Source organism: Streptomyces sp. NPDC045846 (assembly GCF_056431605.1).
In genome coordinates, this window is sequence record NZ_JBWKKJ010000001.1 from 549,130 (window position 1) to 606,800 (window position 57,671).

At 72.1% G+C, this 57,671-nt stretch carries 47 protein-coding genes and 2 pseudogenes (2 of these 49 only partly in view); 27 read left to right on the forward strand and 22 right to left on the reverse strand.

The features are described 5' to 3' along the window. Together AC07F3_RS02410 and AC07F3_RS02415 are read right to left on the reverse strand one after the other, a co-directional pair. On the reverse strand, positions 1-750 hold the 5' portion of the coding sequence (locus AC07F3_RS02410; RefSeq protein ID WP_479109644.1) for a hypothetical protein. 498 nt of this gene lie to the left of the window's left edge; only the first 750 of its 1,248 coding nucleotides appear in the window; its start codon is at positions 748-750; its stop codon lies off the left edge, out of view. A gap of 22 nt (positions 751-772) precedes the next feature. Further along, positions 773-1,351: a hypothetical protein gene (locus AC07F3_RS02415; protein WP_479109646.1), complete on the reverse strand. Its 579-nt coding sequence runs from the start codon at positions 1,349-1,351 to the stop codon at positions 773-775. Between the two features lie 406 nt (positions 1,352-1,757). Between AC07F3_RS02415 and AC07F3_RS02420 the strand changes: the two are divergent. From AC07F3_RS02420 to AC07F3_RS02440, 5 genes and pseudogenes are all read left to right on the forward strand, one after another. Continuing rightward, positions 1,758-2,288, forward strand: a pseudogene (locus AC07F3_RS02420) (AfsR/SARP family transcriptional regulator); the annotation flags it as partial. Between the two features lie 741 nt (positions 2,289-3,029). Then, positions 3,030-5,549, forward strand: a complete 2,520-nt coding sequence (locus AC07F3_RS02425; RefSeq protein WP_479110584.1) for an ATP-binding protein — start codon at positions 3,030-3,032, stop codon at positions 5,547-5,549. Between the two features lie 683 nt (positions 5,550-6,232). Beyond that, entirely contained in the window at positions 6,233-7,261 is a 1,029-nt protein-coding gene (tdh, locus tag AC07F3_RS02430) for an L-threonine 3-dehydrogenase (RefSeq protein ID WP_479109648.1), read from the forward strand. Between the two features lie 50 nt (positions 7,262-7,311). Next, the gene (locus AC07F3_RS02435; RefSeq protein ID WP_479109650.1) at positions 7,312-8,493 is read left to right on the forward strand and encodes a glycine C-acetyltransferase; all 1,182 of its coding nucleotides are present in this window, start codon (positions 7,312-7,314) and stop codon (positions 8,491-8,493) included. A 110-nt stretch (positions 8,494-8,603) separates the two neighbouring features. Next, positions 8,604-9,518 (forward strand): LysR family transcriptional regulator, encoded by a 915-nt coding sequence (locus AC07F3_RS02440; RefSeq protein ID WP_479109652.1) that lies wholly within the window; start codon positions 8,604-8,606, stop codon positions 9,516-9,518. 70 nt (positions 9,519-9,588) lie between these two features. Here AC07F3_RS02440 and AC07F3_RS02445 read toward each other — a convergent pair whose 3' ends face one another. From AC07F3_RS02445 to AC07F3_RS02455, 3 genes are all read right to left on the reverse strand, one after another. After that, entirely contained in the window at positions 9,589-10,368 is a 780-nt protein-coding gene (locus AC07F3_RS02445; RefSeq protein WP_479109654.1) for an SDR family NAD(P)-dependent oxidoreductase, read from the reverse strand. Positions 10,369-10,617: 249 nt separating this feature from the next. Continuing rightward, entirely contained in the window at positions 10,618-11,010 is a 393-nt protein-coding gene (locus tag AC07F3_RS02450) for a hypothetical protein (RefSeq protein WP_479109656.1), read from the reverse strand. A gap of 86 nt (positions 11,011-11,096) precedes the next feature. Further along, positions 11,097-11,567 (reverse strand): ATP-binding protein, encoded by a 471-nt coding sequence (locus tag AC07F3_RS02455; RefSeq protein ID WP_479109657.1) that lies wholly within the window; start codon positions 11,565-11,567, stop codon positions 11,097-11,099. Positions 11,568-11,773: 206 nt separating this feature from the next. On the opposite strand from AC07F3_RS02455, the gene AC07F3_RS02460 reads away from it, so the two are divergent. From AC07F3_RS02460 to AC07F3_RS02470, 3 genes are all read left to right on the forward strand, one after another. Continuing rightward, a complete protein-coding gene (locus tag AC07F3_RS02460; protein WP_479109659.1) occupies positions 11,774-12,634 on the forward strand; it encodes a helix-turn-helix domain-containing protein in 861 nt (286 codons plus the stop codon). Continuing rightward, complete coding sequence (locus AC07F3_RS02465) at positions 12,635-12,901, forward strand: DUF397 domain-containing protein (RefSeq protein WP_114036430.1); 267 nt, start codon at positions 12,635-12,637, stop codon at positions 12,899-12,901. 99 nt (positions 12,902-13,000) lie between these two features. Then, entirely contained in the window at positions 13,001-13,807 is an 807-nt protein-coding gene (locus AC07F3_RS02470; protein ID WP_479109661.1) for an SAM-dependent methyltransferase, read from the forward strand. Between the two features lie 40 nt (positions 13,808-13,847). On the opposite strand, the gene AC07F3_RS02475 is transcribed toward AC07F3_RS02470, so the two are convergent. The 3 genes from AC07F3_RS02475 to AC07F3_RS02485 form a co-directional block, all read right to left on the reverse strand. Continuing rightward, positions 13,848-15,635, reverse strand: a complete 1,788-nt coding sequence (locus tag AC07F3_RS02475) for a hydroxysqualene dehydroxylase (RefSeq protein WP_479109663.1) — start codon at positions 15,633-15,635, stop codon at positions 13,848-13,850. 100 nt (positions 15,636-15,735) lie between these two features. Beyond that, on the reverse strand, positions 15,736-16,395 hold the full coding sequence (locus tag AC07F3_RS02480) for a hypothetical protein (RefSeq protein WP_479109665.1): 660 nt from the start codon (positions 16,393-16,395) through the stop codon (positions 15,736-15,738). Between the two features lie 239 nt (positions 16,396-16,634). Beyond that, positions 16,635-17,240, reverse strand: coding sequence for a GOLPH3/VPS74 family protein (locus AC07F3_RS02485; RefSeq protein ID WP_479109667.1), 606 nt, complete (start codon positions 17,238-17,240; stop codon positions 16,635-16,637). A 157-nt stretch (positions 17,241-17,397) separates the two neighbouring features. Here AC07F3_RS02485 and AC07F3_RS02490 point away from each other — a divergent pair, with 157 nt between their 5' ends. Continuing rightward, on the forward strand, positions 17,398-17,817 hold the full coding sequence (locus AC07F3_RS02490) for a YchJ family protein (protein WP_479109669.1): 420 nt from the start codon (positions 17,398-17,400) through the stop codon (positions 17,815-17,817). Here AC07F3_RS02490 and AC07F3_RS02495 read toward each other — a convergent pair. Further along, positions 17,807-20,676, reverse strand: a pseudogene (locus tag AC07F3_RS02495) (glycoside hydrolase family 2 TIM barrel-domain containing protein). The gene AC07F3_RS02490 and the pseudogene AC07F3_RS02495 sit on opposite strands and share 11 nt — an antisense overlap. A gap of 203 nt (positions 20,677-20,879) precedes the next feature. Here AC07F3_RS02495 and AC07F3_RS02500 point away from each other — a divergent pair. After that, positions 20,880-22,103 (forward strand): FAD-dependent oxidoreductase, encoded by a 1,224-nt coding sequence (locus tag AC07F3_RS02500; RefSeq protein WP_479110585.1) that lies wholly within the window; start codon positions 20,880-20,882, stop codon positions 22,101-22,103. A 33-nt stretch (positions 22,104-22,136) separates the two neighbouring features. On the opposite strand, the gene AC07F3_RS02505 is transcribed toward AC07F3_RS02500, so the two are convergent. The 9 genes from AC07F3_RS02505 to AC07F3_RS02545 all read right to left on the reverse strand — a co-directional run bounded on the left by AC07F3_RS02505 (position 22,137) and on the right by AC07F3_RS02545 (position 36,723). After that, positions 22,137-22,754 (reverse strand): TetR/AcrR family transcriptional regulator, encoded by a 618-nt coding sequence (locus AC07F3_RS02505; protein ID WP_479109671.1) that lies wholly within the window; start codon positions 22,752-22,754, stop codon positions 22,137-22,139. A gap of 82 nt (positions 22,755-22,836) precedes the next feature. After that, positions 22,837-24,936, reverse strand: a complete 2,100-nt coding sequence (locus tag AC07F3_RS02510; RefSeq protein ID WP_479109673.1) for an MDR family MFS transporter — start codon at positions 24,934-24,936, stop codon at positions 22,837-22,839. A gap of 87 nt (positions 24,937-25,023) precedes the next feature. After that, positions 25,024-26,025, reverse strand: a complete 1,002-nt coding sequence (locus tag AC07F3_RS02515) for an urea transporter (RefSeq protein WP_479109674.1) — start codon at positions 26,023-26,025, stop codon at positions 25,024-25,026. Between the two features lie 383 nt (positions 26,026-26,408). Further along, positions 26,409-27,827, reverse strand: coding sequence for a M1 family metallopeptidase (locus AC07F3_RS02520; protein WP_479109676.1), 1,419 nt, complete (start codon positions 27,825-27,827; stop codon positions 26,409-26,411). Next, a complete protein-coding gene (locus tag AC07F3_RS02525; RefSeq protein ID WP_479109677.1) occupies positions 27,824-31,765 on the reverse strand; it encodes a Pls/PosA family non-ribosomal peptide synthetase in 3,942 nt (1,313 codons plus the stop codon). The genes AC07F3_RS02520 and AC07F3_RS02525 overlap by 4 nt, the downstream gene beginning before the upstream one ends. Before the next feature lie 165 nt (positions 31,766-31,930). Next, positions 31,931-33,139: a PucR-like N-terminal domain-containing protein gene (locus AC07F3_RS02530; RefSeq protein ID WP_479109679.1), complete on the reverse strand. Its 1,209-nt coding sequence runs from the start codon at positions 33,137-33,139 to the stop codon at positions 31,931-31,933. Between the two features lie 226 nt (positions 33,140-33,365). After that, positions 33,366-34,313, reverse strand: a complete 948-nt coding sequence (locus AC07F3_RS02535) for a hypothetical protein (protein ID WP_479109681.1) — start codon at positions 34,311-34,313, stop codon at positions 33,366-33,368. A 127-nt stretch (positions 34,314-34,440) separates the two neighbouring features. Beyond that, entirely contained in the window at positions 34,441-35,910 is a 1,470-nt protein-coding gene (locus tag AC07F3_RS02540) for a DUF6801 domain-containing protein (protein ID WP_479109683.1), read from the reverse strand. Positions 35,911-36,090: 180 nt separating this feature from the next. Continuing rightward, positions 36,091-36,723 (reverse strand): hypothetical protein, encoded by a 633-nt coding sequence (locus tag AC07F3_RS02545; protein WP_479109685.1) that lies wholly within the window; start codon positions 36,721-36,723, stop codon positions 36,091-36,093. Between the two features lie 777 nt (positions 36,724-37,500). Here AC07F3_RS02545 and AC07F3_RS02550 point away from each other — a divergent pair. From AC07F3_RS02550 to AC07F3_RS02615, 14 genes are all read left to right on the forward strand, one after another. Then, positions 37,501-38,484: an ABC transporter ATP-binding protein gene (locus tag AC07F3_RS02550; protein ID WP_479109687.1), complete on the forward strand. Its 984-nt coding sequence runs from the start codon at positions 37,501-37,503 to the stop codon at positions 38,482-38,484. A gap of 2 nt (positions 38,485-38,486) precedes the next feature. After that, complete coding sequence (locus AC07F3_RS02555; RefSeq protein ID WP_479109689.1) at positions 38,487-39,317, forward strand: MlaE family ABC transporter permease; 831 nt, start codon at positions 38,487-38,489, stop codon at positions 39,315-39,317. 3 nt (positions 39,318-39,320) lie between these two features. Then, on the forward strand, positions 39,321-40,124 hold the full coding sequence (locus AC07F3_RS02560) for an MlaE family ABC transporter permease (protein WP_114036446.1): 804 nt from the start codon (positions 39,321-39,323) through the stop codon (positions 40,122-40,124). Then, a complete protein-coding gene (locus AC07F3_RS02565; RefSeq protein WP_479109691.1) occupies positions 40,121-41,374 on the forward strand; it encodes an MCE family protein in 1,254 nt (417 codons plus the stop codon). The genes AC07F3_RS02560 and AC07F3_RS02565 overlap by 4 nt, the downstream gene beginning before the upstream one ends. Further along, positions 41,371-42,402, forward strand: coding sequence for an MCE family protein (locus AC07F3_RS02570; protein ID WP_479109693.1), 1,032 nt, complete (start codon positions 41,371-41,373; stop codon positions 42,400-42,402). The genes AC07F3_RS02565 and AC07F3_RS02570 overlap by 4 nt, the downstream gene beginning before the upstream one ends. Positions 42,403-42,476: 74 nt before the next feature. Continuing rightward, entirely contained in the window at positions 42,477-43,481 is a 1,005-nt protein-coding gene (locus tag AC07F3_RS02575) for an MCE family protein (RefSeq protein WP_479109694.1), read from the forward strand. Further along, complete coding sequence (locus AC07F3_RS02580; protein WP_479109696.1) at positions 43,478-44,635, forward strand: MCE family protein; 1,158 nt, start codon at positions 43,478-43,480, stop codon at positions 44,633-44,635. The genes AC07F3_RS02575 and AC07F3_RS02580 overlap by 4 nt, the downstream gene beginning before the upstream one ends. Beyond that, complete coding sequence (locus AC07F3_RS02585) at positions 44,632-45,762, forward strand: MCE family protein (RefSeq protein ID WP_479109698.1); 1,131 nt, start codon at positions 44,632-44,634, stop codon at positions 45,760-45,762. The genes AC07F3_RS02580 and AC07F3_RS02585 overlap by 4 nt, the downstream gene beginning before the upstream one ends. Further along, positions 45,762-47,042, forward strand: coding sequence for an MCE family protein (locus AC07F3_RS02590; protein ID WP_479109700.1), 1,281 nt, complete (start codon positions 45,762-45,764; stop codon positions 47,040-47,042). The genes AC07F3_RS02585 and AC07F3_RS02590 overlap by 1 nt, the downstream gene beginning before the upstream one ends. Further along, positions 47,039-47,545, forward strand: coding sequence for a hypothetical protein (locus AC07F3_RS02595; protein ID WP_479109701.1), 507 nt, complete (start codon positions 47,039-47,041; stop codon positions 47,543-47,545). Before AC07F3_RS02590 ends, AC07F3_RS02595 begins: the two co-directional genes overlap by 4 nt. 24 nt (positions 47,546-47,569) lie before the next feature. Next, a complete protein-coding gene (locus tag AC07F3_RS02600; RefSeq protein ID WP_479109703.1) occupies positions 47,570-48,229 on the forward strand; it encodes a hypothetical protein in 660 nt (219 codons plus the stop codon). A 46-nt stretch (positions 48,230-48,275) separates the two neighbouring features. Then, complete coding sequence (locus AC07F3_RS02605) at positions 48,276-48,803, forward strand: nuclear transport factor 2 family protein (protein ID WP_479109705.1); 528 nt, start codon at positions 48,276-48,278, stop codon at positions 48,801-48,803. A gap of 30 nt (positions 48,804-48,833) precedes the next feature. Further along, positions 48,834-49,580, forward strand: a complete 747-nt coding sequence (locus AC07F3_RS02610; RefSeq protein ID WP_479109707.1) for a hypothetical protein — start codon at positions 48,834-48,836, stop codon at positions 49,578-49,580. Then, positions 49,577-50,794 (forward strand): lytic transglycosylase domain-containing protein, encoded by a 1,218-nt coding sequence (locus AC07F3_RS02615; protein ID WP_479109709.1) that lies wholly within the window; start codon positions 49,577-49,579, stop codon positions 50,792-50,794. The genes AC07F3_RS02610 and AC07F3_RS02615 overlap by 4 nt, the downstream gene beginning before the upstream one ends. Here AC07F3_RS02615 and AC07F3_RS02620 read toward each other — a convergent pair. After that, a complete protein-coding gene (locus tag AC07F3_RS02620) occupies positions 50,780-51,856 on the reverse strand; it encodes an ATP-dependent DNA ligase (protein WP_479109711.1) in 1,077 nt (358 codons plus the stop codon). The two genes, AC07F3_RS02615 and AC07F3_RS02620, sit on opposite strands and share 15 nt — an antisense overlap. 55 nt (positions 51,857-51,911) lie before the next feature. On the opposite strand from AC07F3_RS02620, the gene ligD reads away from it, so the two are divergent. Further along, the gene (gene ligD / locus AC07F3_RS02625; RefSeq protein WP_479109713.1) at positions 51,912-52,928 is read left to right on the forward strand and encodes a non-homologous end-joining DNA ligase; all 1,017 of its coding nucleotides are present in this window, start codon (positions 51,912-51,914) and stop codon (positions 52,926-52,928) included. 12 nt (positions 52,929-52,940) lie between these two features. Here the strand turns inward: ligD and AC07F3_RS02630 are convergent, their stop codons facing one another. Continuing rightward, positions 52,941-53,993 (reverse strand): SIS domain-containing protein, encoded by a 1,053-nt coding sequence (locus AC07F3_RS02630; RefSeq protein ID WP_479109715.1) that lies wholly within the window; start codon positions 53,991-53,993, stop codon positions 52,941-52,943. A 265-nt stretch (positions 53,994-54,258) separates the two neighbouring features. Between AC07F3_RS02630 and AC07F3_RS02635 the strand changes: the two genes are divergently transcribed. Both AC07F3_RS02635 and AC07F3_RS02640 read left to right on the forward strand, forming a co-directional pair. Beyond that, positions 54,259-55,050, forward strand: coding sequence for a VOC family protein (locus AC07F3_RS02635; protein WP_479109716.1), 792 nt, complete (start codon positions 54,259-54,261; stop codon positions 55,048-55,050). A 103-nt stretch (positions 55,051-55,153) separates the two neighbouring features. Further along, entirely contained in the window at positions 55,154-55,405 is a 252-nt protein-coding gene (locus AC07F3_RS02640; RefSeq protein ID WP_114036460.1) for a WhiB family transcriptional regulator, read from the forward strand. A 135-nt stretch (positions 55,406-55,540) separates the two neighbouring features. On the opposite strand, the gene AC07F3_RS02645 is transcribed toward AC07F3_RS02640, so the two are convergent. Then, positions 55,541-56,509 carry an acyl-ACP desaturase gene (locus tag AC07F3_RS02645; RefSeq protein ID WP_479109718.1) on the reverse strand — a complete coding sequence of 323 codons (969 nt, stop codon included), beginning with the start codon at positions 56,507-56,509 and terminating at the stop codon, positions 55,541-55,543. A gap of 243 nt (positions 56,510-56,752) precedes the next feature. Then, positions 56,753-57,671, reverse strand: the 3' portion of a protein-coding gene (locus AC07F3_RS02650; protein WP_479109720.1) for an ABC-F family ATP-binding cassette domain-containing protein. 722 nt of this gene lie beyond the right edge of the window; 919 of the gene's 1,641 nt are visible here — the last part of the coding sequence; the start codon falls outside the window, past its right edge; the stop codon is at positions 56,753-56,755.

Below are 57,671 nucleotides of genomic sequence, written 5' to 3' on the forward strand. Positions count from 1 at the left end.
CAGCGGGAGTCGTTCGAGCAGCGCGGGCCACGCCGGTTCCGGGATATTGATCAAACGGTAGAAGAGGCTGCGCAGGAGGGCCGCCGATTTGCCGGGTGAGGAGGTGGTCAGACGGGCTGGCCCCGGCAGAGGCTGGTGCTTCGTCATCAGGTCGTGCAACTGAGCGGCCAGAGGCGTGTGCGGCTCGAACCGCGGAGCGCTGCGTACGAATTCGGCCACCGGGGAACGGGGGTCGAGCCCGTTCAACGGCGCGGCGCCGAGCAGAACGGGGGTGCCGAGGGCCGCCGCGTAGTAGCTGACGGAACCGTGATCGCCGATGACGGCGTCCGCCGCCAGCAGCGCCTGGCGCCAGTCGCGCAAGGGGTCGATCAATGTGAGGCCGCCGCGCAACGCCCGGTCCAGCCAGGCCCGGATCTGCCCGGGACCGTGCCCGTGCCAGATGTTGGGATGCAGCACGGCGGCGACCCGGTACTCGTCGGCGGGCAGCTCGGCGGTGAGGCGGGGCAGCAGTGAGGGGAGTACGTCGTCCCCGCCGCCGTCACCGAACAGCGACTCGGGGTTCCAGGTCGAGTTCAGCAGCACCAGGCGCTGGCCCCGGCGCACCCCGAGCGCCTTCTGGAAGCGCTCTCGGTACGGCCGGGCCGCCAGCATCCGGTCGAAGCAAGGGTCCCCCGCGAGGGTCGCTGTGGGGACAGCCTCGGGGCACGCCGTACGCAACCGTTCCAACTGCTCGGGGTGCGAGAGGACCATGGCGTCCGCGACGGGTATGCCCTCATGGAGCAGCCACTCGCGGGAGAGGCCAAAGACGGGTGGCGGTGCAGACGAGAGAGCGCTCTCGGGTTCGGTCTGGGCTCGATCGCGGGCGGATGCGCCCGCTGAGGCCGAGGCTGGGGCCGCGGGCGAAGGGTGTCCGGTGTCCGGTGTCCGGTGTCCGGTGTCCGGTGTCCGGTGTCCGGTGTCCGGTGTCCGGTGTGGAGAGCGTCTTATTGTAGCCGACGCCGTGCGAAAGGAGGGCCAACTTGCCTGAGATGCAGTGGAGTTGACCGCCAAGGCTGGCCGTGATCGCCAGGTCGACCTTGGTTTCGAGCGCCTGCTCCCAGGGGAGCACGGGCACCCCGATCTCGGCCAGCAGCGACTCCACTCCGGCCTCGAAGGCCGAGGATCCGGTACAGGTGGCCAGGAGCTGTATGCGGAGGTCGTCGTGGAACAGGGGCAGGACGTCGAGGAGCCTGGTCGCCGATGTCACGTTGTGCACCACGAACAGCACACGCCGGCACTGGCCGCGGGTCGCCCAGCGCGCGGCGTCGTCCCCGACCGGCACCCGTATGCGCCGACCGACGGACTCCGTCACCGCGCCACCTCCAGCTTCAAGCCCGTCATCCCCTCGTTGTGGTGCGGCCACGATAGCCAAGTGGGCGATCGGCTCCCGCGTGGGTGGCGGCCTTGCGCAGCTCTCTGGACTGGGCCCGCTTGCGCCCGCGGCCTACGCGGGCGGCGGTTTCGCGTGGAGCCGAGCGTCGACGGCCCGAGCGCGGTCGCGTGCGGGCGCCCGGCGAACTCGGCGGCGGGTGGGCCGGGGGCTTGAACGTTGCGGGTCGGCCACCGGAGAGAATGGCCGGGTGATGCTCCGCTACCGCGTACTCGGACCGACGCAGGCACTGCGCTCTGACGGCAGTGAAGCGCGGCTGGGCGGAGCCCGTTTGAGAGCGCTCCTCGCCGCGCTGGCGGCGGGCGCTGGGCGTGCGGTCCCGCAGTCGATGCTGATCGCGCAGGTGTGGGGCGAGGGGGACGAGCCGCCCGCCGACGAGGCCGGGGCGGTGCAGGCGCTGGTCGGGCGGCTGCGTCGGGCGCTCGGGCGAGGCGCTGTTGAGTCGGTTCCGGGCGGTTATCGACTCACCGCCCATGCCGACGAGATCGATCTCTTCCGCTTCGAGCGCCTCGCGGCGGAAGGCGCGGCCTCGCTGGCTGCTGGAAATCCGGACAGGGCCGGTGGGCTCTTGGACGAAGCCCTAGCCCTATGGAGCGGCCCAGCGCTGGCGGACCTCCCGTCGCGCGACGGTGACCCGCTGGTGGTGCGAGCCGAGCGGCGCCATGCCGATGCACGTCGAAACCGGCTGGCGGTGGAGGTGGAGCTGGGCCATGCCGAGAGCGCTCTCGGCGAGCTGGGCGCACTCGCTTCCGCGGCTCCGCTCGACGAACCGCTCCAGGCCCTCCATATCCGCGCGCTGCGAGCAGCAGGCCGCTCGGCGGAGGCGCTCGTCACGTACGAATCCGTACGGGGAGCGCTCTCCCAGCGCCTCGGTACGACCCCCGGGCCAGAGCTGCTGTCCTTGCACGCTGAACTGCTCAATCCCGAGCGGCATGTCGAGAGCGCTCTCAAGAGCTCGGGCCCCAAGAGCTCGGGCCCCGGGGGCTCCAGCCGCGGGGATTCGCCCGGTGTGGGTTGGGACGAGGTCGGCACGGGCCACCCGCACTCAGGTCCGCCGAGGCCTGACCACCCGGGTTCGTTCGGTGCGGCGCCGCCCTACAAGGCTTTGCACGGAACGACCCCGCCCTACATGGACACGAGCCATGAGCCCACAAGCCAGACGGGCGTCGGCCGCGCAGCCTTGGATGACACCGGCTCCGGCCACACAGCCTCAGACCACATGGGCTCCGGTCACACAGCCTCAGACCACATGGGCTCCGGCCACACAGCCTCGGACCACACGGGCTCCGGCCGTACGCTCTCGGATCACACGGGCTCGGGCCACGTGGCCCACAGCCACACGCCCCAGGCCTGTACGAGCCCGGACTATGTGGCCCCGTCCCACACGCCCCTGCCCCACCCGGCCACATCCCGTACAGCCTCCGCCCACGCCCTTCCGCCTCGCTCCACCCACCCGGCCCCGCACCGGGCAGCTGCGGCTGTGCCTGGGGCCGATGGGCAGGAGGGGCAAGTTGGTCAGGGGGCGTCGGCTGTCCGGGCGGCGGGCAATTTGCGGGCTCGGCTCACCTCGTTCGTCGGGCGGGAGGCCGAAGTCCGGGCGGTGCATGAGGACCTGAGCCGGGCCCGGCTGGTCACGCTCACCGGGCCCGGCGGGGCGGGCAAGACGCGCCTGGCGGTCGAGGCGGCCGACGCCGTCGCGGCGCAATGGGACGACGGGGTGTGGCTGGTCGAGCTCGCGCCCGTACGGGATGCGGCGAGTCTGCCGGAGGCCGTGCTCACTGCCCTGGGTGCCCGCGAGACGCGGCTTGCGGGTCCGGCCGAGACGACGACGAGGGACCCACTCGCGCAGCTGATGGCCCACTGTGGGCGTCTCCGCATGCTGATCGTGCTCGACAATTGCGAGCAAGTCGTGGGCGCGGCAGCGGAGTTGGTCGAGGATTTGCTCACGTCGTGCCCGGGGGTCACCGTCCTGGCGACCAGCCGGGAGCCGCTCGGCGTGCCGGGCGAGCGGGTGAGGGCCCTTGGGCCACTGCCGCATGAGAGCGCTCTCGACCTGTTCGGCCAGCGTGGCGCCGCCGCCCGGTCCGGCTTCAGCGCCGACGACGATCCCGACGCGGTGGCGGAGATCTGCCAACGTCTGGACGGGTTGCCCCTGGCTCTCGAACTCGCAGCGGCGCGGCTCCGGTTGTTCACGCCGCGGCAGATCGCGGACCGGCTCGACGACAGGTTCCGGTTGCTCAATACCGGCCCCCGCACCGGCAGGACCCTCCAGCCAAGACAGCAGACACTGCGCGCGGTGGTCGACTGGTCCTGGGATCTCCTCGACGCCGAAGAGCAGGCCGTGCTGCGGCGTCTCGCCGTCTTCGCCGGAGGCTTCGCCCTGCCGGAAGCGGAAGCCGTCTGCGAGGACCGTGAGACGGCGGCCCCCGACGAACCGGCCCCTGGCCCTGCTGTCCCCGGCCGGTCGGGCCCCCGCGGGAACAGTCCCCGCCCGTCGGCCCCCGTGTGGGAGGCCACCCCGGTCGTCGATCTCCTCGGCTCTCTCGTCGACAAGTCGCTCGTCACGGCCGCGCCCGCTGCGGCGGGCGGGATGCGGTACCGGTTGTTGGAGACCGTCGCGGAGTACGCGGCGCAGCGGCTCGACGAGGCGGGGGAGCGGGCGGCGGTCGAGGTGCGGCATCTCGTCGCCTACCGGGAACTCGTCCGTACGGGAGAGCCTCTGCTGCGTGGTCCGCGTCAGCACGAGGTCATCCAGCGCTTCGAAGCCGAGCACGACAACGTAAGAGCCGCATTGCGTACGGCAGTTGAGCGGAAGCGGGAGCAGGACGCGCTGTGCCTCGTCCTCGCCATGGCCTGGTTCTGGCAGTTGCGGGGGCATCAGGCCGACGCGCGCGGCTGGGCCGGGGAGGCCGCCGAACTCGGCCCGGATCCCTTCGCCGAACCTGTGCGATCCGCCGCTGCCCTCGCCGACCGGTGCACGGACAGTCCGCCGCCCTGGACGGGGGAGCGGCTCCGGGAGGCCCGGCGCGGGGTGCGTCTGATGGTGTTCGCGGCCGGCGGTGGCAGCGACGCGGAGCTCACCAGCCCCCGGACCGTGGCGTATCTGCGCCGGATCGTCGCAACGTACGGGAACGGCCTGCCGCAGAACAGTCGCCAGCCCGGCTCGGTCTGGTACTTCGCCCGGCTCCTCACCGGCGAGTTCACCGGATTCGACCGGGTGGTCGACGAGATGGTCGCGGACGCCAGGCGGCATGGTGATCCCTGGGACCTCGCCTTCACCCTCCTGCTCCGCGCGAAACTGGCCGGGGGTTCCGATGCCGCCGACGCGCTCGTGCTCTTCGAGCGCATCGGCGACCCGTGGGGCGTCGCCGAGTCCCTCTCGGCGCGGGGTGAGTCGTACGCGCGGGAGGAGCGGTACGAGGAGGCCGCAGCGGATTTCGAGCGGGCGCTCGAAGGGGTCGCCCGGATCGGTGCGCATGCCCAAGTCCCGGAGTTCAAGGGCAGGTTGGCGGCCGTGCGTCTGGAGACGGCGCGCACCCCGGGCGAGCGTGAAGCGGCGGAAGGTCTGCTCGTGGAGGCCGTCGAGGAGTCGCGGCACTTCCCCGGGGAGGACATCGGTACCGCCCGGATGCTTCTCGCCCAGCACTATGGGCGCACCGGGCGGATCGACGGTGCTCGGGAACAACTCCGTTCGATGGAGGCGGAGTTCAGCCCCCGGACACCCGAGCTCTTCCGGGGATTCGTCGCCGGGTTGGACGGCTGGCTCGACTGTCTGGCCGGAAGGTACGAGGATGCCCAGCGCAGGATCCGGGAAGCGGTGCGCCACTTGGAGAGTCAGGCCTATCTGGTCGCTCCCCATGTGATCCTCAGTCAATTCCTCTCCTTTGCCTGGGCGAAGGCTCATGCCGGGGACGCGCTGGACGGCGCCCGGCTGCTCGGGGCGTACGACCGGAACTCGACCGGATACGGGAGTTTCGGGTTCCGCCCGCCCGGCGTCGAACCCGAGACCCGGCGCCGGGCAGAAGCTGCGCTGCGCGCCGCCCTCGGCCCGGAGGCGTACGAACACGCCTACGCCGAAGGCGCACGCCTCGATGTGCAGGAAGCCGCGGCCCTGGTGTGAAGGTCCTGGGGCCGGACCCGCGGCCCAGGTGTGAAGCCTCCGAGGCGGGGCGCGGACCCTTTCCCGAGTCAGGCGCCCGCGCCAACCTCCGCACCCCGAGATCGCAGGAGCCCGCTCACCACCCACCCACCCACTCACCTCCGCCGCCCTGAAGAATGCGGCCAGGAAGCCAAGCCCCCGCCCCTCCATCGCTACGGGTCACGAACCACCCATAACCATCCCGAACCAACGAAATCCGCCCGGCCTACCCGGGCCGACTGCTCCAGCCGACTGCTCCATCCGGCTGGTCGTCCGTGCCCCGGCGTGAAGACCGCGCCCGCCCTCCCAGGCGCCACCACCCGGCACCGGCGGAGAGCCGGGACGGCCCGGCGCAGGGCCCTCCGAAGGGGTGCGCGGGTGGGGGCGTGAGGGGCGCGCGTGAAGCTCGGCTGTTGGGCCGCTTAAGAAATCCTCGATGGACTCGGCGGCCCGGGCTCGGCAGATTGGTGATCAGCAAGATCGGCCGGACCGGCCGCATCGGGCGGATCGAACAGATCAGGCGGATCTCAGGCGGATCAGTGGGATCGGCGAGGTCTCCCGTGCCGCCGGATCCGCCCGATCCGAGCCCGTATGCATGTCCGCCCGTACGTCCGGCCGCCGATCCGTGGCCGTACGCCCCTCTCCGTACGCCGGGAGCTCCGCCCATGAAGGCACTTGTCAAGCAGCACGCCGAACCCGGACTGTGGCTCATGGACGTTCCCGAGCCGGAGACCGGGCCGGGCGATGTGCTGATCAAGGTGCTGCGCACCGGCATCTGCGGCACGGACCTGCACATCCGCTCCTGGGACGGCTGGGCGCAGGGCGCCGTCGAGACGCCGCTGATCCTGGGCCACGAGTTCGTCGGCGAGGTCGCCGCGGTCGGGGCGGACGTCCAGGACATCGCGGTCGGCGACCTGGTCAGCGGCGAGGGTCACCTGGTGTGCGGGAAGTGCCGCAACTGTCTGGCCGGGCGCCGTCACCTGTGCCGCTCGACCATCGGACTCGGGGTCGGCCGCAACGGCGCGTTCGCCGAGTACGTGGCGCTGCCCGCCTCCAACGTGTGGGTGCACCGCACGCAGGTCGACCTGGACGTCGCCGCGATCTTCGACCCGTTCGGCAACGCCGTGCACACCGCGCTGTCGTTCCCGCTGGTCGGCGAGGACGTGCTGATCACCGGCGCGGGCCCCATCGGCATCATGGCCGCGGCCGTCGCCAAGCACGCGGGTGCCCGCAACGTCGTCATCACGGACGTCAGCGAGTCGCGGCTCGACATCGCCCGCAAGGCCGGGGCCACCCTCGCGCTGAACGTCGCCGAGCACGACATCGCGCACGCCCAGCGTCAGCTCGGCCTCAAGGAGGGCTTCGACATCGGCCTGGAGATGTCCGGGCGCCCCGAGGCCATGCGCGACATGGTCGCGAACATGACGCACGGCGGCCGCATCGCGATGCTCGGCCTGCCCGCGCAGGAGTTCGCCGTGGACTGGGCGAAGATCGTCACCTCGATGATCACCATCAAGGGCATCTACGGCCGCGAGATGTTCGAGACCTGGTACGCCATGACGGTGCTGCTCGAAGGCGGTCTCGACCTCAGCCCGGTGATCACCGGCAAGTACGGCTTCCAGGACTTCGACGCCGCCTTCGACGAGGCCGCCACCGCCCGCAGCGGCAAGATCATCCTCGACTGGACGGTCTGAGCCCCTCCCCGCAGGCCCCCTCGACCCCGCCCGCCTTAGGAGCACCCCGCATGTACGCGAACGTCCGCGACGACCTTCAGAAGACCCTCGACGAGATCAAGGAAGCCGGGCTGTTCAAGCCCGAGCGCGTGATCTCCACCCCGCAGAGCGCCTCCGTCTCCGTGCCCTCCGGTGACGTCCTCAACTTCTGCGCCAACAACTACCTCGGCCTCGCCGACCACCCCGAGGTGATTGCCGCCGCCAAGGACGCCCTGGACCGCTGGGGCTACGGCATGGCCTCGGTCCGCTTCATCTGCGGCACCCAGGACGTCCACAAGGAGCTTGAGGGCCGCCTGTCGGCGTTCCTGGGCCAGGAGGACACGATCCTCTACTCCTCCTGCTTCGACGCCAACGGCGGCGTCTTCGAGACGCTGCTTGACGCCGAGGACGCGGTCATCTCCGACGCCCTCAACCACGCCTCGATCATCGACGGCATCCGTCTGTCCAAGGCGGCCCGCTTCCGCTACGCCAACCGCGACATGGCCGACCTGGAGGCCAAGCTCAAGGAGGCGTCCGGCGCGCGCCGCCGTCTGATCGTCACCGACGGCGTGTTCTCCATGGACGGCTACATCGCGCCGCTCCAGGAGATCTGCGACCTCGCCGACCGCTACGACGCCATGGTCATGGTCGACGACTCGCACGCCGTCGGCTTCACCGGCCCCGGCGGCGCGGGCACCCCCGCCCTGCACGGCGTCAGCGACCGCGTCGACATCATCACCGGAACCCTCGGCAAGGCCCTCGGCGGCGCGTCCGGCGGCTATGTCGCGGCCCGCGCCGAGATCGTCGCCCTGCTGCGCCAGCGCTCGCGCCCCTACCTGTTCTCGAACTCGCTCGCCCCGGTCATCGCCGCCGCCTCCCTCAAGGTCCTCGACCTCCTGGAATCGGCCGGTGACCTGCGCGAGAAGCTCGCGGCCAACACCACGCTCTTCCGTACGAGGATGACGGAGGCGGGCTTCGAGATCCTGCCCGGCGAGCACCCCATCGCGCCCGTCATGATCGGCGACGCGGCCGAGGCGGCCCGCATGGCCGAGCTGCTCCTGGAGCGCGGCGTCTACGTGATCGGCTTCTCCTACCCGGTCGTCCCCATGGGCGCGGCCCGCATCCGCGTACAGCTCTCGGCCGCGCACTCCACGCAGGACATCGAGAAGACGGTGGCCGCGTTCGTCGACGCCCGGGCGTCGATGAAGGGCTGACGCGCCACGGCCACGCGAGCCTGACGGCCGCCGGACAGCCGTCGAAGGCCCCGGGGGGCGACCGACGGCGCCCGTGCCGGTGGCGGGCCGGAGCGCGGGACAATGGCTGGGTGATCGACCCCCGCCGGCTCCGCATCCTGCGCGCCGCGGCGGACCACCGTACGGTGACCGCCGCGGCAGCAGCGCTGTATCTGACGCCCTCCGCCGTCTCCCAGCAGCTCGCCGCCCTGGAACAGGAGACCGGGCACACCCTGCTCACCCGCAGCGGCAAGGGCGTGCGGCTCACCGCCGCGGGGGAGATCCTCCTGGCGCACGCCAACGCGGTCCTGTCCCAGCTGGAGCGGGCCGAGGCGGAGCTGGCCGCCTACGCGGGCGGCGCGGCCGGAGAGGTCACCGTGGCCGCCTTCGCGACGGGCATCGCGGAGGTCCTGGCGCCCGCGATCGTGCGGCTGCGCGCGACCCACCCCGCGATCCGGGTCCGGGTGCGGGACGCCGAGGGCGACGAGGCGCTGCCGCTGGTCCTGGACGGCGAGGCGGATCTCGCGCTCGCCGTCGAGTACCGGGGCGCGCCCCGCGAGGACGACAGCAGGCTGTCGCGCGTCCCGTTGTACGCCGAGCCCTTCGACGCCGTCCTGCATGCCGCGCACCCCCTCGCCGGGGAGCCGCACGTACCGCTCTCGGCGCTCGCCGACGACGACTGGATCGGCCCCTACCCGGGCAACCCGTGCCACGACGTGATGCTGCTCGCCTGTGAACTCGCCGGATTCCAGCCCAAGTTGGTGCACTCCTCCGACGACTTCCGGGCGGTGGTGGCGCTGGCCGGGGCCGGGAGCGGGGTGGCGCTCGTGCCGCGCTCCGCGCTGCGCGGCATGGAACGCGAGGACACGGTGGTGCGCCCCGTCGAGGGCCCGGCGGCGACCCGGCGGGTGTTCGCCGCGGTGCGCCGGGGGGCCGAGGGGCATCCGCTGTTCCGGCCGGTCCTGGAGGCGCTCGCCGAGGCGGCGCGGGGCTTGCCGCCCGACTAGGCGAGGACTGGGCGAGGAGCAGGGCCGAAGTCCCGCTCCGGCCCGTCCGGCCCCCGGCGCGGGCGGCGGATCAGCCGGGGGTGATCGGGCCGAGGTAGGTGCCGCCGGACACGTCGATGGCCTGGCCGGTCACCCAGCGGCCCTGCGGACCGGCGAGGAAGCCCACCACGTCCGCCACGTCCTCCGGCTCGCCGATCCGCCCGAGCGCGGTGATCGACGCCAGCCCGGCCATCGCCTCGGGAACGCCGGTCCACCCGGCGGTCATGTCGGTCCGCACCACCCCGGGTTCGACCGTGTTCACGGTGATCCCGCGTCGGCCCAGCTCGTTGGCGAGCGACGGGCCGAGCGCAGCCAGTGCCGCCTTCGTGACGGTGTAGCCGATCTGGAGGGGGTTCGCGATCCGGGTGGCGGCGGAGCCCACGTTGATGACCCGTCCGCCGTCCCGGAGCAGCGGCAGCAGGCGTTGGATCACGAAGACCGGTGTGCTCACGTTGACGGCCAGCAGGCGGGCGAACTCCTCCTCCGTGAGCTGCCCGATCGGAGTGACCGAGTGGATGCCCGCGTTGTTGACCAGGATGTCCAGGCCCTGACCGCCGCGCTCCGCGAGCCCGGCGGTCAGCCCCTCGACCAACCGGTCGACCGCCCCGCTCTCGCCGAACGCGGCCCGCACCGCGAACGCCCGCCCGTCGGCCTTCTCGATCAGCCTCACGGTCTCCGCGGCGGCTTCGTCGTTGCCGCCGTAGTGGACCGCGACCAGCGCCCCCTCGGCGGCGAGCCGCAGGGCGATCGCCCGGCCGATGCCGCGCGAGCCGCCCGTCACCAGGGCCGTCCTGCCGTTCAGTTCCCCCACGCTTCTACGCTCCCCTCGTGTCGCCCATGACGCCCATGACGCCCGTGTCGCTCCGTCGCGTGCGGGACCGCTCATGAGTGGCCCGAAGTCCTGAAGTCCCGCCCTGCTGAGCCGTGTTGAAGGAGCGAGGGCGTCCGGGACCGGTCGGTACCGGTCGGTCTGCACACCCTTTCGCTCGGACTGTACGTCAGGAGCGACGGCGGGATCGGGCGAACGTGAGGATCAGGACCGGGCGCCCGGCGGGCGTGCTCAGGCCCAGGCCGGGGCGGTGCCGGTCAGCTGGCAGACCACCAGGTACAGCGGGATCGGCGGGGTGTAGGGCGTCGCACCCTCGGGGAAGTTGATCAGGCGCGGCCGGTCGGCGTCCGGAACGACGGCGCCGTGCGCGTAGCGCACCGGCCGGGGCCAGGGCAGATCGTGGTCCGAGCCCGCCGGCACGATCCACCACCACCAGTCGGCGGAGGCGAAGACGCAGCCGGACCGCGGCAGCCGGGACAGCAGCCTGAAACCGTGTGCGGCGGGCACACCCACCGCGTCCCGCCCCAGCGTGGCGGGCCGTACGGCGGGGAGCGGCACCCCGCCGCCGGGTCGAGCGGCGGAGCCGCCGGGCCCGGGCACTCCGTGCGCACCCCCACTGCGCACGGGGCCACGGGGCCCGGCGGTTCCGGACCCATCGGGTCGCGGGCCCTGTCGCCCGGCCCGGGGTCCCCAGGGAAGCATCTGTCTCGTCACGGTCGGCCCGCCTGGCCCGGCCCGCCGTGCGCGAGCTCGGCCCAGACGATCCGGCCGGGCCCGTACGGGGCGTCGTGCGTGCCCCACGCGCTGCTCACCGCGTCCACGAGCAGCAGCCCGCGTCCGCGCTCCTCGTCGTCCTCCGAGTGGCACAGGCGCGGCCCCGCGGAGCCGCAGCCCAGATCCCGGACCGCTATCCGCAACGCCCGCTGGAGATCGGTGAGTTCGCACAGTATGTGGTCGCCGGCGGTGTGCACGACGGCGTTGGTGACGAGCTCCGAGATCACCAGGGCGGCGGTCTCGTGCAGGTCGTCGTGGTGCCCCCACCCGGTCAGCATGTCCCTGCTGCGCCGACGGGCCAGGGAGACCGATTCGGTACGGGCGGGCACGTCGAAGGCGTACCGCCGTACAGCGGTCCCGGAGCATGCGCCTGTCAGCTGGGGGATGAGCGCGTTACCAGGAGCCACGACCGGAATCCTCACAGTGGGGAAGCGGCACCGGACACCGCCTCCCCCAAGGCTGCGTACGGCCACCGCGTGTGAACTGGTTCACCGACCTACCTTGTACCCGCGGCGGACACTTGGCAAGGGGCACTCTGAAAATTGCAGAGTGCCGTTCTCCTATCTGCAACGACATGGCACACTGCTCGCAACAGCGCGTGGGGAGGTCTGAAGTGAGTGAACCCCGGTCCGCCCCGACCGTGGGCCAGGTCGTGCTGGGCCGACGCCTGCAGGACCTGCGCGAGCGGGCCGGTCTCAGGCGCGAGGAGGCGGCCAAGGTGCTGCGGGTGGCCCCGGCCACCATCCGGCGCATGGAGATGGCCGAGGTCTCCCTCAAGATCCCCTACGTCGTGCTGCTGTTGCAGGCGTACGGGATCGGCGACGCCGAGGCGGAAGGTTTCGTCGCCCTGGCCGAGGAGGCCAACAAGCCGGGCTGGTGGCAGCGCTTCCACGACATCCTGCCCGACTGGTTCAGCATGTACGTCAGCCTGGAGGGCGCGGCCTCGCTGATCAGGTCGTACGAGCCGCACTTCGTGCCCGGGCTGCTGCAGACCGAGGAGTACGCGCGCCATGTGATGCGCAGCGGCGCGCTCGGCGCGACCAGTCACGCCGACATAGACCGGCACGTGGCGCTGCGCATGGAACGCCAGTCGCTGCTCACCCGCGAGGACGCCCCGCGGCTGTGGGTCGTCATGGACGAGACGGTGCTGCGCCGCCCCGTCGGCTCGCTGCAGGTGATGCGGGACCAGATCGACCGCCTCCTGGAGGCGTCGAAGCTGCCCAACGTCACCGTGCAGCTCGCCGAGTTCGCCTCCGGGCACCATCCGGGGACGTACGGGCCCTTCGTCCTCTTCCGCTTCGCCGTGCCCGAACTGCCGGACATGGTCTACAGCGAGTACCTGACCGGTGCCGTCTACCTCGACGCGCGTCCCGAGGTGGCCACTCACCTGGAGGTCATGGACCGCATGGCGGCTCAGGCCGCGACTGCACAACGCACGAAGGAGATCCTCAAGGATCTCCGCAAGGAGCTGTGAATGGATCACATATACGACGGCGGGCCGGCGGACGGGCACATCTACAACGGCATGCCCGCCACCGAACTCGGCGCCGAGGGCTGGCACAAGCCGTGGAGCGGCGGCAACGGCGGCAACTGCTTCGAGGCGATGAAGCTGGCCGACGGCAGGGTCGCGGTGCGCCAGTCCGCCGATCCGGAGGGCCCCGCGCTGATCTACACCCCCGGTGAGATCGCCGCCTTCATCCAGGGCGCGAAGTCGGGCAAGGCCGACTTCCTGCTGACCTGATCCTGCTGACCCGATCCACCGGCCGCCCTCGCGCACCACACCGTCGACCGCCGTGATCCATCCCCCTGTTCACTGACCTTCATCCCCCATGGAGCGCACATGACCGGGCAAGACCGCACCGCCGTGACCATCGACACCAGCAAGCCCCACCCGGCCCGGGTGTACGACTGGTTCCTCGGTGGCAAGGACAACTACCCGGTCGACGAGGCGCTCGCCGAGCAACTGCTCGCCCTCGACTCGCGCGGCCGGGACATCGCGCGGGTCAACCGGGCCTTCATGCACCGCGCCACCCGCTGGCTCGCCCAGCAGGGCGTGCGCCAGTTCCTGGACATCGGCACCGGCATCCCCACCGAGCCCAACCTCCACCAGGTCGCCCAGCGCACCGCGCCGGACGCCCGGATCGTGTACGCGGACAACGACCCGATCGTGCTGCGGCACGCGGAGGCCCTGCTGCGTTCCACCCCCGAAGGCGTCACCGAGTACATCCAGGCCGACGTCCGCGAACCCGACCGCATCCTGGAACTCGCCCGCGACACCCTGGACTTCGACCGTCCGGTCGCGCTCTCACTGATCGCGCTGACCCACTTCATCGGGGACGACGACGATGTGTACGGGATCGTCGACCGCCTGCTCGGCGTCCTCGCGCCGGGCAGCTACCTGGTCCTCTCCCAGATCACCGGTGACTTCGACCCGGAGAGCGCGGCCCGCGCGGTGGAGCTCTACAAGGAGGGCGGCGTCACCCTGCGCCCGCGCACCAAGGCCGAGGTCACCCGGTTCTTCCACGGTCGCGAACTCGTCGAACCGGGCGTGGGGCTCGCCGCCGCCTGGCACCCGGAGCTCGGCGAGGCGGCGGCCGCGGGCGACGAGACCATTCCCGTCTACTCGGGCGTGGCCCGCAAGGCGTGAGGCGACGGGCGCGGCCGGAGCCGGCCGCGCCCGCCCGGGCTCACCCCAGGTCGAACGCGTTCGGCAGGCCGAGCCGGTGGCGCAGCCGGTCGGTGGCCTTCAGGAAGTCGAGCTCCGGCGCGCTGTACAGCGGCGTCACGGTGCAGCGCGGCGCCGTCGAACCCACCCGGTCCAGCAGGGCGTTGGCGGCGAGCCGCCCCGAGGTGTTGGCGCCCTCCATGGTGGCCAGGTCGATGGGAACGGCCACGTAGTCGCCCGCGAGGTAGAAGTTGGGGATCCTCGTGGCGGCCGTGGGCCGGTTGTGGAAGGTCCCCGTGGGATGGATCAGCAGCTCGTCCTCGTTGTGCGGGTCCGGGGTGCCGATGCCGGAGACGCCCGGGTCCAGGAACCAGGAGTGCAGCCTGGAGTCGCTGAGGACGGTCTTGCCGGTGTCGTTGAGCGCGGCCTTGAGCTGGGCCCACACCTCGCGCGCCACCTCGTCGCGGGTGCACTGCTTGGCGGTCTTGCCGTACAGCATCCCGGGCTTGTCCCATTCGGAGATGTCGACCGAGAGGCAGTCGGCGACGGTCCCGTCGCCGTAGGTGGCGGCGAAGGGGTGCCGGGGCCAGTGCTCGGCCTGGGCGATGGCGGTCAGTGACCACGGCGAGTCGATGCAGTCGAGGTGTCCGTGCACGATGTCGGGCCGCTCGGTCAGATAGAACTGGATGCCCGTCATCCAGTCGGTGCGCAGCAGGTCGCAGCGCGCCAGCTGCGGGTCGGCCGCGCGCATCGCCGCACTCCAGGTGGGCCGGGCGTGCTCCACCGGAAGCGCGCAGACGTAGTGGTCGGCCGTGACGGTCCGCACGGTGGCGCCGTCGTCCTCGACCTGAACGCCCGTCACCCGCCCGCCGTCGTAGGTGACTTCGCGTACCGTCCAGCCCACTTTGAACTCCACGCCGAGCGTGCGGAGGTGAGCGACCCACGGGTCGATCCACGCCTCGTTGGTCGGCGCGTTGAGGATGCGGTCGAGAGGGCCGTCCGCGCCCCGGCCGAGCGCGTTGAACACGAAGGCTTCGAGCAGGCTGCCCACCGTGCGGGTGCTGGCCTCCTCCGCCTTGGTCGCCACGATGTTCCGGGTGACGCCGACGGCGAGGATGCGCTGGTAGTCGTAACTCATCTGCGCGGCCCGGGTGAACGTCCACCAGGGCGTGGACTCCCACTGGCTGTCCCGGCGCTCCTGGCAGCTGGTGAGGAAGACCGCGAGCCGGTCCACGAAGTACGCGGCTTCGCGCGCGGGCAGCCGCTGGAAGGTGCCGAGCAACCCGGTCAGGGCGCGGCGGATGTCGTCGAGGGTGAGGGGCTGGGGCGTGCCGGCCCCCGGCATGGGCAGGCGCAGGTCTTCCTGGCCGGTCCGCGCGAACATCATCTCCTTGGGCGCCACCAGGTTGTCCCAGACGCCGTGCGCGTTGCCGGGGAACGGGATCCGTCGCAGCGTGTCCGGCAGGTTGTGGTAGATGCCGGGGATGAAGCGGAAGCCGTGCTCGGCGGGCAGTGGCCGGCGGCCGCCCTTCGCGCTGTCCGGCACGTCCATGGAGCGGGCCTTGCCGCCGAGCGCCCGGCGCTCGAAGAGCGTCACCCGCAAGCCGCGCTCGGCCAGCTCGTGGGCGGCCGTCAGTCCGGCCACCCCGCCGCCGAGCACGGCGACGCTCTGACCGCCCGCCGCGGTGCCCGCCGACGCGGCGTTGGTGGCCGCCGAGGCGGTGGGCGCCTCGACCCCGAGGGCGGCCACCGCGCCCGCCGCCGCCGTAGCGGCGACAAAAGTCCGTCTCGTACTGCCCGTGCGTGCCACAGTGCCCCCTATTACCGGTGGTAACGGTCACGTCCGGCGCAGGAGCATACGGTCGGCCCGTCGATCCCGGAAGGCTGATCGGGCACCTGATCGGGGGCGATTACGAGACGAACTCCTCGTCGCCGTACCGGACTTCGGCCGTGTTCCAGTCGACGCCGAGGTCTTTGGTGAACTTCTGGGCCAGCGGCAGGTCGGCGATGGGGGTGACGAGGATGAGCCGCCCGTCGAGGGTGACCGAGCCGCCGCCGAGCTCGTCGCGGGCCTCGGGGTTCGCGACCAGCGCGTCGTGCAGCCTGGTCGCCGAGACGCCGGGCGCCTGGATCTCGACCGCGTCGGCCTGCGGCGAGGTGCGCGGCAGGCAGCGGAAGGTCAGCACCGACTCCTGGTGGTACTGCTTGGCGATGAGGCCCGCGATGTGGTGCAGCCCCTCCCGGCTCACCTTGTTGACGTCGAACTCGCGCGAGCGCTCGTAGGTGGTCTGCTTCAGGTCACCGGACCAGAAGACGCCGTCGAGCAGCTTCGAGGCGCCCGGCCGCGCCCCGTTGGCGTGCAGGAGCGCCCGTACCTCGTGGTCGAAGCGGGTGAGGCGGGTCCTCAGCCGGGGGTCGGCCGGATCGGTGATGATCGCGGTGTTGGTCGTGGCGAAGATCTCCGCCGTGGGGCAGCCGTGACCCGCCACCGCGGCCCGCGCGGTCCCGGCTCCCGCCGCCCCCAGCGTCAGGGCGCCCACCGCCACCAGGACGCTCAACCTCTGCTTCATGCCTCAACTCCCTGCCCATGGCCTCACGTTGTCGCGCCGACGGCGCGTCCGGATCACCGTAGGGGGCGCGGCTCGGGGTTAACCGCGGTAACGCCACGGATGGCCGATAACGACGGGTGGGCGGCCGCGCCGCGCGCCGCCGAACGCGCCCGCCCGCCTCCCCGGGGTCCGGCGGGCCCGCCCGTGCGGGTCGCGGGGCACGCGTGCGAGGGGCGGTCGCCGCCGGCCCGGCCGTGGTCTCACTGGCCGCGCCACACGTTGTCGAAGGCCGCGTCCTCGATCCTGCGCCGCTGCCGCACGGCCGCCAGCTCCGTCACCGCGTCGTCGACGGCGGACAGGACGCTCAGGACGGCGTCGCCGGTGCGGTCCGCGAGATCCTCGGGCGGCTCGTCGTACAGCCGCGCCGCGGCCGCGAGCCCCGCCAGGACCGGCTCGCCCGAGGCCCAGCGCTCCATCGCCCGGCGCCGGTCCGGTGAATCGGCCACCCTCGTGCGCCCGGTGCGCCCGGGAATCCAGCGGTGGTGCTCCCGGATGACGCTCCCCTCGGCCTCCAGGGTGGCGAGGTAGGCCGCGTACAGGCCGCGGCCCCTGCGCCACAGCCAGTCCTCCACCGACTCGTACGGTGCCTGCCGGAGCAGGGCCGAGGCGGCTTCGGTCAGCCGCGGCTCGCCCAGGTCGCGGGGCGGGCCGGGGACGATGCCGCCGCCGTCCAGGTCGACGACCGCGGCCTCGGCGAGGTCGAGCAGTTCGGCGCCGGCCAGCGCCAGCGAGAGATCGCCCTGCTCGACGGGGCGATCGGCGGGGCCGTCCATGCTGACGAGCAGCAGGTCGCGGGCTGTGGTCACGTCGGATTCCCTTGCGGTGGCGGTGGCGGCGGCGGTCACCGTCCAGGACGCGGTCCGGCGCGGCGATCGGTCGTACCGGAGGCCCCGGCACACCACCACCATGCGACCCGGGCGGCCGCCACGCGGGCAGGCGGGGCCCTTGTGATCAGATGGGGGCATGTCCCGTCGCACCAAGCGCCCCACCCGTCCCGCCGCCCCGAAGTCCTGCCCCTGCGGGCTGCCCGCCGCCTACACCGAGTGCTGCGGCCGCTACCACTCGGGCGCGGCCGCCGCCCCCACCGCCGAGGCGCTGATGCGCTCGCGGTTCAGCGCCTTCGCCGTCCAGGACGGGCCCTACCTGCTGCGCACCTGGCACCCGGAGACCCGGCCCGCCGGGATCGACTTCGACCCCGGCATGCGCTGGACCCGCCTGGAGATCCTGGACACCGCCGACGGCAGCGCCTTCCACTCCACCGGCACCGTCACCTTCCGCGCGCACTACACCCATGGCGGCGAGGCGGGCTCGCTACACGAGCAGAGCCGGTTCTCGCGCGTCGAGGGGGCCTGGGTCTACCTCGACGCGGTTTTCACCGACTGACGGGCGGGCCGAAGAGGAACCCGAACTCGGCCTGCCCCGCGTGGAGTTGATACCGGGGCAGCACGCCGGGCCCGCACGAGGCCGAGCCGATGCCGTGCATCGCGTGGTCCAGGTTGAGCCAGATCCGGTCTCCGGGGACCAGGTCGGGCAGATGCCGGGCCGCGGTCAGCTCCTCGCTCGTCCACCGCCGGGCCGTGAACCAGAACTCGGGATCGCCTTCGATCCTCAACCCCCCTTCACCATCGCCGAGTTGAGCCCACCGCACACCGGCGCGCGCACCGTTCTCCTGCGGTCGCACATACGGCGTCCGCATCGCGTCGACCGGCATGCTCCAACGGCCGAGGCGGGCGGCCCGCCGGGAGTCCGGGTACGCCTCGCCGGGCCCGGCGCCGAACCACTCGGCGCGGCCGTACGCGCCCGGCAGCCCCATCCGCACGCCGAGCCGCGGCAGCGGCAGCGTCCACGCGCCCTCGGCCGCGACCGAGACGGCGAGCCGCACCCGCTCCCCGTCACCGCTCCAGGCGTACGTCACACGCAGCCCCAGATCCGACGCGGCGGGCGCCACCCGCGAGCGCACCACGAACCGGTCACCCTCCAACTCCGCCTGGTCCACGCGGTGTCGCATGCGATCGAGGCCGAGCTCGTGCCACCGCAGGGCGTACTGCTCCCGCGGCACCCAGGCCGCCCCCGCGTCGTTGTCGGTCGGCGCCCGCCACACGTCGAGCCGGGGCCCCTCCACCGCGATGCCGCCGATCCCGGTGAGCAGACCCGTCCGCGCGTCGAACACGGCGGGGCCGAGCGAGACTTGGCTGCCCGTCCGGACCGGCGCGCTCCCCGAGGCGGCCGCGGGCGCCGGGCGCGCCACCACCGGCAGCTGGCCCCAGGCGACCTCGTGCCCGCGCGGCGCCCACGGCGTGTCGTGCGCGAGCACCGCCCGCACCGTCCAGCACGCCTCGCGCGGGGTGGCGGCGAGCGGCGGGGGGCCGAGCTCCAGCTCGACGCTCGCGCCCGGCGCGAGGTCGGGGACGTCGAGCGGCCCCGAGGCGACCGGCTCGCCCTCGACCTCGTAGGACCAGCCGAAGCGGAGATGCGAAAGCCCGCTGAAATCATGGCGATTGGTGACGGTGACCGTGCCCGCACGGCCGTCCCCGGCGATCTTGACCGGCTCGATCACCTTCTTGTACTCGGCGAGCCCGGGGGAGGGGGTGCGGTCGGGAAGGAGCAGCCCGTCGCAGACGAAGTTGCCGTCGTGGACCTCCTCGCCGAAGTCCCGCCGTAGGCGTACCCGAGTGCGGGATGGGCGAGACCGTGGTCGATCCACTCCCAGATGAACCCGCCCTGACAGCGCTCGTACGTCTCGAAGAGCTCCTGGTACTCGGTGAGGCCGCCCGGACCGTTGCCCATGGCGTGCCCGTACTCGCAGAGCAGGAACGGGAGCCGGGCCCGCGCGTCGGGACCGTCGGTGTCCTCGCGGCGGCCGATCCGACCGGTCTCCTCGTGCGAGGCGTACATGCGGGAGTACACGTCGGTGTCCCGGCAGGAGCGGTCGCCCTCGTAGTGGAGGGGGCGCCCGGGGTCGCGGCCGCGTATCCAGTCGGCCATGGCGCTCAGGCCGCGCCCGGTGCCGCACTCGTTGCCGAGCGACCAGAGCACCACCGAGGGGTGGTTCTTGTCGCGCTCGACCATCCGGGCCGCGCGGTCCAGGAGGGCGGGCGTCCAGCGCGGGTCGTCGACCGGATTGCCGCGCCAGCCCACCTCCTCGAACCCGTGCGTCTCCAGGTCGCACTCGTCGATCACCCACAGACCCAGCTCGTCGCACAGGTCGAGGAAGGCGGGGTGCGGGGGATAGTGGCTGGTCCGCACGGCGTTGATGTTGTGCCGTTTCATGAGGACCAGGTCCTCGCGCATGGTGGCCCGGTCGAGCGTGCGGCCGGTCTCGGGGTGGAACTCGTGCCGGTTGACCCCGCGGAACAGGATCCGCCGCCCGTTGACCTTCAGGAGGCCGTCCTCGACCGCCACCGTGCGGAATCCGATGCGCAGCTGAACGCGCTCTCCGGGCGTGACCAGCTCGGCCGCGTACAACCGGGGCGTTTCGGCCGTCCACGGCTCGACGGCGATGAGAGCGCTCTCACCCGTCGCGAGGTCCAGCCCCAGCTCCGGGACGAGGACCCGCCCCGGGACCGCGCTGTCGACGCTCAGCGTGCCCCGGCCCGTGCGGTGGTCGTACGAGGAGTGCACGAAGAAGTCACCGGCCGCGCCCGCGGGCCGGTGCAGCAGGGTCACCTCGCGGAAGATGCCGGGCAGCCACCACTGGTCCTGGTCCTCCAGATAGCTCCCGGCCGACCACTGGTGGACCCGCACGGCGAGCACGTTCCCCCGCGGCCGCAGCAGGGCCGCGACCGCGAACTCGTGCGGCAGCCGGCTGCCCATGAAGGTGCCGAGCTCGGTGCCGTTCAGCCAGACCCGGGCGCAGGACTCGACCCCGTCGAAGCGCAGCAGCACCTCGCCGTCGGCCGTCAGGGCATCGGGCAGGTCGAAGACGCGCAGGTGGTCGCCGGTCGGATTCTCGGTGGGCACGCGCGGAGGATCCACGGGGAACGGATAGCGGACGTTCGTGTAGGCCGGGCGGCCGTGCCCCTGGAGCACCCAGTGCCCCGGCACGGCGAGCCCGGCCCAGCCGGACGCGTCGTATCCGGGCACGGCGAACGAGGCGTCCTCGCTGTCGGCCGCGGGCGACAGGCGAAATCGCCAACTCCCGTCGAGTGAGAGGCGTTTCGCGTCGGACTCTGCGAACCAGGCACGCGGCCCGAGCGGTCCGGTGCCGGGCGACGGCTCCTCGTGCCAGGGCGTGTTGTTCATGCATCTCCTCCAGGGACGTGAGGAAGATCCTCGGCCGTACCGGCCGGTCGAGGAAGACCCCGGGGCGTCGCGGCTCCCCAGGGGCCGGGCGCTCCTGCCCGCCTGTAAACCGACCGGTCAGAAGTCTGACCGATCGGTTAGAGTCGGTCCTGCTCGTATCGCGGAGGGACCGAGGGGTGATGAACGTGGGAGCTGTGGAGCCTGTGCGGCGTACGACCTGCTGCATCGTGGGCGGGGGACCGGCGGGGATGATGCTGGGACTGCTGCTGGCCAGAGCCGGGGTCGAGGTGACGGTCCTGGAGAAGCACGGGGACTTCCTGCGGGACTTCAGGGGCGACACCGTCCACCCCTCCACCCTGCGTCTTCTGGACGAACTGGGCCTCGAAGAGCGCTTCGCGGCGCTCCCGGCCCGCAGGCTGGAGGAGATGCGCATGCGGATCGGTGACGCGACCGTCGTCATGGCCGACTTCCGCCGCATCCCCGGCCCGCACAAGTACATCGCCATGGTTCCGCAGTGGGACTTCCTCGGCCTGCTCGCCGAAGCGGCGGGAAAGGAGCCGTCGTTCACGCTGCGCATGCGCGCCGCCGTCACCGGCCTGCGGACCGAGGGCGGCCGGGTCACGGGTGTGCGGTACGTCGATGAACACGGCGCGGCCCGGGAGCTGGCGGCCGACCTGACCGTGGCCTGTGACGGCCGGGACTCGGTGGTGGCCTGTGCGGCCGGGCTGCGCCAGGAGCGGTTCGAGGTGCCCATCGACGTCTGGCAGGCGAGGGTGTCCGCGCCCCGGGGAGACGTGAAGGAGGGCCGCGTCTTCGCCCGCTTCGGCGGCGGCCAGGCGGCCGTCACCATGGACCGGGGCGACTACTACCAGACCGCCTATCTGATCCCCAAGGGCCAGGACGCGGCCCTGCGCGCGCACGACGTCCAGTGGCTGCGCGACCGACTCGGCGAACTCTTCGGCTGGGACGCGGAGGTGACGGCCGAGATCCGCTCCTGGGACGACGTCAAACTGCTCGACGTGACCATGGGTCGGCTGTCCCGCTGGTACCGGGACGGGCTGCTGTGCATCGGCGACGCCGCGCACACCATGTCGCCGGTGGGCGGCGTCGGCGTCAATCTGGCCGTCCAGGACGCGGTCGCCGCCGCGCGCATCCTCGCCGAACCCTTGCGCCAACACGCTCTGACGGCGCGGCATTTGGAGCGCGTCCAGCGCCGCCGCGGCCTGCCCGTGCGGGTCGTGCAGCGGCAGCAGCGCGGCGAGCACGACATGCTGCTAAAGCCCGCGCTCGACGGGACCCTGAGCGGCGACCGGCTCCCGCTGCCCTTGCGCCTGGTCCGCCGCTTCCCGGCCCTGCGCGGCCTCACCGCGTACCTGGGCGGTGTCGGCATCCGGCCTGAGCACGCGCCGCTATTCGCGCGCAGGTAAGGGTGGTTGGGGGTGAGTGACCTCGTGTGGGGCTCAGCGCTCCACGGCGAGCAAGGTGAAGGTCACCAGCTCGTCCGCGGCGGCCTCCAGGTCGAGCTCGGGGTGGACCAGCCAGTGCGCGATGACCCCGTCGATCGCCCCGCCGATGGCCAGCGACACCGTACGCGGATCGAACGCGCGGAAGGAGCCAGCTTCCTGACCTTTCGTCAGCAGTGCTGCCAGTCCCTGCCAGCGGCCACCGGTGTCGTGTGAGCCGGGCGTCTTCAGCCGGGTGCCGCCCTGGTCGTCCAGGAGCATTTCGACGATCACCCGCACATGGCGCCGGTTGGCCCGCTGGTAGCCGATCATCGCCCGCACATAGGCGACGACGGCGCCCCGCGGGTCGTCCTCCCGCTCAACGCGTTCGGTGACGTACGCCATGAACTGGTCGAGGACATGGGCCAGGGTCGCCTCGGTCAGCTTGTCCTTGGAGGCGTAGTGGTAGAGGACGGCCGCCTTGGAGACACCGGCCTGCTCGGCGATCGCGGCCAGCGAGGTGGCCGGGTAGCCGCGGGTGGCGATGGAGTCGATGGTGGCCTCGATGAGCTGGCGGCGGCGGGCCTGCTCGGTGAAGGTGGGCCGGTCCGCACCGGTGCTCCGACGAGCGGACATCGCGCCTCCACTCCCTGCTCTGAAGTCCCTGACCTGGCGGTTCCCGACCGTATCAGGCGCCGAGGAAGCGTCGGCCGGGAGCTCACACCCGGCTGGTCGCGCTCTCCTTCTGAGGGTCCCGCTGGTTCTGCTGGGTCTGCCGGATCGACGGCAGGCCGTTGGCCAGGTCCTCCGCCATCAGGCGTTTGGCGATCGCGTCCGCCGCGGCCCGCAGCTCCGCGCTGCGGGGCCGCCCGCGGTCCTTCTCCAGCTGCTCGTTCAGCCACGTCGACCAGGCAAGGGAGATGGCGTCCACCTCGCGCTCCCCGGCCGGGGTGTGCGAGAAGTAGCTGCCCTCGCGGCTGAGGAACCCCTCCTCGACCATCCGCTGGAAGACCGGCACCAGGACCTCGGGCGGCACATGGCGGCGGGACGCGATCAGGCCGAGGCTCGCGTGCCCCACCATGCGGGTGTACTGCTCGACCTGCATGACCGCCCAGGCGCCCGCCACGTCGAGCCGGGTGTCGGAGGCGGCGACGATCCGCCGCGCGGTGTTCATGTCCGTACCGCGCACGATCTTGCCGACGGCGAGTTCGAGCACCTTCGCGGAGTCGCCCGTCGTCGGCTGCGCGAAGCCCTCGCCCATGTCGGTGGAGGCGGACCGCGCGGTGTCGCGCAGCTCGACCTGCTTGAGGAAGAGCGCGACCAAAAAGCCCACCGCGGCGACCGGAACCGTCCACAGGAACACGGTGTGGAGGCTGTCGGAGTACGCCTGCACGATGGGGGCGGCCGTCGCCGGGGGCAGCCGGTGCAGCCCGGCCGGGGACTGCGCGGCCTGCGCGAGCTGGGCCGGGTTCGCGCCGCCGGCTCTGGCGGCCGCGGCCACGCCGTCCTGAAGGTTCGGTTTGAGGGTGTTGGCGTAGATGGTGCCGAACACGGCGGTGCCGAACGAGCTGCCGAGCGTACGGAAGAAGGTGACACCGGAGGTCGCCGTGCCCAGGTCCGCGTAGTCGACGGTGTTCTGCACGGCGATGGTGAGGACCTGCATGCACAGGCCGATGCCGAGCCCCAGCACGAACATGTAGAGCGATTCCAGCCAGGCACCGACGCCCGGCCCCATCAGCGACAGGAGATAGAGGCCCACCCCCATGACGAGGGCGCCGACGATGGGGAAGATCCGGTACTGGCCGGTCTTGCTCACCACGTTGCCGCTGAAGATCGACGCGATGAGCAGTCCGATGACCATGGGCAGGGTGCGCACACCCGAGACCGTCGCCGAGTCGCCGTCGACGTACTGGAGATAGGTCGGCAGGAAGGTCATCGCGCCGAGCATGGCGAAGCCCACGATGAAGCTGAGGACCGAGCACACCGTGAAGACGGGATTGCGGAACAGCCGCATCGGCAGCATCGGTTCGACGGCGCGGGTCTCCGCCCAGCAGAACAGGGAGAGCGCGATCAGGCCGCCCGCGAACAGGGCGATGATCGTCGGTGAGCCCCAGGCGAACTCGTTGCCGCCCCAACTGGTCGCGAGGATCAGGGCGCTGGACCCGGCCGCGACCAGACCGATGCCGAGGTAGTCGATGACGGGCTTGGCCGAGGAGCGCACCGAGGGGATGTTCCGGGCCGCGGCGATCACCACCAGGATCGCGATGGGCACGTTCACGTAGAAGGCCCAGCGCCAGCTCAGATGGTCGGTGAAGAGACCGCCGAGCAGCGGCCCGATGACCGTCGAGACGCCGAACACGGCTCCGATCGCGCCCTGGTACTTGCCGCGTTCGCGCAGCGGGATCACATCGGCGATCAACGCCATCGCGGTCACCATCAGACCGCCGGCGCCGATGCCCTGGAGCGCTCGCCAGGCGATGAGCAGCGACATGTTCGTCGCCAGGCCGCACAGGAACGAGCCGGTGATGAAGGTGACCGCGGAGACCTGGAAGACGACCTTGCGGCCGAACAGGTCGCCGAACTTTCCGACCAGCGCGGTCGCGACGGTCTCCGCCAGGAGGTAGGAGGTGACCACCCACGACATGTGGGCGGCGCCGCCGAGGTCCGAGACGATGGTGGGGAGAGCGGTGCCGACGATGGTCTGGTCGAGCGCGGCCAGCAGCATGCCGAGCATGATCGTCCCGAAGACGATGTTCCGCTGCCGGACGTCGAGCACGGGCGGCGCGGACACGGGTGCTGTATCGCTGGCGGTGGTCACACTGGCACCCTCACACCGCCGCAGGTCGCCCGCATGCCCTCTAGGCCGTGCGGGTGAGGCGGCGGGGCCCGGTGGGTGCCCCGGAGCTCAGGCGCCCAGCACGACCTCGGAACCGACCTCCGGGAGGGCCCGCGCCGCCGGTGACCCGGCGCGGTGGAGTCTTGGCAGCGCGGGCACGGACGCGACGAACACCAGGGTGGTCAGCACGAAGGGCCAGGTGAAGGCGTGCCCGCCGGCCGGTGCGAAGAGCGCGTTCAGGGCGGGCCCGAGCACCGTGGCCGCCGCCGCGCCGGCCACCGCGAAGCCGAGGCTCCAGCGGTCGGCCGCGAGCAGCACCCCGCACAGCGCCATCGCGACGAGCACGGCGTTGTAGCCCATGCTGCCGTCCACGATCCGGGCGGTGGGGGCGCCGAGCGCCCAGGCGGTCACCAGTCCCACCGCGCTGCCGACGCAGGCCATCGCGCCCGCTGTCCGGCTGGCCGCGAAGATGCCGACGAGCAGGATCAGGCCGACGTACCACTGCGGCATGAGGAAGATCTGCGCGATGTTCGCGAAGAACGCGCGCCCCACGTCGTCGACGGCGAGCGCGACCGAGCCCTCGGCCGCGCGGCTCAGCTCGGCCGAGTGCGGGCCGCCGTGCCACACCCGCTCGAAGCCGGGGGCCGCGATCGTCATCGCCGTCGCCATGAGGCAGAAGGGCAGTGTCAGGGTGGGCAGGCCGCAGCCGCGCAGCAGGGTCGTGGCGGCCGCCGTGACGACGGTGACGACCGCGCAGCCGCCCGCCGCGAGCACCATCGTGGACGGGTATCCGGGGCCGAGGAACACGGCGAAGCCGACCGCGACGAGACAGGCGTTGAACCCTTCGAGCCCGGCGGACACCCTGCTCCGGTCGACCCCGAGCACCTGCGCGGTGCCGGTGCCGAGCGCCGTGCCGACCAGCCCGTAGAGGCCGTACCGCCAACCAGCGGCGAACAGCGCGACCGTGAAGATCACCCCCGTCACCGCGCTCGGCATGAGGTGCACCTGGGCCTGGCCGCGCAGCACGTGCAGCGCGAACAGTTCTCCCCGTCGTGTACGCGGCAGTCGCACGAGCCCTCCTCCTGTCAACCAAGAAACCGGCCCGGAACAGCCAAGCGCACTGTAAGGGGCGACATGGGCGACTCGGCAAGGGGCATACATCGGCAGAAGACGGCATAAAAGTGCCCGGAACCCTTACGGCCGGAAAGGTTTGTAGACGAGGACAGCGCCGGACCAGTGCGTACGGACGATGGAACGAAGGTCGGCGACGAAGAGCCCCGGGAGGCCTGTCCGGAGTCAGGGGCCGGTGGAGCCGGGACGCGCTGGCCTGTCCGGCCAGGACAGCGGCTTCCTCGCTCCCTCGCCAAGATCCGGCGGTACGCGGTGGCGGCCGCGTACGCGCCGGAAATCGAGGAGTTCCACCGGAAGGAGGTCCCGCCCCCTATGACGGTCCGTCAACTCGGTGCGCCGAGCGGCAGTTCCGGGAGCTTCTTGTCGTAGAGCCAGGCCTGGAGCAGCGGGCGGACCGCTGCTCCGGCCGTGGCCTCGGCGTGGGCGAGGAAGAGGGCGGTGTCGCCGATCCGGCCGCGCCGCGCGGCGTGCCAGCCGCGCAGCACGCCGAAGAACCGTTCGTCGCCGACCGTCAGCCGCAGTGCGTGCAGGGTGCAGGCGCCCCGGGTGTAGAGCCGGTCGTCGAAGATGCGGCGCGGGCCCGGCTCGGCGAGCCGCAGGTTCTGGCCGCGCCGCGCGAGGCCCAGCCACTCGCGGCGCGCGATCTCGTCGGCGCTGTCCTCGCCGATGTGCTCCGACCACAGCCACTCGGCGTACGTCGCGAAGCCCTCGTTGAGCCAGATGTGCCGCCACTCGCGGATGCCCACGCTGTTGCCGAACCACTGGTGCGCCAACTCGTGGGCCACCAGCGTCTCCCAGCCGCGCCGACCGTCGATGTGGTTGCGGCCGAACACGGAGCGGGTCTGGTTCTCGACGGGTGCGCCGAGCTCCGCGTCGACCACCACCGCCCCGTACGCCTCGAACGGGTACGGCCCGAACAGGTCCGAGAAGTGCCGCAGCATGTCGGGCTGGCGGCCCAGATCGTGCCGGGCCGCCTCGGCGATACGGGACGGGTAGGCGTTGTGCACCGGGATCGGCTTGCCGCCGGGCGGTCCCGGCGCGAGCACGCTGTCGTGCTGGAAGCGGCCGGTGTAGAGCGCGGCCAGATAGGTGGCCATGGGGCCGGGGTGGTGGTAGGTCCACACATCGGTGGCGCCCTCGTTGCGGCACTCGGTGAGCGTGCCGTTCGCGAGCGCCTGCCGGTCGCGCGGCACCGTGACGCGGAAGGTGTACGCGGCCTTGTCGTCGGGCCGGTCGTTGCACGGGAACCAGGAGGGCGCCCCCAGTGGCTGGGAGGCCACCAGGGTGCCGTCGTGGCTGTCGCCGGTACGGTCCCAGCCGATGCTCCCGAACGGCGACCGGATCGGGCCCGGCCGCCCGCCGTACCGCACCTTGGTGGTGAACAGCTCGCCCGCCAGCACGGGTTGACCGGGCGTCACATACAGCTTGCCCTGCCGCTGGCGGACGCGGGCCGCCCGGCCGTCGACGTGCGCCGCGTGGGCGGTCAGCCGGGACAGGTCGAGCTCGATCCGCTCAAGGGGCCGCAGGGCGACGGCCTGGATGAGCGCCGTGCCCGCGAGCTGACCGCTGGCCGAGTCGTACGCGATCCGCAGGTCGTAGGCGAGCGTGTCGTGCCCGTACGAGCCGTGCTGGGGGAAGTAGCGGTCCCGGAGGCCGGTCGCCCCCTCGTCCGCCACCGTGAGGGTGCCCAGCGCGGACAGGGCGGCGACCCGGACCAGCGACCGCCGGGAGCACCGGGTCATGCCGCGCTCCCTTCCCGCGAAGAGCCCTGACGGATCGTCACCACCGCTGGGGTGGCCGCGGGTTGGGCCTCGGTGACGGCCGGACGCTCGCCCGCGATGGGGTTGCCCGCCCAGCGGGTGTCCGGCGGCACGCTCTCGCCGCGCATCACCAGCGAGGCCGCGCCCACCGAGGCGCGGGCGCCGACGTCGGTGCCCGGCAGCGCGATGCTGTGCGGGCCGAGGGAGGCACCCTCGGCCAGCCGCACGGTGTCCAGGCGCATGATCCGGTCGTGGAAGAGATGGGTCTGCAGCACACACCCGCGGTTCACGCTCGCCCCGTCCCCCAGCGTGATCAGGTCGGTCTCCGGCAGCCAGTACGTCTCCAGCCACACCCCGCGCCCGATCCGGGCACCCAGGCTGCGCAGCCACCAGTTGAGGACGGGCGTGCCGGTGAAGGAGCCCGCCATCCACGGCACCGCGAGGGACTCCACGAACGTGTCGTACAGCTCGTTGCGCCACACGAAGGACGACCACAAAGGATGCTCGCCCGCCTCGAACCGGCCGACCAGGATCCACTTGGCGGCGGTCGCCGTGAGCCCCGCCACCGCGGCCGCGGCCACCAGGAGCACCGTCCCGGCCAGGGCGGCGAGCGGCAGCCCGCCCGTGCTGAGAGCGCTCTGTTCGCCGATCAGCACGGCCTCCGCGAGCAGCACCGAGCACATCAGCGGCAGCACCCGGCACACCTCGACCGCGCCCCGGGCCAGGACGAGCCGGCGCGGCGGTTCGAAGGTGCGGCCCGGGTCGGCCGCGGTGGGCACCCGGGGCAGCGGAAGCGCGGGCCGGCCGAGCCACGAACTGCCCGGCTCGCTGTGCGTGGGAGCGTCGCAGAGGACGCCGATCAGGGCCCCGTCGGGCACCCGGCGATCCGGGCCGACGATGCCCGAGTTGCCGACGAAGGCCCTGCGCCCGATGGTCGCCGTCCCCAACCGCAGCCAGCCGCCGCGGATTTCGAACGGTGCGACCAGGGTGTCGTCCGCGAGGAACGCCCCGTCCTCGACGGTGAGGAGCGAGGGCAGCGGCAGCACCGTGGAGATCTCGGCGCGCCGTCCCACCCTCGCGCCGAGCAGCCGCAGCCACACCGGGGTCGCGAGGCTCGCGTACAGCGGGAAGAAGCTGCCGCGGGCACCGCTCAGGAGCCGGGTCACCAGCCAGGCCCGCCAGGCGACGCCGCCGCACACCGGGTGGAAGCCGGGCTTCAGGCCCCGGCCGAGCATCCGGACCAGGGCGGCGAGGGTCAGCAGCGAGAACAGGGTGGTGACCAGCGTGATGGGCGGTGCGGCCAGGAGCAGGCGCACCGCGACCGCCGAGAGCGTGTCGCAGGACCGCACGAGGTAGTAGACGCCGACCAGCGCGGGCGCGGTGGACAGCAGGGTGAGCAGCGGCAGGCCGAGGAGGGAGAGCGCGTACGCGGCGGCCCAGCGGCGGGAGCGTCCCGGGCGCGGCGCGGGCCAGCCGGTGCCGGCGACGCGCTCGTACGCCTCGGCCTGGCGGGCCGGCGAGCCGTGCCAGCGCCGGCCCGGGGGGATGTGCCCGTCCAGGCAGGCGCCGGGCTCCAGTTCGGCGTCCGCGCCGAGCACCGCGCCCGGCATGAGGGTGCTGCGGTGGCCGACGCGGGCGCCGTCGCCGATGCGGACCTCGCCGATGTGCAGGGTCGCGCCGTCCAGCCACCAGCCGCTGATGTCGGCCTCCGGCTCCACACTCGCGCCCCGGCCGATCGTGGCGAGACCGGTCACGGGCGGCATGGCGTGCAGGACGGTGCCCGGCCCGACCCGGCAGCCCAGGGAGAGCGCGTACAGGCGGGCCCAGGGGGTGCCGAGGAGGGAGGGGACACCGAAGGAGGCGACGACGCGCTCGGCCGTCCACAGCCGCAGATGGACACGGCCGCCGCGCGGATACGCGCCCGGCACCACGCCCCGGGTCAGGAGCCGCGCGGCCCCCGCGCCGATCGCGAAGCGAGCCGGCGCGCTCATCAGGACCACCATGCCGATGAGCACGAACCACCAGGACGTGTGCGGTGCCCAGGCCTGCGGCGCGAGCCGGCCCAGGATGTTGTCGAGCAGGGCCAGGCCGACGAGCCCGCGCAGCCCCGCCACGCCGAACAGGCCTGCCGTCACCAGGAGTTGAACCACTGCGGCGCTGCGCGGCACGGGCTCGATGGGCCGGGCCTCGGCGGCGGGGCCCTTGAGGGATTCGAGGTGCTGGGCCATGTCCCGCAGCACTGGGCGGCGGTAGAGGTCGGCGACGGACACGCCGGGGTAGTGCTCGCGCAGCTCGGAGGCGAGCCGGGCCGCGCTGAGGCTGGACCCGCCGAGCGCGAAGAAGTCGCTGTCCGGCTGGGGGCGTACCCCCAGCATCCGCTCCCACGCCCCGGCGAGGCGGGCCGTGGTGGAGCCGTCCTGTCCGGCGTCGGCCACGGGGCCGCGCTGGGAGGGCAGCGGCCAGGGCAGGGCGTCGCGGTCGACCTTGCCCGAGGTGCGCGTGGGCAGGTCGGTGACCTCGACGAGCAGCGGCACGAGGGCGGCCGGAAGCCGCTGGGCGAGGAAGCCGCGCCCCTGGTCGGAGCGGAAGCCGCTCTGTTCGGGGACGACATAGCCGACCAGGATCTGGCCGCCGGCCGGGGTGCCGCGCACCGCGGCGGCCGCCGCGCGCACGCCTGGGAGCGCTCGCAGCATGGCGTCGATCTCGCCGAGTTCGATGCGCCGGCCGCCCACCTTCACCTGGTCGTCGGCCCGCCCGAGATGGACGAGGCCCGCGGCGTCGGCGCGTACGAGGTCGCCGGTGCGATAGGCGCGGTGCGTGTCGAGGAGGGGGAGCGGGGTGAAGCGCTCGGCGTCCTTGGCGGCGTCGAGATAGCGGGCGGTGCCCGCCCCCGCGATGACCAGCTCGCCCTCGCCGCCATAGGGGACGGGCTGTCCGGCCTGGTCCAGTACCGCCAACTCCCAGCCGGGCAGCGGGAGTCCGATGCGTACCGGCTCGCCGGGCAGTATCCGCGCGGCCGTCGCCACCACCGTGGTCTCGGTGGGGCCGTACGTGTTCCACATCTCGCGGCCCTTGACCGCGAACCGGTCGGCGAGCGCGCCCGGGCAGGCCTCGCCGCCGACGATCAGGAGCCGCACCTCGTCGAGCGCCTCGTCCGGCCACAGGGCGGCGAGGGTGGGCACGGTGGAGACCACCGTGATGCCGCGTTCGACCAGCCAGGGTCCGAGCTCGTGGCCCGCCCGCACCAGCGAGCGGGGCGCGGGCACCAGGCAGCCGCCGTGCCGCCAGGCCAGCCACATCTCCTCGCACGAGGCGTCGAAGGCGACCGACAGCCCGGCGAGGACACGGTCCCCTGGGCCCAACGGCCGTTCCGTGAGGAAGAGTTGGGCCTCGGCGTCCACGAACGCGGCGGCCGAGCGGTGGGTGACCGCCACGCCCTTGGGCAGTCCCGTGGAACCGGACGTGAAGATGATCCAGGCGTCGTCGTCGGGCAACGCGGGGCGCCAGCGTGCGGCCAGCGGCGCCTCGGGCCCCGGCAGTATCCGCTCGTCGGCCTCGATCACGGCGCACACCCGCGCCTCGCGGAAGACGGTGGCCGCGCGCTCCTCGGGGTCGTCCGCGTCGACGGGCACATAGGCCGCGCCGGACAGGAGGACCGCCAGGATGGCGAGGTACAGGTCGCAGGTCCCGGACGGGATCCGGACGCCGACCCGGTCGCCCGGCCCGATGCCGAGGCGGGTGAGCCGCGCGGCGCGTTCGGTGATCCGGTCGCACAGGTCCTGGTAGGTGAGCCGCTCGCCGCCCGCGTCGAGTGCGGGCGCGCCCGGATGGGCGGCCGCTGTCGCGTCCAGTACGTCGAGCAGGGTGCGGGGAAGCGGGGCGGCGGCGCCGCGGAAGACAGCCGGCAGATGCGAAGACATACGGTATGCCTCTGGCGTAGTGCGGGTGGTACGGACATCCTTCGGACATCCGCCCACTACGACGGGCATATCCAGCGGCGGGTTCGCCCCGGCGTCAGGACTTGACGATATTTATCCGTTGTTTTCGAAGTGATTCGGATGATTATGGCGCCGAACGGGGCAAGTTCAGGGTCGATCCCGGTGGCCCAGATCCCTTGCGCGTAGCACTAGTTCGGTGGCGAACCGGTGTTCGGGCTCGGTGAGCCGGTCGCCGAAGATGGACTCCAGGGTGCGCATCCGGTAGCGCACGGTCTGCGGGTGCACAGCGAGGAGTTGACCCATCTGGGCAGCCGTTCCCCGGGTCGCGAGCCAGGTCCGCAGGGTTTCGATGAGCCGGTCGCGCCGGCCGGGCGTCAATGCGTCGAGCGGCGCGAGCTCACGCCGGGCGAGGTGTTCGAGGAGCGCCGGATCGGAGCGCAGCCAGAGCGTGACGAGGTGGTCCTCGCAATACAGCGTGCCGGAGTCGTTGTCGATGACCCCCGACGCGGCGAGTTCGAGGACCTGGCGCGCCCACCGCAGGGAATCGGACGCATCGCCGATGGGCACCTCCAGGCCGACCGCCGACCAGGAGCCGTGCAGGGCCGCGTCCAGCATCCGTCTTCGTACTTCGTCGACCGGGCCCGGCACCAGCAGGTGCGGAAGCGGCTCGCCCGGATCGATCAGGACATCGTTGTCCAACGCCGCACGCGTCACGTCCGTCCCCGACCGCAGCGCGATCAGTGTGACCCGCTCCGGGAGGGGCCAGTGGGCCCGCTCGGCGAGTTCGGCGATGGCCGCGCGCGGTACCGGCGATCCGGCCAGGACCAGATGCAGCAGCCGTCTTCGCAGGGCGTCCGAGCGCTCCCCGGAGAAGGAGGTGACCTCCAGATAGCCCTCTCGTGAGAGCGCTTCCAGCTGCTCGACGTAGGTGAAGAGCGCGTCGGCGAAGCTGAGCATGAGAGCGGGGGAGAGGTTGTAGCGCCGGCCGATCTTCTTGGCCCGGCGCAGCGCCACGCGGGCGCCCAGTCGGTAGGCCCCCTGGAGGGTGTCCAGGCTGCGGCCCTCGTACGCCTCGAACCGGCCGAAGCGGCGGCACATCTCGTCGCGCAGCGTGGACGGGGCGCTCGGGGAGGCCACCTGGTCGACGAAGACGGTGAGGTTCTGCTCCACGCCGACCCGGATCGCCTCGCCGTAGGGGCCCTCCAGTAATCGGGCGTACTCGGGGTAGGCGCGGGTGACCTCCGCGCCGATCTCCTTGAGCAGGCCCGGCAGTTCGGGGCGCATGATCGCGGCGAACTCCTGGGGGAGCGGCCCCAACGGCTCCTGGATGTCCGGTGATTGCGCGGCTGTGGGCATCTCACTCCCCTTGCACTACGGCGCCCGGCGGGGGGAGGGCCGATGGAGAAAGCGCTCCCACCGACCGACAGGTGCGTACCTTTCGCGGACTGCTGAACCTAGAACAACTTCCGTGTGAGGGACAACACTTGAGGCCGGGTCCGGCTCATGGTGCATCGGTTGTCGGCCGATTCCGGAGGGCGCCCCGACGGCGGAGTGGGGCCGCCCTCCGGAGGGCGCGGGACGGCTACTGAACCGCCGAATGCCAGTACTGGGAGAGGAGTTTGCCGTTGTTCGGCACGACCGTGCCCGGTGCGTGCAGGCCGGCCAGATAGGTCGACGCGTCGTTCAGTACGACGGTGTTGCGGCCCGCCGCCGAGGGCAGCCCGGTCTTGAGGTTCACCGCCCAGTCGAGCATCCCCGCGAGCCCGCAACCGCTTGCTCCGGGCACCGCGAAGGTGGTGTCCGTCTGGCTCGCTCCGGTGAGGCTGAGCCGGTTCATGACGCCCGCGGTGTTGGGCGTGCCGTTGCCGTCGAAGCGCTGGATGCCGAGCGCGGGACGGGTGAGGTTCTGGGGGTGCAGCACGATCGGGTGGGCGGAGGAGCCGATGTAGCAGGAGCCTGTGAGGAACGGGTTCTGGAGGTGGATGCGGACCGGGATCGCGATGATCGGCTGTCCCGAGGTGGCGCCCGCGGTGAGGTTGAAGTCGGTGGGCGCGCCGGCCGATTCGACGGTGGCGGTCACACGGTTGAGGGTGCTGTTGGTGATCTGGCGGCAGATGTCGCCGATGACTGGCAGGTCGTTCGGGCACATCAGGCCGAGCAGCCCGCCCGGGATGTCGGCGGAGTCGGCGACCAGCGCGCCGCCCGGCGGCGCGATCAGGGTGGGCGCGCCCGAGGCGTGCTGCACCACGCCGAGTTGCAGATCACTGGCGCCGGTGACGACTTCGGTGCTGCCGAGCTTGATGGAGCCGCTCGCCGCGTGGGAGACGACGCACTGCACGATGTCGGCGCGCCCGTCGGCGGCCAGCATCGCGGGGTCGTCCACCGGGCAGCGGGTGAACGGGGCCCAGTCGCCGCCGAGTTGAGTGGCCGGGGCGGCGTCGGCGGCGGCCGGGCCGACGGTCCCGAGCAGGGTCAGGGCCGTGCCGGCGGCCAGCAGCCCCGCGCGCAGACGGGTGGATACGGGTCTCATGAGGTCGTCCCCTCTTGACGTCTCGACTCGCGACGTCCGGTGCGTATGTGGGAGGTGTCCGCAACCGGCCCTATGGACAAGGGAGTTGGCCGGATCGTGACACGATGGGTTGTCGAGCGGGTGGATCTCACCGCAGCGGCACCGGCACGGTCGTCGGCTGCTTGTCGGCGGTGCAGAGCTTCGCGGGATCGTCGGGGATGCCGGACGCGCACGGCGCTCCCTGGTTCTGCTTGACCGTGTTGGCGGGACCGGACACGGACGCGGTGAACAGCGGGCTGAGGTCCTCGCCCACCCCGCAGCCGGTGAACGGCGGAATGGTCACGGAGCCGTCGAGCGGCCCGCCCCGGGAGAGCGAGTAGCCGCGCCAGACCGTGTCCTTGCCCTTGGTGAGCTTTCCGAGCATGACCATGTGGTCCTTGGTGTTCTTCGCCGGGTCCGGGTCGTCGGAGTAAATCGGCTTCTCAGTACGGCAGTTGGGTCCGACGTCGAGCGGGGTTCCGTTGACCCTGACGTCGCTCAGGCGCAGTACCACCGGAATCCTGATGTACGTCTCGCCGTGCCCCGCGGTGTTGTTGAGGTCCGAGTCGATGTCCATGGGCCCGGTCTGTTCCAGCGTCATCGTGGCCGTGGTCGGCATGAACCCGAAGGTCAGGAACGTAGCCGGGGCGGGCGGTGTCTCGGCGCGGCCCTGGTGGTCGAGCCGGCCCACCGAGTTCTGGAACAGATGGAGTTCGAAGACGCCCGGCCTGACCTCGATCCTTTTGAGTCGGCTGGGCCCCTGGACGATCTTGGCGCAGTAGACGGGGATCAGGGAGGCGTTGCCCAGCTTGGTGACGTTCGAGTACCCGGTGACGTACGCGGAGAGCGCGAGCGGCTGGGTGGTGTCGCCGCGGCACTCGGGCGTGCCCGCGGGCCGGGGCCCTTGCGCCGGGGGCGCGGCGACGGCGGGAGGGGCGGCCGAGGGCCGGTCGGGGCCGCCGCTCGCGGGGGTGGTGGCCGAGGCGCCGGGGCTCGGGACGGGCGAGGAGGCGGCCGCGCCGACGGGGACCTTGGCGAGCAGGCCGGAGGCGCCCGGTGCGAGCGTGCAGGTCACCGACAGGGTGGCGGGGTCGGTCGCGGCGCCCTCGGCGGTGACCGGGCTGAAGTCGAGCGTCAGGGCGGCCGCCGTCACGGTGAGGTCGCCCGCGCTGTTCGCGGTGACGGTGGGGACCTCGCCGGTGGCATCGAGCACGGTGGCGCCCGTCGCTGCGAGCGGCACCAAAGGCGCGGCGCCCTGCCAGAGCGCCGGGGCGGTGGCGCCGTTCTGAGCCACCTCGACCGTCAGCCGGGTGGTGGCGCCGGTTCTGGTCGCATGCAGTCGGGTGAGGTCGGCGACCGCGGCGTCGGGCAGGACCACCGAGGTCGTGACGTCGGCGGGGCGGATGGGAAGGCCGGCCTCGGCCCGGTCGGGGAACCGGGCGCCGACCCGTACCGTCACCGGGCGCGCCCCGGCCGGGAAGGCGCAGCTGTAGCCGAGTTCCGTGCTGACCCGCTGGTCGCCGAGGGCCGTGTCCGCGCCGGGCACGACACCGGCGAGCACCACGGTGGCCGCCGCCACCGCACCCCGCGCACGCGCGCTCCGCCACCGGCCTGCCGGGCCCGGGCTCCCTGTCACGTGGCGTTCAGCTCCCTTCGCTCAGCTTCTCGCAACGGCCGACGGCGCGTGCCGCGGCTGGTGGGCCGCCCGGCCGTGACCCGGCCGGGCGGGCCCTGGGCGTACGCGATGCGTCATACGGCGCTACGAGCCGACGATGGTGGGGAACGTGCTGGTGCCGCTGACCACCGCGTAGTAGTCGCCGTTGAACGACGGGTGGTCGCCCGCGGACACCACGCCCGAACAGCCGGCGGTCGGGTTGGAGACGGTCAGCTCGGTGGGAGTGGCCGCGACCGCGAGGTCACCCGTGGAGTTGGTGTAGGTGCCGTGCGCGGTGCCGGTCACGGTGAAGGCGCAAGTGGCCACGGTCACCCGGGCGTTGATACCGGAGATGTATCCCTGCGAGACGCCGCTGCCCGCGTCGTAGTCCGTCACGTTGAGCGTCCAGGGGGTGTTCGCGACCGTGTCCACCGCGCCGAGGAAGCTGGTGCACGGCTCGCCCGAGCGGCCGAAGTGCGCCGGGTCGATGCTGCCGACGGCGGCCGGGTTGCCGGTGGCGCTCTGGAGGGTGCCGGCGGCGTCGGCGTACGTGCAGGTCATGTCGATGCCGTTGATGGAGAGGACGACATTGCTGGACGTGGCGGTGAAGCTCTCGGGCGAGTTGGGGCCGATGACCCAGTTCGTGGGCGACGCGGCCAGCGCGGGCGCGGTCGCCAGCGTGAATGCGGCCGTCGCGGCGCCGCATATCAGCGCGACCTTTCCAAGGGTGCTTCGCACAGTAATCTCCTCCGGTTTCACCAGCTATGGGGACGGATTCGGCCACGTACGATCCGTGACGACGCGGACGTTACTTGCGGGAAACATGGGCGCACAATCCTGCCGTTGAATATTGTGCCGAGCAAGCCCCTTCCTTGTGCCGAGGATGAGCAACCGGCCGGTTTTTCTTGTCGATTTATGCGCAAGGCGGCCGCGTCGGCCAGACCATTCGTGCCGAAGTTCCCCGTTCATTCCCGTTGTGGTCGGGCCGGGCATGCGGTGACAGGTGAAACCCCTCAATGAATGACAAGTTCAGGAGCGGTATCACTGTCGCGATGACAAGTTGCCGACGTCCGGAACCTGATGCACGGAAACTTCCGCGACCGGTATTGCAGAGCGAGGTTACCGGGCCGTAGCGTCCGAAGTGCGGCCGGTCCGGGCAGTTCACCCGGCCGCCGGCGTCCACGCTCCCGGCCGCGCCCCCGAAGGCCGGGAGCCGCCCGGGTGGAGCTCCCGGCCCGGATCCGCTTCCGGGGCCGGGCCGCTGGCCCGGAGGGTGGGGGTGTCGCGGTCCAGCTCCCCTCGGCCGCGGCGCCCCCGTCCTTTCGTGCCGACGCCGTTCCTGCTCCATTGCTGCGCAGTCGTCTCCCGGAGCGGCGGAGAAATTGTCAACGCGTGACAAGAAAAAGGGATTTCACCGATGTGGCCGTCCGGGATCTTGTTTCGGCGGTACGGCGCGACTTACCGTGCGCCCCTCGGTGCCCTCGCGTCACCACGTACGAGCCTGCTGGAGGTGAGATGGGAATCGAAGTCGTGGTCGAAGGCCTGACCAAGTCCTTCGGCAAGCAGAACATCTGGCAGGACGTCACCCTCACTCTGCCCGCCGGAGAGGTCAGCGTCATGCTGGGGCCTTCCGGCACCGGAAAGACCGTCTTCCTCAAGTCGCTCATCGGGCTGCTCAAACCGGAGAAGGGCCGGGTCCTCATCAACGGCGTCGACATGGTGAGCAGTCCCGAGCGGGACATCTACGAGACCCGGAAACTCTTCGGCCTCATGTTCCAGGACGGCGCGCTCTTCGGCTCGATGTCCCTTTTCGACAACATCGCCTTCCCGCTGCGCGAGCACACCCGCAAGAAGGAATCGGAGATCCGCCGCATCGTCATGGAGCGGGTGGACATGGTGGGGCTCCTCGGCGCCGAGGAGAAGCTGCCCGGGGAGATCTCCGGCGGCATGCGCAAGCGCGCCGGGCTCGCCCGCGCCCTGGTGCTCGACCCCCAGATCATCCTGTGCGACGAGCCCGACTCGGGCCTCGATCCGGTCCGCACGGCCTTCATCTCGCAGCTCCTGATCGACCTGAACGCGCAGATCGACGCGACGATGCTGATCGTCACCCACAACCTCGACATCGCGGCGACCGTGCCCGACAACATGGGCATGCTCTTCCGCCGCAACCTCGTCACCTTCGGCCCCCGCGAGGTGCTCCTGACCAGCGAGGAGCCCGTCGTCGCACAGTTCCTCAGCGGGCGCCGCGAGGGGCCCATCGGCATGTCCGAGGAGAAGGACGCCGCCACGCTCGCCCTGGAGCAGCTCAACTCACCCCGGAGCGAGGAGAGTTACCCGCGCAGGCTCGCGCCGCAGCTGGAGCCGTCGCCGGGCCTGCCCGCCCGCCAGGCGGTGCTGCGCCGCAAGCTGCGGGTGATGGCCATGCTCGACCAGCTGCCGCCCGCCGCCCGCCGAGCCATCGAGCACGGCATGGCGCCGGCCCGGGAGGTGGCGCCGTGACGATGGAGACAGAGAGAACCCCGCGCCCCCCGACGCCCCCCGCTCCCCGGCCGCCGCGCGGCCCGCTCCCCGGCCTCGGCGCCTTCCGCCAGACCGGACAGCTCTTCGCGCTCGCCGCCGCGGTCACCCGGTCGGTCTTCCGCCGCCCCTTCCAACTGCGGGAGTTCATCGAGCAGTTCTGGTTCATCGCCAGCGTCACCATCCTGCCCGCGGCCCTCGTCTCCATCCCGTTCGGCGCCGTGATCGCGCTCCAGGTCGGCTCGCTCACCCAGCAGCTCGGCGCGCAGTCCTTCACCGGCGGGGCCAGCGTCCTCGCCGTCATCCAGCAGGCGAGCCCGCTCATCGTGGCCCTGCTCATCGCCGGCGCCGGAGGCTCCGCGATCTGCGCCGACCTCGGCTCCCGCACCATCCGCGAAGAGCTCGACGCGATGGAGGTCATGGGCGTCTCGCCGGTCCAACGACTCGTCGTGCCACGGGTGTTGGCGACCATGTTCGTCGCCGTCCTGCTCAACGGGATGGTCTCCGTCGTGGGCACCCTCGGCGGGTACTTCTTCAACGTCATCATGCAGGGCGGCACCCCGGGCGCCTACCTCTCCAGCTTCTCCGCCCTCGCCCAGCTCCCTGACCTGTACGTCAGCGAGATCAAGGCGCTGATCTTCGGGTTCATCGCGGGGATCGTGGCCGCCTACCGCGGACTCCACCCCCGCGGCGGCCCCAAGGGCGTCGGCGACGCGGTCAACCAGTCCGTCGTCATCACCTTCCTGCTGCTCTTCTTCGTGAACATGGTCCTCACCGGGATCTACCTCCAGATCGTCCCCCCGAAGGGCGGCTGACCCATGGCCCTCCTCAGCCTCCTGGACCGATCTGGTGACCAACTCACCTTCTACGTCAAGGCGTTGCTGTGGATCCCGCGCACCCTGCGGCGCTACCTCAAGGAGGTGCAGCGACTTCTGGCCGAGGTCGCGTTCGGCAGCGGCGGTCTCGGTGTCATCGGCGGCACCATCGGCGTGATGATCGCGATGACCCTGTTCACCGGCACCGTGGTCGGCCTCCAGGGCTACGCCGCCCTGAACCAGATCGGCACCGCCGCCTTCACCGGCTTCGTCTCCGCCTACTTCAACACCCGCGAGATCGCCCCGCTGGTCGCCGGCCTCGCGCTGTCCGCCACCGTGGGCGCGGGCTTCACCGCCCAGCTCGGCGCGATGCGCATCAACGAGGAGGTCGACGCCCTCGAAGGCATGGGCGTGCGCAGCCTCCCGTACCTCGTCACCACCAGGATCATCGCCGGGGTCGTCGCGATCATCCCGCTGTACGCGATCGGGCTGCTCAGCTCGTACTTCGCGTCCCGGCTGACCACGGTCGTCTTCAAGGGCCAGTCACGCGGCACCTTCGACCACTACTTCAACCTCTTCCTCTCCCCGACCGACGTGCTGCTGTCCGTGCTCAAGGTGCTCATCTTCAGCGTGATGGTGATCCTGGCCCACTGCTACTACGGGTTCCGGGCCACGGGCGGACCGGCCGGAGTCGGTGTAGCGGTGGGGCGTTCGGTGCGCAACGCGATCGTATTGATCGCCGTCACGGACTTCTTCCTCTCGCTCGCCCTCTGGGGCGCCACCACGACCGTGAAGGTGGCCGGATGAACCCCCGGGCCGTGCGCCGCAGGCTCGCCGGAGTCGTCTTCCTGCTGGTCCCGGCGCTGCTCGTGTGGCTCTCGATCGCCGTGTACGACAAGGACTTCACCCCCTCGGACACCATCACCGTCGAGACGGGCAGCGTCGGCAACGAGATGCATCCGGGCGCCGAGGTCAAGCTGCGCGGGGTCGTCGTCGGCGAGGTCCGCACCATCAGCGCGGACGGTGCGGGGGCGAAGCTGACCCTCGCCCTCCAGCCGGGCCGGCTGCGCCACATCCCGGCCGACGTGCGGGCGCAGATGCTGCCGACCACGCTGTTCGGCGAGCGGTTCGTGGCGCTCGTCCCGCCTCCGAACCCGTCCACGAGAGCGCTCTCGGCCGATGCGACCATCCCGCAGGACCGGTCCCGCGACGCCATCGAGCTGGAGCAGGTCCTCGACAACGTCCTGCCGATGCTCACCGCGGTCAAGCCGGACAAGCTGTCGGCCACGCTCTCCGCGGTCGCCCAGGCGCTGCGCGGCCGGGGCTCCCAGCTCGGCGACACCTTCGTCACCCTGGACGCCCACCTGCAGAAGTTCAACCCGGACCTGCCCACCCTCAACGCCGACCTGAAACAGCTCGTCAAGGTCTCCCAGAACTACAGCGACGCGGCCCCCGACATCCTGAGAGCGCTCACGGACGCCACGACCACCACCGGCACCGTCGTCGACCAGCAGACCCAACTCCTCGGCGTCTACGGGCAGACGACGAGGACCGCCCAGGATCTGACGGCCTTCTTCCAGCAGAACAAGGACAACATCATCCGGCTCAGCGAGGTGAGCCGTCCCACCCTGGAGCTCCTCGCCCGATACTCCTCCTCCTTCCCCTGCACCCTGCGCACGCTCGCGGGGTTCGTGCCCGCGATGGACAAGGCGCTCGGCAAGGGCACCGGACAGCCCGGGCTCCACGTCACCGTCAAGGCCGTGCCCTCCCTCGGCAAGTACGAAGCCGGGCGCGACACCCCCGTCTACACCGCGGGCGGGGGGCCGCACTGCTACCCGGTGCCCTATCTGGGCGCCCCCCTACCCACCGAGAGCGCTCTCACGAACACCGCGGCGGCCCCCGGCGCCGGGCTCGGGCTGGCGAACTCGCCGCAGGAGAACCAGCTGGTGAACGAGCTGCTCGCGCCCGGCATGAAGCAGACCCCGCAGTCCCTGCCGGACTGGAGCAGCCTGCTCGTCGGGCCCGCCCTGAGAGGGACGGAGGTGACCATCAAGTGAAGCGCCGCAGCATCGCGGGGCCCCTCGTCAAATCGCTGGTCTTCGTCCTGGTGACGGCGCTCGCGACCACCGTGCTGGCCCTGTCCATCGCCAACACCGGCGTCGGGGACACCCAGACGTACCGGGCGCGCTTCACCGACACCACCGGCCTCATCGAGGGCGACAGCGTCCGCATCGCCGGGGTGAAGGTCGGCCAGGTCGACAGCGTGGAGGTCGTCGACCGGCGACTGGCCCAGGTCACGTTCTCCGTGCAGCGGGGCCGGACCCTGCCGGGCACGGCCACCGCCTCGATCAAGTACCTCAACATGGTCGGCCAGCGCTACGTCGAACTGGGCCGGGGCACCGGCGCACCCGGCGCGACACTGGCACCCGGCGCGACCATCCCGCTGGAGCGCACGACTCCCGCCCTCGACCTCACCCAGCTCTTCAACGGCTTCCAGCCCCTGTTCGAAGGGCTCTCGCCCAAGGACGTCAACCAGCTGGCGGGCTCCATCGTGCAGGTCCTCCAGGGCGAGGGCGGCACCGTGGACAGCCTGTTGCGGCACATCGGTTCGCTGACCACGACCGTCGCGGCCAAGGACAAGGTCATCGGTGAGGTGATCTCGAACCTGAACACCGTCCTGACCACGGTCAACGACCGCGAGGCGGGCTTCAACGACCTGGTGGTCACGCTCCAGCGACTGGTCTCCGGGTTCGCCGGTGACCGCAAGCCGCTCGGCGAGGCCGTGGCCGCGATGGGCGATCTCACCACGGTCACCGCCGGGCTCTTCCAGGACGGCAGAGCGCCGCTGAAGGAGGACATCAGACAGCTCGGGCGGCTGTCCTCGAACCTCGCCGAGAGCGCTCCCCAGGTCGAGAACTTCCTGCGCAAGACCCCCGACAAGATGCGGGCCCTGACCCGGGCCGCGTCCTACGGTTCCTGGCTCAACCTCTACCTCTGCGAGGCCAAGGTGGCCGGCGTGAAGACCGAGGACGGCAGCGCGCCGCCCACCGGAATTCCGGTCAGCGAATCGAGGTGCCAGGGATGAGGCTCCCGCTGCCGCGCCGCCCGCGAACCCCGCGCCTGCCGCGCCCCGTCCTCAGGCGCCCCCGTCTCAAGCCCATGAAGGAGCGCAACCCGGTCGCCGTCAGCCTGGTGGGACTGCTGGTCCTGGCCCTGGTCGGCATCGCCGCCTACCACGCCGACTCCCTGCCGCTCATCGGCGGCGGCACGAGCTACAGCGCCGACTTCTCGGAGTCCGCCGGGCTGCGCGGCGGCGACGAGGTGAGGATCGCCGGGGTCAAGGTCGGCGAGGTCAGCGGGGTCTCGCTGGACGGAGCCAAGGTGAAGGTCACCTTCAAGGTGAAGCACGCCTGGATCGGAGACGCCTCGACCGCCGCCATCGCCATCAAGACCCTGCTCGGCGAGAAGTACGTGGCCATCGACCCGCTCGGCACGAGCGAGCAGGACCCGGACCGTCGCATCCCGCTGGCCCGCACGACCTCGCCGTACGACGTCACCCAGGCCTTCGAGGGGCTCAGCAACACGATCGGCGCGATCGACACCTCCCAGCTCGCCAAGAGCTTCGAGACGATCTCCGACACCTTCAAGGACTCGCCCCCCGAGGTCCGCACGGCGGTGTCCGGTCTCTCCGCCCTGTCGAAGACGGTCTCCGAGCGCGATTCCCAATTGGCCCAACTCCTCAAGGGGAGCGAGCGGTTGACGAGGATGCTCGCCGACAGGAAGAGCAGTTTCGAGACCCTCATCGACGACGGCGGACTGCTGCTCGGCGAGCTCAAGCAGCGCCGCGACGCCATCCAGGCCCTGCTCACCGGAACCCGCGGGCTCGGCACCCAGCTCACGGGTCTCGTGAAGGACAACTCGGCCCAACTCAAGCCCACTCTCACCGCGTTGGGGCGCGTCACCGACGTCCTGGTCAAGAACCAGCAGGGCCTCGACCGGACGCTGGCCCTGGCCGGGCCCTACTACCGGCTCATCGGCAACACCCTCGGAAGCGGCCGCTGGTTCGACAACTACCTCTGCGGACTCGTCCCCAGGAGCTACCTGCCGGCCCAGTCGCTGCCGCGGACCGGCTGCATGCCGCCGAAGAACGGAGGCTACCCGTGAGCCGGCGACGCGCTCTCACGATCGTCCTGGCCCTCGCGGTGATCGCCGCCACGGTCGTCGGCGCGCTGCGCGTCTTCGCCGGCACCGGGGGCAAGCACATCACCGCCTACTTCGACCACGCCGTCGGCATCTACCCCGGCTCGGACCTGCGGATCCTCGGCGTCAAGGTCGGCGAGGTCGACTCGGTGACGCCCCAGGGGCAGCAAGTCAAAGTCGTGGTGACGCTGGACCGGGGCGTACGGGTGCCCAAGGACGCGCGGGCCGCCGTCGTCTCGCCCAGCGTCGTCGCGGACCGCTACGTCCAGCTCGCCCCCGCCTACACCGGGGGCCCCGAGATCGCCGACCGGGCCGAACTGCCCGCCTCCCGCAACGCCACCCCGGTGGAAGTGGACCAGCTCTACGCCTCCCTCACCGAGCTCAGCAAGTCCCTGGGCCCCGGCGGAGTGAACTCGGCGGGAGCGCTCTCAGGACTCCTTGACACCGGGGCCAAGAACCTGGGCGGCAACGGCGCCGCGATCGGCGACTCCATCGAGCAGTTCGGCAAGGCGGCCAAAACCCTGGACGGCAGCAGCGAACACCTCTTCGCCACGCTCTCCTACCTCCAGACCTTCACCACCATGCTGAAGAACAAGGACGGCGCGGTGCGCGACGCGCAGAACCGACTCGCCGACGTGACCTCGTTCTTCGCCGACAACAAGGACAACCTCGCGGGCGCGCTGAAGGAACTCGGCACCGCGCTCGGCAACGTCAAGACCTTCATCCAGGACAACCGCGGCAGCCTCAAGGCCGAGGTCGACAAGCTCGCCCCGCTCACCCAGATCCTCGTCGACCAGCGGGCCTCCCTCGCCGAGGCCCTGGACACCGCGCCCCTGGCCGCCGGGAACACGCTCAACGCCTACGACCCGGCGCACCGCACCCTCGACGGCCGCGCCAACGTCAACGAGATCAGCATGGGCGGCGACATCGTGCCCCCGCTCAACCCCGCGGTGGCGGGCAGCGCCGGTCTCGTACCGGTGCCGCAAGCCAGGCTGAGAGCGCTCCCCGCCCTGCCCCTGCCCCCCGTCGGAACCGTGTACGGGACGGCGGCCGACGGCGCGAAGGGTTCGACCGGGCCCTCCCAGGATCCCGCTGCCCCGAAGGGGGGACGCGGATGAGGGCGCGCCTCACCCGGCGGACCGGCGCCGCGGCGGGCGCCGGGGTCGCGATCGTCGCCGCCCTGGCCCTCACCCTCGGTGGCTGCTCGGTGCCGTCCTTCTCCGGGATCGACCAGCTCCCCCTGCCCGGCGGCGCCGACCTCGGCAGCCACCCGTACGACATCACCGCCGACTTCGCCGATGTCCTGAGCCTGGTCCCGCAGGCCGCGGTGAAGGTGAACGACGTCGCCGTCGGTCGGGTCACCAAGGTGTCCCTCGCCCCCGACGGCTGGTCCGCCCGGGTCACCCTGCGGATCAGGGGAGATGTGAAGCTGCCCGCCAACGCGTACGCCCAGCTGGAACAGTCCAGCCTCCTGGGCGAGAAGTTCGTCCAGCTGTCCGCGCCGGCCAAGGAGAGCAAGGAGGCGGCCCAGGGCCGCCTGGGGCCCGGCGTCGCGATCCCGCTCGCGCGGACCAACCGCAACCCCGAGGTCGAAGAGGTTCTGGGAGCGCTCTCCATGCTGCTCAACGGCGGCGGCGTCAATCAGCTCAAAACGATCACGACCGAGCTCAACAAGGCGGTCGGCGGCCGCGAGCCGGAGGTCCGCTCCATGCTCCAGCGCGTCAACACCCTGGTCACCGACCTGGACGGCCACCGCGGCGACATCACCGACGCGCTCGACGGGGTCAACCGGCTCTCGGCCACCCTCGCCACCCGCAAACAACAGGTCGGCACGGTGCTCACCGGACTTTCCCCCGGCCTCAAAGTCCTTGAGGACCAACGGGGTTCACTGCTGACGATGCTGAAGTCGCTGGACACGCTCTCCACGGTCGCCGTCTCGACGATCAACAAGAGCAAGGACGACATGGTGGCCGATCTGAGGGCGATCGCACCGACCCTCAAGGCGCTGGCCGACTCCGGCAAGGACCTGCCGGACTCCCTCCAGGTCCTGGTCACCTATCCGTTCACCGACGAGGTGCTCCGCGGCATCAAGGGCGACTACCTCAACGTCTACCTCGACGTGACGGCCGCCCCCGGTACCCAGGTCATCCCGCCGCTCACCGCACCCCCGGCGGCGCAGGTGCCCACGGCGCGGCCGGCGCCGCTCGGACTGCCCCCGGTCGGCGGCACCGGAGGGGCCCACTGATGCTGACGACGGCGACCAGACTCAAGAACCTCGCGTTCCTCGTGATCGGGGTGCTCGTCCTCGGCTACACCGGGTTCCGGTACGGGGACGTCGGCCACTACGTCGGCATCCGCGACTACTACACCGTGAAGGTCCATCTCGCCCAGACCGGAGGGCTGTTCACCCACTCCAACGTCACCTACCGGGGCGTGTCGGTGGGCCGCGTCGGACCCATCGGGCTCACCGACGACGGGGTCGTCGCCGAGCTCCACATCGACAACTCGGCCCCGCCCATCCCCACCGCCCTGCAAGCGGTCGTGGCCAATCTGTCCGCCGTCGGCGAGCAGTACATCGACCTGCGGCCCACCTCCGCCGGGGCGCCCTACCTGGGCGACGGCGGCGAGATCCGGCAGAGCGACACCCGCACCCCTGCGCCCGTCACCACCGTGCTCACCAGCGTCAACGACCTTGCCGCGTCGGTGCCGCTGGACTCGCTGCGCACCGTCGTCGACGAGTTCGGCAAGGCCTTCGAGGGGCGCGGCAAGGACCTCCAGGTGCTCCTCGACAACGGCACCGACTTCGTGAAGGCGGCCGACAAGGCGCTGCCGAGCACGACCACCCTGCTCGCCGACGGACAGACCGTGCTCACCACCCAGGCCGAGGAGGGCCAGGCCATCGAGACCTTCGCCTCCGGGGCGCAGCGCCTGGCCGCCACCCTGAAGGGTTCGGACGCCGATCTGCGCAGGCTGATCGCCGCCGCGCCGGATGCCGCGGGGCAGCTCAGCGGGCTGCTTCGGGACCTGAACCCGCAGCTCAGCGTGGTACTCGCCAACCTGCTCACCACGGCCGACGTCGCCGTCACCCGGCAGCGCGGCATCGAGGAACTCCTGGTGAAACTACCGCCGTTGGCGGCCGCCGGGGCCACCGCCATCGACGCGAAGGGCGCCAACCTCGGCATGGCGGTCACGTTCTTCGCGCCGCTGCCGTGCACCGACGGGTACGGGGGCACGGTCTACCGCAACGGCCTCGACACCCTCGACACGCCGAACCTCAACACCAGGGCGCGATGTGCCGCGCCCGCGAGCAGTGGCCGGGACGTACGCGGCTCGGCGCACGCGCCGACCGGCGGCCCCCTCCCCGCCCCGGCCCAGCCGGGCGCCCTGCCGCCCACGCCGTCCGCCGCCCCGCCCTCGGCGCTGCCGGGCGCCCTGTCCCTGCCCGCGCTGCCCGGCGCCGGACCGCCGGACCTCGCCGGGCTGCTCGGCCTGAACTCCGCCACCGGAAAGGACGTACGCCCGTGATCGCGCTCTCCGGCGGTCCCCGGCTCCGCCGCACCCTCGTGGCGGCGGCCCTCACCGCCTCGGTCGCCTTCTGCGCGTTCGCGGGATGGACGTACCTCGCGGCGCGCGACGACTCCGCACGCGCGTACGGCGCCGCGCGCGACGCCGCGCTGGAGGCGGGCCGCAGCCGGATCGCCGCGCTCTCCACCCTGGACGCGGCGCACCCGGACGCGGCCCTGCGCAGCTGGCTCGACGCGTCGACCGGCCCCCTCCACGACGAGCTCCGCCGAACGGGCGCGGGCAGACCGACGACGTCGGCGCGCGGCAGCGTCACGGACGCCGCCGTCACCGAACTCGACGACCGCTCCGGTACGGCCAAGCTCATCGCGACGGTGCAGGTCCAGCTCACCCCGGCGGGCGGCGCCACCACCACCGACCGCAAACGCTTCGAGGCGGCTCTCGAACGCACCGATTCCGGATGGAAGTTGAAGGCACTCGGCGCGGTCCCGGTCACCGCCCCCTGACCTCGGACCGAAGGGAGAAGCAGCGTGAGCACAACCAAACTGAAACAGGCGTCCGAGCCGGAGCCCGCCGATGACGCGCCCCCTGGGGGCGGGACGGATGCCGAGGCCTCGGCCGACGCCGAGGGGGCTGTCGGCGAGTCCGCCGAGGACCAGCGCCCCGACCCGCCCGAAGCGGCTTCCCCCAGCCATCGCGTGCGCCGCGCTCTCATCCTCGCCTGCGTCCTGGTTCTGCTGCTCGCCGGGGCCGGACTGCTGTATCAGGCACGGCAGTTGACCACCACCCAGGCCGCGCGCAATCACGCGCTCAGCGACTCCGCCGCCACCACCCGCGTCATCGGCGACGTCAGCAACACGCTCGGGAAGGTGTTCTCGTACGAGCCCCAGGACACGCGTGCCACCGAGGACGCGGCACGCGAACTCCTCGGCGGGCGCGCCGCCGGTCAATACGCCGCGCTTTTCGGCGAGTTGAGGCAAAAGGTCGCCGCGCAGAAGCTCAGCCTCACCACCCACGTGGTGCGTGCCGGGGTCACCCGGCTCACCGGCGAGCGGGCCGAGCTGCTCGTGTTCCTCGACCAGCGGGCCCGGCGCGACACGAAGCCCGCCACCACCGCCGCCGCCCAGCTCTCCATCACGGCCCAACTCACCGACGGGCACTGGCAGATCACCGACATCCGAGCCCGATAGGGCGCGCCCGCAGCCGCCGGGCCCCGCGAGAGGGATCACGAAGAACATGGCACGCATGACGACCCAGCCCCTGCTCGTCGCCGCGATGGTGCTCACCCTGCTGGCGGGCGGCGTGGCGGCGTGGACGGGCTGGTCCTGGTACGGCGCGGCGCACGACGACTCCGTCGCGTACGCCACCGCGCGCGACAGGGTCCTCGCGGCCGGAGAGCAGGCCGTGCAGAACCTCTCCACGCTCGACCACAAGGACCTGGCCCACGGCCTCGACCTGTGGCAGGACTCCACGACCGGCGACCTGCGCCAGCAACTGGCCGACGGGCGGGGTGAGTTCGAGAAGCAGGTGCGGCAGGCGCAGACGGTGACCACCGCCAAGGTGCTCGACGGCGCGGTCACCGAACTCGACGACCGGGCGGGCCGCGCCCGGGTGATGGTGGCACTGCGGATCACCGTGACCGCGCCGAAGCAGCAGCCCGCCGCCAAGGACAGCCGGATGCTCGGCGAACTGACCCGTACCCCCGGCGGCTGGAAGCTCAGCGCTCTCGGCCAGGCGCCGGTCGGCAACAGCGCGGCCAACTGACCACCCACCGAACCCGGACAGGAGTCCGCAATGTCGACGACCCGCCACCTGGTCAACCGCCGGCGCCGACTGGCGCACGCGGGCGCCGTACGCGCTGCCACGGCGGCGGCGCCGGAGCGAGCCCGCAGAACCGTCAACGTCCCCAGGCCGAGGGAGAGTTCGGAGTCCGGGACGTCGTCGGCGAGTCCGGCGCGCCGACGATTCGCGGGTTCCGTGGGGTCGTCTGTCTGGGGAGCCGCCGCTGTCCTGCGTCGCTCGGTCCGGGCACCAGTCGTCCTCAGCGTGCTCATCGTCCTGCTGGGCGCCTTCGCCGCGCTCGCCGCCACCCGTGCCGACGCCCTGCGCTCCGATCCGGCCGTGCGCAACGCCTCCCTCACCGACCCGGCCCGCACCAGCGAGGTCAAGGGGCAGACCGCCAAGGCCGTGGCCGCGCTGTTCTCGTACAACTACGCTGACCCCGCCCCCGCCGACAAGGCGGCGTCAACCCTCCTGACCGGCAAGGCGGTTCAGCAGCAGCGCGACATGCTGGCGGCGGTGCGGTCCCAGGCCAAGGACCAGAAGCTTGTCCTGACGACCACCGTGACGGACAGCGGTGTGGAGACGATCGACGGCTCGCGCGCCCGGGTCCTGGTCTACGCCGACCAGAGCAGCACGCGCACCTCCGGCAAGAAGCCCGAGACGTCGTACGCCGCCGCGATGTTCGCCGTCGACGTGGTGCGGGGGAGCGGTTCCACCTGGCGGATCTCCGGCATCGACACCTTCGGGCAGGGATCGTGAGAGCGCGGCGGCGCCACCCGAAGGCGTGGCGGGTGCGGCCCTCGCTGCCGGGCGGGAAGCGGTTGTGGCGCGGGCTCGCCGGCACGGCGGTCGCGGCCGTCACGATGGCCGCGCTCACCGCCTCGCAGGCCCCCGGCCTCCTGCGCGCCGCGCCCTGGCACCAGGACGCGCCCGCGGCCGGAGCCCTGGGCGCGGCGCGCGACGAGCCTGGGGCGGACGGCTCGTACCACCCCGAGCTCCCGCCGCTTGTCTCCCCGGCGCCGCGGATCGCCCCACCCGTCGTGGGGGCGATCGATCCGGTGTGGACGCAGGAGGGCATCCCGGCCACCGTGCTCGCCGCCTACCAGCGGGCCGAGGCGAAGCTGCGGCTCACCCGGCCCCGCTGCCATCTTCCCTGGCAGCTCCTCGCCGCGCTGGGCAAGGTGGAGTCGGGGCACGCGGGCGGGGGCCGGGTCGACCGGAACGGCACGACCCTCACGCCGATCCTCGGCCCGGTGCTCAACGGCGCGGGCTTCGCGGCCATCGCCGACACCGACCACGGCACGCTGGACGGGGACACCCGCTACGACCGCGCGGTCGGGCCGCTGCAGTTCATCCCGTCCACCTGGGCGACGTGGGCCCAGGACGGCAATGGTGACGGGGTGAAGGATCCCAACAACGTGTTCGACGCGGCGCTCGCCGCCGGGATGTATCTGTGCGCGGACTCCCGCGACCTGGCGGTCCCGGCCGACCTGGACCGCGCGGTGCTGAGCTACAACCACTCCGCCGACTATCTGCGGACGGTCCTGTCGTGGCTGGAGTTCTACCGGCGCGGCGCCCACGCCATGCCCGACGGGAAGGGCGTGCTGCCCACCAGTCCCGGTGCGGGCAGCGCCCAGCAGATCGGCGCCGACCAGGGGCGCGAGCAGGGCGGCGGCATCGTCATCGGTCCCCAGCCGAGCGCGCGGCCCTCCGCCTCGGTGCCGGGCCCGCCCGGACAGGGCCCCTCGGCGCCGCCGCCCGGGTCCCCGCCCTCGCCGTCCTCGTCCGGCGGGGCGGGCCCGTCCCCCTCGCCCACGGGGAGCACGAGCCCCGGGCCCTCGCCGTCGGGCAGCCCCGGGGTGCCGGGCTGCCCCACCGGATCGCCGTCGCCGCCCGCTGCGGCCACCCCATCGCCCACCGGCACACCGCCCGCGCCGGGCTGCCCCTCGCCGTCGCCCTCAGCCACCTCCTGACGACAGCACCTCCGCCAGGTCGTAGCGCACCGGCTCCTCCAGCTGCGCGTAGGTGCAGCCGGCGGGGGTGCGGTCCGGGCGCCAGCGGCGGAACTGCGCGGTGTGCCGGAACCGGTCGCCCTCCATGTGGTCGTACGCCACCTCCACCACCCGCTCCGGCCGCACCGCCAGCCACGACAGGTCCTTCTTGCCGGTCCAGCGGCTGGTCGCGCCCGGCAGCCGGGCGCTCTCGTGCGCGGCCTCCTCGGCCCAGGCGGCCCACGGGTGGCCCTTGGCGACCGGGTCGCTCAGGAGCAGCGGCGCGAGCTCGTCGACCAGTTCCGCCCGGCGCTTCATCGGGAACGCCGCGCACACCCCGACGTGCTGGAGCGCTCCCTCGGCGTCGTACAGGCCGAGCAGGAGCGAGCCGACCACCGGGCCGCTCTTGTGCAGGCGGTACCCGGCCACCACCACGTCCGCCGTGCGCTCGTGTTTGATCTTGTACATGAGGCGGGCGTCCGGCCGGTAGGGGAGGTCGAGGGGTTTGGCGACGACCCCGTCGAGCCCGGCGCCCTCGTACTGCTCGAACCATCGGCGGGCCACCTCGATGTCGGTGGTGGCGGGCGCCAGGTGCACGGGCGGTGAAACCGCTCTCAGGGCCTCGGCCAGGAGGGAGCGCCGTTCGGCCAGCGGGGTGTCCAGCAGGGAGGTGTCATCGAGGGCCAGCAGGTCGAAGGCGATGAAGCTCGCCGGGGTCTGTTCGGCGAGCAGCTTCACCCGGGACGCGGCCGGATGGATGCGTTCGCTGAGCCGGTCGAAGTCGAGGCGGCCCTCGTGCGCGATGACGATCTCGCCGTCCACGACGCACCGCCCGGGCAGCCGCTCCGTGAGCGCCGCGGCCAGCTCGGGGAAGTAGCGGGTCAGGGGCTTGCCGTTGCGGCTGCCGATGACGAGGTCGCCGCCGTCGCGGTGCACGATCGCCCGGAACCCGTCCCACTTCGCCTCGTACTGCATCCCGGGCGGAATCCTCGCCACGGACTTGGCGAGCATCGGCTTCACGGGAGGCATCACCGGGAGATCCATACAACTGATTCTCACCGATATGCGGCATTGGTGCCCTCCGCCTACCGTGGCCTGCATGGGCAAGGGCGAGGCGATCGAGCTGGAGGCCGGCGGGCGGACCGTCCGGCTCTCCAACCCGGACAAGGTGTACTTTCCGGAGCCCGGCTACACCAAGCTGGACGTGGCGCGGTACTACCTCGCCGTCGCCGACGGGATCACCCGCGCCCTGCGCGACCGCCCCACCACCCTGGAGCGCTACCCCGACGGCGTCACCGGCGAGTCGTTCTTCCAGAAGCGGGCCCCGAAGAACCTCCCCGACTGGATCCCCACCGCCCGCATCGCCTTCCCCAGCGGCCGTCACGCCGACGAGATCTGCCCCACCGAGCCCGCCGCCGTCCTGTGGGCCGCACAGTTGGGCTGCCTCACCTTCCACCCCTGGCCGGTGCGGCGCGAGGCCACCGACCACCCCGACGAACTCCGCATCGACCTGGACCCCCAGCCCGGCACCGGCTTCGACGACGCGGTGCCGGTCGCTTATGAACTCCGGGCGCTCCTCGGCGAGTTGGGGATCACCGGCTGGCCCAAGACGTCGGGCGGCCGGGGCATCCACGTCTTCGTGCCCATCGAGCCCCGCTGGACCTTCACCGAGGTGCGCCGCTGCGCCATCGCGCTCGGCCGCGAGCTGGAGCGGCGCATGGCGGGGAAGGTGACCACCGCCTGGTGGAAGGAGGAGCGCGGCGAGCGGATCTTCGTGGACTACAACCAGACGGCCCGCGACCGCACCATCGCCTCTGCCTACTCGGTGCGCCCCAAGCCGCACGCGCCGGTCTCGGCGCCACTGCGCTGGGACGAGCTCGACGACGTACGCCCCGAGGACTTCGACCTGCGGACCATGCCCGCGCGCTACGCCGAACTCGGCGACCTGCACGCGGACATGGACGAGCACGCCTTCGGCCTGGAACCGCTGCTCGAACTCGCCGAGCGCGACGAACACGACCACCGGCTGGGCGACATGCCCTACCCGCCGGACTACCCCAAGATGCCGGGGGAGCCCAAGCGGGTCCAGCCGAGCCGCGCCGCCGACAAGAAGTAGCCCCGCCCGCGCTCAGACGGCTCCGACCGGCGAGGCGAGCTCGAAGTCCGCGGCGTCGACGCCGCCCTCCTTGGTGTCGTCGTTGGCGAACACGAACGACTCGATGGGCACGCCCCGTTCGTCGCTGAGCGCGGCAACCAGCTCCTGCACCACGACCGTCTCCAGGACGACCCGCGCACTGGGAGCGCTCCCGGGAAGGCGTACGACACCGAGGTGGTCGGCGGGAGCGACGTCCTGGGTGGTGATCAGCAGGGTCAGATGCCCCGCCGAGGACAGCGACCGGGCCAGTTCGACCTCGCGGCCGTCGCCGAAGACGAGATGCAGCGTGTTGCCCGCCGACTCCATCTCGCCGTGCAGGTAGTTGCGGGTGACCGAGGCCGCGGCCGGCATGCGGGGCACCTCGCGCAGCAGCAGCGCCGCCTCCTCGGCGCTCACCCGGGAGGCGCCGGAGGCCACGCAGTCGGCGGCCACGCACCGGGCCGCGCGCAGGCGCAGCGCGCCGATCACGTCGGCCGCGCGGGCCCGCACGGCCTCCGCGTGCGCGGCGACGCCGTCCCAGGGATCCTCCAGGCGGCCCGCCACCGCCCCGGCGACCAGGTCCAGAGCCGCGACCGCGGCGGTGAAGCCGATGGTCGAGGCGTACGAATCGGGCTCGTTGCCCAGGTCCACGGTCACGTCGGCCAGGGCGCCGAGCGGCGAGGAGGTGACATTGAGGACGGCGAGGGTGGGCACGTCCCGCGCCGCCCTGAACGCCGCGACCGTCTCCGAGCTCCGGCCGCCCTGCGACACCCCGATCAGCAGATCGGTGTCGAAACCTCGCAGCCCGCTCTCGATCTCGCTGGCGAGCACCCGCTGGGCCGGTACGCCATGGCCGCGGAGCACCTCGACCGGGACGGCCAGCGCCGCGTAGGACGCGCCGATCCCGGCCAGCAGCGGACGCCTGGCCGCGCGCAGCCGGTCGAGGGCCGGGCCCTCGAGCTGCTTCCGCACATGCTCGATCACGCGCTCCAGCGCCTGCGGCTGGCCACTTTGGCCGTCGAGGAAGGTGATACGCGATCCGGACATGGAGGGATCCTTTCGTCAGCCCCGCCGGATGCGGACGGCGGGGGCGTCACATGACGCGGTACGGGCGGAGCGTCAGGTCTTGAAGGCCGGATCGTCCCCCAGGGCGGCGCGTGAGGGAATGGCGTCAGGGGAGCGCACGGAAGTGTCCGCAGGTGCGTCGATGGATATGCCGGTGGCCTCGGCCGGCGTCGCCGTGCCCCGAATTGTCAGTGCCCGGTGCGAGACTCAAGATGGCAGGACGACGGGACACACGAAGGAGCTCACCATGCTCACCACCCGTTACGTCACCGGCTCTCCCAGCTGGTTCGACCTCGGCACACCGGATCTCGACGCCGCGGCCGCCTTCTACACCGGAGTCTTCGGCTGGACCTTCCGGCCGGGCGGCCCGGAGGTCGGCGGGTACGGCACGTTCCAGGCCGCCGGAAAGACCATCGCGGGCGGCATGACCGTCACGGCCGAGCAGGGCGACCCCGCGTGGAACGTCTACTTCCAGACGCCGGACGCCGACGAGACGGCCAAGGCCGTCGAGCGGGACGGCGGCACCGTTGTCTCCCAGCCCATGGACGTGATGGAGCTGGGCCGCAGCGCCTACTTCCAGGACCCGGCGGGCGTCGGCTTCGCCGCCTGGCAGCCGCACCGGATGGGCGGCATGGAAGCCGCCAACGAGCCGAACACCCTGGCCTGGGTCGAGCTGTCCACCCCCGACGTGGGGGCGGCCACCGCCTTCTACCACGCGGTGTTCGGCTGGGAGACCACCGACGTGGCCTTCCCCGGCGGCACGTACACGACGGTCAACCCGGCGACCGCGGGCCCGGACTCGATGTTCGGCGGCGTCGTGCCGCTGGACATGGATCCGCTGGAGGCCGAGGCGGGCGCGTACTGGATGCCGTACATCGAGGTCCCCGACGCCGACGCGGCCGCCGCGAAGACACGGGCGCTGGGCGGCACGGTCCGGATGGCCCCCATGGACGTCGAGGGAGTGGGCCGCCTGGCCAAGATCGCCGACCCGCACGGGGCGCGGATCGCCGTCATCACGAGCGCGGCGCCGACGTCCTAGACGGGCCCAGGCCCGCCGCAACCGGCGGCCGCGGGCGGCGATCAATCGCGGCGTTCAACATTCGTTGACCGGACGTTGATCAGCGCCCGGCAGCGTGGGGAGCATGCTGAACGACACCATCACCATCGGTCCGGAACTCGCTTGGCAGGAGACCGCGTTGTGCGCCCAGGCGGGGCCCGAGTTCTTCTTCCCCGCACCCGGCAGCTCGACCCGGGAGGCCAAGCAGCTGTGCGGGGCCTGCGAGCAGCGCACGGCGTGCCTCGAGTACGCCCTCGCCAACGACGAGCGGTTCGGTGTGTGGGGCGGGCTCTCCGAGAAGGAGCGGCTGACCCTGCAGCGCACCCGGCAGCACTGACGGGGCGGGGCCCCGGCCGGGCCCGCGCGCGGCGCGGCCCGGCCCGGCCCGAGGAGCCCTCGCGCCCACCGGCCGGGCGGTTCCCTTCGGCCGGGCCGGAGGGGCGCGACGCGTGGGAACCGCGGGGCGGCGTGCTCAGGCGCGGGCGGCCATCCGCGCCTTGCGCGCGGCGAGCTTCTCGTCGAACTTGGACGCCTCGGCGTCGAGGCCGCCCATGTACAGGCCGAGCTCCTCCTGCGCCTTGAGGCCCTCGGGGCCGAGCCCGTCGATCTCCAGCACCTTGAGGTAGCGCAGCACCGGCTGGAGCACGTCGTCGTGGTGGATCCGCATGTTGTAGATCTCGCCGATCGCCATCTGGGCGGCCGCCCGCTCGAAGCCCGGCATGCCGTGACCGGGCATCCGGAAGTTCACGACGACGTCGCGCACGGACTGCATGGTGAGGTCGGGGGCGATCTCGAAGGCCGCGCCGAGCAGGTTGCGGTAGAAGACCATGTGCAGGTTCTCGTCGGTCGCGATCCGTGCCAGCATCCGGTCGCAGACCGGGTCGCCCGACTGGTGGCCCGTGTTGCGGTGCGAGACGCGCGTCGCCAGTTCCTGGAAGGCGACGTAGGCGACCGAGTGCAGCATCGAGTGCCGGTTGTCCGACTCGAAGCCCTCGCTCATGTGCGCCATCCGGAACTGCTCCAGCTTGTCCGGGTCCACCGCGCGGGAGGCGAGCAGGTAGTCGCGCATCACGATGCCGTGCCGGCCCTCCTCGGCGGTCCAGCGGTGCACCCAGGTGCCCCAGGCGCCGTCGCGGCCGAACAGCGAGGCGATCTCGTGGTGGTAGCTGGGCAGGTTGTCCTCGGTGAGCAGATTGACCACCAGGGCGATCTTCCCGAGGTCGGTGACCTTGGACTGCTGCGGGTCCCAGGCCTCACCGTCCTCGAAGAAGCCGGGGAAGTTGCGCGCGTCCGACCACGGCACGTAGTCGTGCGGCATCCAGTCCTTGGCGACCTTGAGGTGCCGGTTGAGCTCGTTTTCGACTACCTCTTCCAGCGCGAACAGCAGCCGGGCGTCGGTCCACGCGTCCGAGCTGCCGAGGTGGGGAGAAGTGATCGTCACGGGGGTGCTCCAGGGGGACGGAAAAGGGGGGACGGCAGGCTTACCTACGCAAACGTAGGTTACGAGACCGTAGGTTAAGGCGGCCGTAAGTCCAAGCCAAGTCCTCCTTCCCCTTCGTCCGGTTACGTTCTGCTATATGCGCAGGTCCCGGGCGTCCAACGAGAGGCAAGTCACCTCCAGCGGGGCCGCACGGCAAGGGCCCGGCCCGGTCGTATCCGACCGGACCGGGCCCTGGGACGAGGGTCACCGCGCCGTCAGACCACTTTGGACCTCCTCCGCCGTGGTGTCCGTGAGCGCGCCGTCCAGCAGCAGCCAGCGCGTGACCCCGATCGAGTCCAGGAACGGCACGTCGTGGCTCGCCACGATCAGCGCGCCCTCGTAGGCGTCCAGCGCGGCCTTGAGGGCGCGCACGCTCGCCAGGTCGAGGTTGTTCGTCGGCTCGTCCAGCATCAGGAGCCGCGGCGCGGGCTCCGCGAGCAGCAGCGCGGCCAGCGCGGCACGGAACCGCTCGCCGCCCGAGAGCGTGCCCGCGGGCCTGCCCGCCCGGGCTCCCTTGAACAGGAAGCGCGCCAGACGCGCCCGGATGGCGTTGTCCGTCGCCCCCGGCGCGTACCGGGCCACGTTCTCCACCACGCTCAGCTCGTCGTCGAGCACGTCCAGGCGCTGCGGCAGGAACCGCAGGGGCACGTGGGCCACCGCCTCACCCGCCACCGGCTCCAGCTGCCCGGCGAGCGTCCTGAGCAGGGTCGTCTTGCCCGCCCCGTTGCGCCCGACGAGCGCGATCCGCTCGGGGCCGTGCACATCGAGCTCGCTCCGCGCCCCTGTCCCGTAAGGGAGTTGGAGCGCACGCAGGGTGAGCACGGCGCATCCCGGGTGCACCTTGGTGCGGGGGAGTTCGATGCGGATCTCCTCGTCGTCGCGCACCGCCTCCACCGCCAGGTCGAGGCGCTCGCGGGCCTGGTCGAGGCGCTCGGTCTGCAGGATGCGGTGCTTGCCCGCCGACACCTGCGCCTCGCGCCTGCGGTTGTTGGCGACGATCCTGGGCACCACCTTGTTGTCGTAGCTCTTCTGCCCGTAGCGCTGGCGCCGCGCCAACTTGACGTGGGCGTCCGACAGTTCGCGCTTCTGGCGCTGTACGTCGGCCTCGGCGACCCGCACCATC

What these genes read in the sequence shown, in the direction of transcription:
- tdh (WP_479109648.1), top strand. Translation starts at nt 6,233, where the DNA reads ATGAAGGCACTTGTCAAGCAGCACGCCGAACCCGGACTGTGGCTCATG.
- AC07F3_RS02435 (WP_479109650.1), top strand. Translation starts at nt 7,312, where the DNA reads ATGTACGCGAACGTCCGCGACGACCTTCAGAAGACCCTCGACGAGATC.
- AC07F3_RS02465 (WP_114036430.1), top strand. Translation starts at nt 12,635, where the DNA reads ATGGATCACATATACGACGGCGGGCCGGCGGACGGGCACATCTACAAC.
- AC07F3_RS02470 (WP_479109661.1), top strand. Translation starts at nt 13,001, where the DNA reads ATGACCGGGCAAGACCGCACCGCCGTGACCATCGACACCAGCAAGCCC.
- AC07F3_RS02480 (WP_479109665.1), bottom strand. Translation starts at nt 16,395, where the DNA reads ATGAAGCAGAGGTTGAGCGTCCTGGTGGCGGTGGGCGCCCTGACGCTG.
- AC07F3_RS02490 (WP_479109669.1), top strand. Translation starts at nt 17,398, where the DNA reads ATGTCCCGTCGCACCAAGCGCCCCACCCGTCCCGCCGCCCCGAAGTCC.
- AC07F3_RS02505 (WP_479109671.1), bottom strand. Translation starts at nt 22,754, where the DNA reads ATGTCCGCTCGTCGGAGCACCGGTGCGGACCGGCCCACCTTCACCGAG.
- AC07F3_RS02520 (WP_479109676.1), bottom strand. Translation starts at nt 27,827, where the DNA reads ATGACCCGGTGCTCCCGGCGGTCGCTGGTCCGGGTCGCCGCCCTGTCC.
- AC07F3_RS02525 (WP_479109677.1), bottom strand. Translation starts at nt 31,765, where the DNA reads ATGTCTTCGCATCTGCCGGCTGTCTTCCGCGGCGCCGCCGCCCCGCTT.
- AC07F3_RS02530 (WP_479109679.1), bottom strand. Translation starts at nt 33,139, where the DNA reads ATGCCCACAGCCGCGCAATCACCGGACATCCAGGAGCCGTTGGGGCCG.
- AC07F3_RS02535 (WP_479109681.1), bottom strand. Translation starts at nt 34,313, where the DNA reads ATGAGACCCGTATCCACCCGTCTGCGCGCGGGGCTGCTGGCCGCCGGC.
- AC07F3_RS02550 (WP_479109687.1), top strand. Translation starts at nt 37,501, where the DNA reads ATGGGAATCGAAGTCGTGGTCGAAGGCCTGACCAAGTCCTTCGGCAAG.
- AC07F3_RS02555 (WP_479109689.1), top strand. Translation starts at nt 38,487, where the DNA reads ATGGAGACAGAGAGAACCCCGCGCCCCCCGACGCCCCCCGCTCCCCGG.
- AC07F3_RS02560 (WP_114036446.1), top strand. Translation starts at nt 39,321, where the DNA reads ATGGCCCTCCTCAGCCTCCTGGACCGATCTGGTGACCAACTCACCTTC.
- AC07F3_RS02565 (WP_479109691.1), top strand. Translation starts at nt 40,121, where the DNA reads ATGAACCCCCGGGCCGTGCGCCGCAGGCTCGCCGGAGTCGTCTTCCTG.
- AC07F3_RS02575 (WP_479109694.1), top strand. Translation starts at nt 42,477, where the DNA reads ATGAAGGAGCGCAACCCGGTCGCCGTCAGCCTGGTGGGACTGCTGGTC.
- AC07F3_RS02585 (WP_479109698.1), top strand. Translation starts at nt 44,632, where the DNA reads ATGAGGGCGCGCCTCACCCGGCGGACCGGCGCCGCGGCGGGCGCCGGG.
- AC07F3_RS02590 (WP_479109700.1), top strand. Translation starts at nt 45,762, where the DNA reads ATGCTGACGACGGCGACCAGACTCAAGAACCTCGCGTTCCTCGTGATC.
- AC07F3_RS02605 (WP_479109705.1), top strand. Translation starts at nt 48,276, where the DNA reads ATGGCACGCATGACGACCCAGCCCCTGCTCGTCGCCGCGATGGTGCTC.
- AC07F3_RS02610 (WP_479109707.1), top strand. Translation starts at nt 48,834, where the DNA reads ATGTCGACGACCCGCCACCTGGTCAACCGCCGGCGCCGACTGGCGCAC.
- AC07F3_RS02620 (WP_479109711.1), bottom strand. Translation starts at nt 51,856, where the DNA reads ATGGATCTCCCGGTGATGCCTCCCGTGAAGCCGATGCTCGCCAAGTCC.
- ligD (WP_479109713.1), top strand. Translation starts at nt 51,912, where the DNA reads ATGGGCAAGGGCGAGGCGATCGAGCTGGAGGCCGGCGGGCGGACCGTC.
- AC07F3_RS02630 (WP_479109715.1), bottom strand. Translation starts at nt 53,993, where the DNA reads ATGTCCGGATCGCGTATCACCTTCCTCGACGGCCAAAGTGGCCAGCCG.
- AC07F3_RS02635 (WP_479109716.1), top strand. Translation starts at nt 54,259, where the DNA reads ATGCTCACCACCCGTTACGTCACCGGCTCTCCCAGCTGGTTCGACCTC.
- AC07F3_RS02640 (WP_114036460.1), top strand. Translation starts at nt 55,154, where the DNA reads ATGCTGAACGACACCATCACCATCGGTCCGGAACTCGCTTGGCAGGAG.